Source organism: Calditrichota bacterium, assembly GCA_013151735.1.
Classification (GTDB): Bacteria; Zhuqueibacterota; JdFR-76; order JdFR-76; family BMS3Abin05; genus BMS3Abin05.
In genome coordinates, this window is the sequence record JAADHR010000027.1 from 3,962 (window position 1) to 55,999 (window position 52,038).

The following is a 52,038-nucleotide window of genomic DNA, read 5'->3' on the forward strand; positions in this document are numbered from 1 at the left end:
CAGCACATGGATTTCAACACCATCCAAAACCACTTTGAACGTTTCACGGAAAGCAATTTGCTTTTTAAGGGTGCCGCGGGCGGACAGGCGCGTTCGGCCTATCGCGGGGTCATTCACATTGTCCCGCAAGCACAAGAGACGAATGCGTATCAGAAGAACGCCAACCTTTTGCTTAGCCGGGAGGCCCATGTGGATTCGAATCCCGTACTTGAAATCGAAGCAAATGAGGTGCGGTGTTCTCACGGCGCCTCCACCGGCCCTGTTGATCGGGAGGAGCTGTTCTATCTTCAATCGCGGGGGCTTTCCCCAAAACTGGCCCAACGGCTGATTGTGGAGGGGTATTTCAATGAAATCATTTCTCTCTTGCCTTTGGAATCGCTTCAGGATGCCGTTCGTCAGGCCATTGATCAAAAAATAGAGTTGTCGGATTTCAATTGAAGGGTTGAAGAAGAGAGCTGGTGAAAAAAAAGATTCATTGCAAATTAAAAACCAGGGATATCGCCAAATTTGTTTTTTTGTTTCAAAAAACAAGTTGTGAAAATTTGTAGAATTCGTGGGCAAAGGCTTTGTGGAGCGAGCCTGTTAATTTTTGAGAAAGGACATATTGATGAGTGAAATTATAAATAATCGGCAGCAGCGTGTGGATATCATGAAAGCCCTTATTCGCCAGTTACACGACGGCGTGGCGGAGGAGCGCGTTCAGAATCAATTGGAAAAAATGCTTGTGGAGGCAGATTACTCCGATGTTTTTTTGATGGAAATGCAGCTCATTCAGGAGGGAGTTCCTCAGGAAAGCATTCAGAGGTTATGCGACACCCATACGCGCGTTCTGAAGAAGCAATTGGATTTACAGGAAACGCCCGAAACCACGCCGGGTCACCCTGTTCACACCTTCGTTCAGGAAAATAAGGCCATTGCTTTTACAACGCAAAAAATTCGTCGACTCTTTGATCAGATAGACGGATTACCTCCACAGGAGGATGCCATGCCTCAGATGCTGGAAATCCATGCGCGGCTTAACGATTTAATGGATATTGACAAGCATTATCGCAGGAAGGAGAACCTGCTGTTTCCCTATTTTGAGAAGAAAAACATGCCGGGTCCGCCTGCTGTTATGTGGGGCAAACATGACGATGTTCGACGGCAGCTCAAATCTGTACTGAGTGCGCTTCAGGGTATTTCAGAAATTGAGGCTTCGGAAGCACGCGCCTTCAACCGGCTGGCTGTGGAAACGGTGCTTGATGCCATTGACGATATGATTTATAAGGAAGAGAAGGTCCTGTTTCCGACGGCAATGGATTTACTCGATGAACAGGAATGGTATGAAATTTACAACCAGAGTGATGAAATCGGATACTGTTTATTTGATCCCCAATTTAAATGGGTGCCGGAGGGTTCTGTGGTTGAATCGGTCAACGAAGGAAACTTCGAAACCGGGCGGATTCACATGCCCACAGGGTACGTTTCTCTCACCGAATTGATGGCCATTTTCAAAACGATGCCCTTCGATTTAACGTTTGTGGACAAAGACGATATTGTTCGGTATTTTTCACCCGGACAAAATCGTATTTTTGACCGTTCCCGTGCCATTCTGGGAAGAAAGGTTCAGTATTGCCATCCGCCTAAAAGCATGCACATTGTAAACCAAATCCTGAATGATTTTAAATCGAATAAGCAGAATGAGGCACGATTCTGGATCAGGCTGGGCCCCAGGCTGGTTTACATCGTTTATTACGCCCTGCGCGACGATCAAAACAACTATCTGGGAACCCTGGAAGTTACACAAGATGTGACGGAAATCAATCAATTGGAAGGCGAACGTCGCCTTTTGGAATATGACGAAAAATAAGGACACGATTCATGGAAATCAGAAATACAACCACGCTGGATGAACTGATCAGCCACTCGCCGGAATTGGAAGGGTTTTTAGAAACCTTTGTTCCGGGTTATACCGACGTAAAACAGATTCCCTTAAAAGCCAGCGTTCGAAAAATTCTTACGGTGGAACGAATGGCGCTTATGAAACAGACGGATGTCGCCGCTTTTGTAAGACTGCTGCAGGAAAAAACGGGAGACTTACCGGCGGATGAACCGGAAAAATCTATTGAATTTGAGGCATCGGACCCGGAATGGATTAAGGGCGTACCGCTCAAAGTGATCGATGGCGTTGAAATGCTGAATCGTGGCGAACATCCGGTGGGTTCAATTGGTCAAATGATGCAAAACGCCCCAAAAGGAGAATTTGTTCTACTCACGACGAATTTTTCTCCCCAGCCTTTGATTGATGCCATGCAGCAACAGGGATATGAGGTTTACTCCAGAGAGGATTTACTCAGGAAAGGTCTCTTCCTGACCTTTATTTTAAAGGGCTAAAAGGCCCGAAGCCGGTATCTGAAAATTTGGAAAATTTTTATTGCTTTTCAACGATTTATTCTTTATACTATCTAAAAAAATGGAGTTTGCAATGGCCGTAGATGTACAATTCAAGAGCATGGGCAGTGAATGGTCAGCTCCGAACGATAGTTTAGAGTGTCGCAAGGATTTTCCGATCCTGTCTCAAAAAATCAATAATCATCCTCTCGTTTTTTTGGATAATGCGGCATCCACCCAAAAGCCCCTTTCAGTGATCAGAAAAATGCAGAAAACGTATGAGGATGGCTATGCCAATGTTCATCGGGGGGCCTATCAGTTGAGTGCGCAGATTACGGACGAATACGAACGATCCCGGCAGAAAATTGCGGATTTCATTCATGCTCCGGGCATGCAAAATGTGATTTTTACAAAGAACGGATCGGAATCGATCAATCTGGTGGCCTATTCCTGGGGCAGGCACTTCTTAAAATCCGGGGATGAAATTATTATCACCGAAATGGAACACCACAGCAATCTCATTCCCTGGCAGATTTTGGCTCAGGAAAAAGATGTGGTGCTGCGGGTGATTCCTGTTTTGGATGATGGGACGCTCGATCTGGAGACCTACGAAAGTCTGCTTTCTGATAAGACGAAGCTGGTGGCGGTTACCCACGTGTCCAATGTTCTGGGAACTGTTAATCCTGTCGCAAAAATTGTACAGATGGCTCACGATGCGGGTGCCCGGGTTCTGGTGGACGGTGCACAAAGCACACCCCATTTTCCGGTAGATGTTCAGGCGCTGGATTGCGATTTTTTCACCTTTTCCGGACATAAAATGCTGGGCCCAACCGGCATTGGTGTTCTTTACGGAAAAGAGGATATTCTGGACGAAATGCCTCCTTTCTTGGGCGGCGGTGATATGATTGCCGATGTCTGGATCGATCATGCGACGTATAGTGATTTGCCTTTCAAATTCGAAGCCGGTACCCCCCCGTTTGTGGAAGCCATCGGACTGGGTGCGGCGATCGATTACCTCAATGCCATCGGGATGGATCGGGTCTGGCAGCATGAACAAGAAATAACCCAATACGCCCTTTCGAAGTTGAAAAATCTTCCCCGTATTCGGCTGTTCGGTCCCGACACGAACCGTGCCGGCGTTGTTTCGTTTTGCCTGGATGACATCCATCCGCACGATGTGGCCACTGTTCTGGATCAATATGGAGTGGCTATCCGCACGGGACACCACTGTGCACAACCGCTCATGCGGCGATTTGGGATTCCCGGAACCGCCCGTGCCAGTTTTTATATCTACAATACCTTGCTGGAGGTGGACCAGCTCATTCATGCATTGCACAAAACACGGGAGTTTTTTGGATAATGGCACTGGAAGAATTGTACCAGGAAATCATTTTAGATCATTACAAGCATCCACGGAATAAGGGGAAAATCGAAAACCCCGACATTCAGGAACATGCCAAGAATCCCCTTTGCGGCGATGAAATCAACATCTCGGCAAAGGTGGAAAATGGGGTGATTACAGAGGTGAAATTTTGGGGACAGGGCTGCTCCATCAGCCAATCATCAGCCTCGTTGCTCACGGAGGCCCTTAAGGGAAAGAGCCTGGAAGAAGCAAAGCACCTGATCTGGATCTTTCAGGAAATGCTCTCCGGGCACGACCTGCCCGAAGCGGAAAATATCGACTGGGGGGAACTGGAAGCCCTGCGCGGCGTTACCAAGTTTCCGGCCCGGCTGAAATGTGCGACCCTCGCCTGGAATACGGTCCAAAAGGGAATTGAGATTTTCGAGAAAAAGCCCTGAGAAAAGGCCTGGATTCAAATGACCGGGCTCAAATCGGGCGGGCGCCCGGATTGATGAAAATATCTCACCCGGTTCCTGAAAAATACCACGCACAAGCCATCAAACCGAACCATTTTTTCACAATTACCCCCACGTTTTTTGCCCTTTAACATCCTGTACTATTTGACCCGCCATTTTCTTCCGAAAAAAGTTATATTTTTGCAATAATTCAAATTTTCTCTTGACTCTTATTTTTAAAGCAATAAATTATAGGTGCTCAAAAATAAAGAGCAAAAATCGTTATGTGCAGTGAATTTTTAAAGGTTAAGGAGGTTGTTTTATGGCCAAAGAAAAGCTGAATCCCTTCAAGATTGCGCAGCAGCAATTGGATGAGGCCGCCGAGAGGTTGGGTCTGGATGAAGCAACCCGTGAATTGTTGCGTTGGCCAAGTCGGGAAATCTGGGTGACGATTCCCGTCAAAATGGACGATGGCTCGGTAAAGGTGTTTCATGGATTTCGAGTCATGTACAGCAATGCCAGAGGTCCGGCCAAGGGTGGTATCCGTTGGCATCCTGAAGAAACGATTGATACGGTTCGCGCCCTGGCTGCCTGGATGACCTGGAAAACATCCGTGGTAGATATTCCACTGGGTGGTGGCAAAGGCGGTATTGTTTGTAATCCGAAAGAAATGTCTGACGGCGAAAAAGAACGTCTGGCTCGTGGTTACATTCGTAAAATCGGGCATTTTCTGGCGGTAAACAAAGATGTTCCTGCACCAGATGTGTACACCACCCCGCAAATCATGGCCTGGATGGTGGATGAATACGAAACCATGATGGGCTACAATCACCCGGGAATGATCACAGGTAAACCCCTGGAACTGGGCGGCTCTCAGGGCCGTGGCGATGCGACAGCCCGTGGTGGGGTGTACACCGTTCGCGAAGCCGCCAATGCGCTGGGCATAGATGCATCCAAAACAACATACGCCATTCAAGGATTTGGAAATGCCGGTCAATTTGCCGCACTTCTCCACAAAGAGATCCTGAAAGGTGGAAAATTGGTTGCCGTCAGTGATTCGAGCGGCGGGGTTTACAATGCCGATGGATTTGATCCCAAAGCATTGGTTGACCATAAATTGAAAACCGGCAAGGTAACGGGATTCCCCGGTGCCAAATCCATTACAAATGAAGAACTGCTGGAATTGGATGTGGATGTACTCTATCCGGCAGCTCTGGAAGAAGTGATCACCGAGGACAATGCCAATAATATCAAAGCAAAAATTATTTGTGAATTGGCAAACGGACCGACTACACCGGCTGCCGATGAAATCCTGTTCAAAAACGGCGTGTTTGTCATTCCCGATTTTCTGGCGAATGCCGGCGGTGTGACGGTTTCCTATTTTGAACAGGTTCAAAATACCTACAACTATTACTGGGAATTAGAAGATGTGCATCAGCAATTGGATCGCAAAATGACCAAGGCGTTCCATGCGGTGTACGATGTGCACAAACAGGAAAATGTTCACATGCGGTTAGCGGCCTATCTGGTGTCCGTGAAGCGTGTGGCAGAAGCCTGCAAGTTGCGCGGCTGGGTGTAATTCTAAAATCCCCGGTATTAAATTCTTTGGAAGGGCCGAACTCGTTTGAGTTCGGCCTTTTTGTTTGAATACGAATGTCCCCGGCATTTTCAGTGTGCCGGGGACTTCTGCTTCCAACCCGGTAAATGGAAATCTTTCCTTGAATCTTTCCGCAAACTTTCTTACATTTTTTCAATCACAAAAATAGGAGAACCCAAATGGAACCCAAATACACCGAACAAATTATTGAACGATTCAAAAAATACGTGTCGTTTGACACCCAATCTTCCGAGGAATCGGAATCGTTTCCGAGTACCATGAAACAAAAGAAGCTGGGGAAAGTTCTTGCCCAGGAATTAAAGACGATGGGACTGCAGGATGTGGAAATGGATGAATGGGGGTACGTGACGGCCACCCTGCCGGCCAACACCGACAAAAATGTGCCGGTGGTCGGTCTCATTTCTCACATGGACACCTCCCCTGAGGTTTCCGGCGCCAATGTTAAGCCCATTATTCATAAGAATTATCAGGGCGGCGACATCCAATTGCCCGGCGATCCGACACAGATTATCCGATTCGAAAATACACCGGCGCTCAAAGATCAAATCGGCAACGACATTATTACCGCAGACGGGACCACCCTTTTGGGGGCGGATGACAAAGCCGGGATCACGGAAATCTTCACGGCGGTGCAGTATCTTCTGGATCATCCGGAAATCAAACACGGCAAAATCCGAATTGCCATTACCCCGGATGAAGAAGTCGGGCGCGGAACGGAACATTTTGATGTGAAGAAATTCGGAGCCGACTATGCCTACACCCTCGATGGCGAAACGGTCGGCGAGATCGAAAATGAAACCTTTTGTGCGGACTCCGTAGTGATTACCATTCACGGAATCAACATGCATCCCGGTTACGCCAAGGGAAAGTTAGTGAATGCGATTAAGGTGGGCGCAGAAATGATTGCCCGGCTTCCCAAAGATGAATTATCCCCGGAAACTACCGAGGGGCGGGAGGGCTACGTTCACCCGCACGCCATCCAGGGCGGTGTGGAGACCACCACGCTCAAGTTTTTGATTCGCGATTTTACGGTGGAAGGGCTTCACGAAAAAGAGGAATTTCTGAAAGGAATTGCAGATTCCGTCATAAAGAAATTCCCCGGTGCCACAATGGATTTTGAGGTTCAGGAATCCTACCGAAACATGCGCTATAAATTGGATGAAGATCCAAAGGTCGTCGAATTTGCTCTGGAAGCCGTGAAGCGAACCGGATTGGAACCCCATTTAAGCATTATCCGCGGCGGAACCGACGGGTCGCGGTTGTCTTACGAGGGGCTGCTCACACCCAATATTTTTACAGGCGGACACAATTTCCACTCAAAGTTGGAATGGGTATCGATTCAGGATATGGAAAAAACGGTGGAAACCATCATCAATTTGGTTCAGGTTTGGGAAGAAAAAAGCTGAGAAAGGTGAACCGGAGTTTTGTAGCCGCAGGCATTATGCCTGCGGATTTTTTTAGGAGGGCGCATCCGTAAAGGAGGCGGCCACAGGTTGATGTCTGGAGTAAGTTCGGGTAGAGGAGTTTGAAAGGGATTCGGGTCAAGTACCGATTTACCGCCCCTCTATTTTCTTGCCTTTACCAGAAGAAAAATTCCCACGGTACCGAAAAATAAATCGCTGAACCAGGCCGCCCAAAACGGGGAAAGGGTTCCGTCGTGTCCAAGCGACTGCGTAATCTTGATCATCCCGAAAAAAATGAAAACGATGATCAGACTCAGGCCAAACCCCAATGCCGGGCCGCTGCGCCGCGAGGTGGCTGCCAGGGGAATGCCAAATAGAACGATAATCAAATTCGTCAACGGGAATGCCAGTTTAAACTGAAGATCCACCAGCCATTTGGTGGGGTCTACTCCTGCCTCGCGCATTTTTTCAATAAATGTGCGTAATTCGAAAAAATTCATTTCTTCCGGTTTTTTCTGCGTTTTGTCCAGATCCTTCGGCAAGAAGCTGAATTTCAAATCATCCTTAACCCGAAAATGGGAGAGGGTTTCCTTGTCACCTGAAAAAATGCGAAAATAGCCGTTTTGCAGTTCCCAGTGGTTGTTTTTCCAGACCATTTTTTCCGCATCAATGCGGGAGATTAATGTTCCTGACCGGAACGTCTGAATGCTCACATTGTAGGCGGTCTTCTTTTCACCATCATACAGACGAATGGTGACGCGCTGGTGCTGACCTTCCAGAATGGCAATATTACTTCTCCGGTAGTAGATTTGGGGCGGGATTTTATCCAGATAAAGCCGTTGAATCTTAAACTTGGCCCGATTGGCCTCGGGTACGATGGATTCATTGAAAATCAGTGCCCCCAGACTGACCAGGAATCCGATAACAATTAACGGAAGGGCCACGCGGTACAGGCTGATCCCTGTGGATTTCATGGCGGTTATTTCGTTGTATCGGGAAAATTGGCCGATCGACAAAAGGCTTGCCAGCAGCATGGCCACCGGGAGAACCAGCGTAAAAATATTCGGTAAATAGTAGATGTAATATTCGATCACCAGCAGGTAAGGCACCCGTTTATCGATAAACCGATCCAGATTTTCGATCAGATCGACAATCAAAAAGATGGCAATAAATGCGATTAACGTAAACAGCAGTACGTTTAGAAATTGTTTTGAAATGTATCGATCCAGAATTTTCATGGGTTGTGTTGTTTTTTGTCGGATTCAATTGTTGTTAGTTTGGGATTCATTTCCTCAAAAACTTTGGAATAAACCGGGTGAGCTCCAGCGGGTGAAATTCCCGTACGCTGGAAACGGTCAGGTAAATTCCGGCTGCTCCCACAAAAATATTGGCAGCCCACATCGCCCAGAAGGGTGTAATATATTGCCGATCGGCAAGTTCTTCTCCCCCGATCAGGAAAATCCAGTAAATCAAAAAGAAAACCACACTGATGCCCCCGCTGATCCCCAGATTCCCCTTCCGCGTCATCACGCCCAGAGGGGCGCCAATGAGCACAAATACAATACACGCGGCCGGAATCGAATATTTTTTGTGAACCTCCACCATGAGTGAATTGATAGATCGGTCGTAACTCTTGAGAATGCGCTGTTCCATCTGGAGCTGGGAAATCAAATTTGCGGTCTCTCTTGTCACGATTTCAGAATCCCGTTTGGCCGGACGAAAGGCAATCGCTCCGCCTGAAGGAAGAGCGTTTGAGATACTGGCACTTTGGGCCAGCAGATGTGTGCGAAAAACCTGCCGAAAGGGTTTTTCTCCCATCCGATACAGATTTTCGCGCTCCCGGACAACGGCCTTTCGGAGATTTCTGACATCCTGAAGCAGCATTTCAACGCTTTTTTCCCGGTCGCCCCGGTACTGGGAATTGCTTCGTTGGAGGGTGAGTCCGGGCACATCAATGGCTACCCGGTATTTGTGAAACCTCACGCGCTGGTACTCAGAGAGTTTTCCAATAGCAATCTCGTGAATTTCTCCGTCGTAAAGATTGAGAATCAGCCGCTCCGACTGGTAATCGAAATGGACGCTTCCCCATTTGGCCAGGATGGTTTTCAAGCTGTTACGATCGCTGCGGTCGTCCAGAACCACATCGTAAATTTTGGAGGAATCCCCGGCGTTTTTAACATCGTGTACCAGCAGGGTAATCTTGGGAATTTCTCTGAAAACAACATTGGGCTCCAGTTTAAGGGTGGGGCGTTTGCGCAAAATATCGGTTGTGAGCAGCCGGGCCCGGTGGTTAAAATTGGGAAGCACCCGGTCGTTGAAAAGAACCAGCAAAATACCCACGCCCGTAAAAAAGAGAAGAACGGGGGTCAGTACCCGATAAAAACTGATGCCGCTGGATTTGAGCGCTGTGATCTCGTTGTCCGCAGAGAGACGCCCGAAAGCCATAAGCGTGGCAATCAAAACGGCCATCGGGACGGCCAGGGCAACGATCCAGGCAATATTCAGAAAAAGAAATTCGAGGACGATTTTCAATTTGAGTCCGCGGCTCAAAATGTGTCCCAATTCCCGAAAAATAATATTCATCAGGAAAAGCAGGATGATAAGCATCAAGGAAAAAATGAACGGACCGATATGTTCCTTGAGAACGTATTTAGAGACGATTTTCATAAATTCTAAAAGTCGGGGAACTTTACAAGTTGTTTGGAATTTTAATAATTGTGAATTCCATCGTATCTGAAAACCTTTTTACAAAATAGTACGAATCACCATCAAAAACAAGGTTAATTTCAATTGTTTACCGAAGAGCTGAGTTCATTCGGAAAAGCTAACCGTTTTTAATTTCAGGAATTTCAAAAAAATTGGCTTGATATTCCTCAATATATTTATTATTTTTTAAACCATATTTGTCAACTCAACCAATGGAGGGAACCCTTCGGAAAATTGTTACGATAATTGGTATAGAAATCGACAAAAACCTATCGTGAAAAACGTAGAAAATCCAATCCATCCATGGGACGTACAGGTTTGAATAAAGGTGTAGCCCTCACGTGGGTGGTGGTGTTTATTCTGTTTGTGCTGATTTCCGAAGCGTTCTCTGCATCCCGTCAGAAACAATCGGCAACTCTTGGATTGCGGGTCGGTCCGCCTCCGAATAAGGTGTGTGCCCCGCTTTTTAAGGAAGAATATGCCGGGCTGAAACAGATTTCCATCAACCACCCCTATTTGCAAAATCATTTACGAGGTCTGAAACGAGAGTTTAAGATTGACTCGACACGATCGTATGTAACCGTGTCGGAATCCTTTTTGGGCCGCTGGTTTCGGTTCCCCACATTTGTCCCGTTTAAAGATTATTTGTCGCTTGGAATTGCACACCAGAATCGGACCCTCTGGCAGAAGGGGGTTCATGACCGGATTTTTGGAAAACGTCTTCAAAAACAGGGGGGAAAGGGAATTGGTTTTGATATTCCGATTCCGATTAAAAGTCAGGCTTTTCAGAAAATTTTCGGCGGAGCGTCTGTCGGTTTAAAAGTCGTTGGAAACATTAATATTGACGGCGGCCTGCGCCACGAAAAGCGCAGCGAAGTTAAAACCGCCATTAACCGCCAATCCGACTACAATTTCAAAATGAAGCAGACGCAGCGATTCACGGTAAAGGGGAATGTCGGGAAAAAGGTGAACGTCTATGTCGATCAGGACAGTGAACGGCCCTTTGAATTTGACAACGCCATTCGTCTGGAGTACAAGGGATTTGATGATGAAATCATCAAAAGCATTAAAGCCGGGAATATCGCCCTTTCCCTGCCGGCAACCCAATTTGTTACGTTTAGCGGAAAAAATTCCGGCTTGTTTGGGATTAAAGCGAATGCGCAAATTGGGAATTTGAATATTACGGCCATCGCCAGTCAGGAAAAGGGGCAGAAGAAGAAATTAAGCATTCAGGGCGGTGCCACCGAGGACGAAAACAAGATTCAGGATTACCAGTACCGAAAAGGCACGTACTTTTTTCTGAACGATTATTACCGGAATTATTACCGAAAGGTGAATTCCGATGGGCTGCATGAATACGACCCAAAACGGGTGATCTCAAAAATCGAGCTGTACAAATCGGATGTGCGTTACGAAAGCAAACCCGGGTCTTTGCCGGGGTGGGCCATTGCCGACATCAATGGAACTCACCCGGAAAATCCGGATACCAATACGGTTGATCAGAGACACTACCGGGGTTATTTTTTAAGGATTGATCCGACTGACTATTACGTCGATCGGGAACTGGGTTACATTGCGCTGAATTCTCCGCTTCGGGAGGGCGAAGTGTTGGCGGCCGCTTACCGCGATACGTCCGGCTCTGAGGTAGGGGACATCCATTATGTGGACGACGGCACCAATAAACGCATTATTTTGCAGCTCATCCGCCCCAAAAATCCCCGTCCCTCCGACCCAACCTGGAAGCTGGAATGGCGCAATGTGTACTTTCTGGGTTCCCGAAACATCAACAAGGACGGCTTTAATCTGAAAATATTTTACAAACCGCCGTCAGGGGATCCTCAGGAAACACAGATGGTGAACGGAAAGCCCGTGTCCTATTTGCAGATTTTTGGCCTGGACAAACGGGATCTGAACGGAAATCCGACACCGGATAATATTCTGGATGATGATCCCAACATAATTAACTGGGCGCGCGGAGAGCTCATTTTCCCCAGCTTAACTCCGTTTGCACCGGCCAAAACAGAAAACAGCCTTCTGGATTCCACCAAATATGTGCGGGCGATTTACGATACTACCGATTATCAGTACATTACGTCCAAGAGCAATTTTTACATTTCGGTGAAGGCCAAAATCCGCCAGCCGAATTACAATTTGGGATTTAATGTCATTGAAAACAGCGAAGTTATTACGCTGAATGGACGGCGTCTGGTCAAAGGGGTGGATTACATTATCGATTATTTTTCCGGAAGTTTAACGATTCTGGATGAAGCGGCCACAGACCCCAACGCCTCTCTCAACATCACCTACGAAAGCAATCAGCTTTTTCAGATCGATCGAAAAACGCTGCTGGGCATGCGCTGGGATTACCAGCTTTTTAACGATTCGTTTATTGGCGGCACGTTTCTGTATTTAAACCAGAGTACCATTGATCAGAAAATACGGCTGGGGCAAAACGGCCCCATGACCAATTTTGTGTGGGATCTGAACTCCAAACTCAATTTTAATCCCAATTTTCTCACAAAAGCCGTCAATGCGCTTCCAATTGTCCAAACGCGTGAACCCTCAACGCTGAAGTTTGAGGGCGAACTGGCTCAGGTTATTCCGAATCCGAACAAGCAGAATAATCCCAAAACGGGGGATAACAACGGAGTGGCGTATGTGGATGATTTCGAAGGCTCCAAGCGCGAAACACCCCTGGGAATTATGCGGAGGGCCTGGCATCTCTCCAGCGTTCCCGCTACGATTCCCGATTTCTTTGGGTACGACCAGCTGCCCGATTCGCTGAAAAACACCAGCCGGGGACATCTGATCTGGTACAATCCCTACCAGCAAGTGGCCATTAAAGAGATCTGGCCGGAACGGGATGTCAATCCCAATGTGCCTCAGCGCGTGCACGTTTTGTCGATGGAATTTTATCCGCGGGCCGTGGACGGGGATCCCAATAAAAAGATTTATTCCTGGAATGGCGTGGAGCAGGCACTCTCGGCAGGCTACGCCGACCAGAGTCAGAGCAAATATCTGGAAATCTGGGTTAAGGGAGATACCGGGCGGATTCACATCGACTTCGGGCAAATTTCAGAGGACGCCATTCCCAATTTGCGGCTGGACACAGAAGACAAAAAGGTCAACGGGATTCGGAATGATATTTTGGATGATAATGAGGATGTGGGATTGGATGGAATGCTGGGCGCCGATCCGCCGAGCTGGCCGTATCCTCACGAAGAGGCTCACGTGATAACCGTTAACGGTGTTAAGAAGGGGGTGCCCTACGATTTTTGGGACCTGAACAATGACGGCATTAAAGAGCCCTACGAACCCTGGAGCTATGACAATTGGAATTATTCCCAGCAAAAGTTTTACGATTATCGCCACATTAATGGAACGGAAAACAATAAAAACGACGAGGGCGGCCGTTTCCCGGACACGGAGGATTTAAATCAGAACGGCGATGTGGATCTTCAGAATTCGTATTTTGAATTTACCTTTTCTTTGGACAAAACATCTCCTGATACGGCCCTCATTGCCGGCGGTAAGGGAAATGAACACGGCTGGCGAATGTACCGGATTCCACTTCAGGATCCCACACTAAAAGTAGGCAGTCCTCAGTGGACAAATATTGAATATGTCCGAATCTGGGTCGATCATTTTGACAAACCCGGTTTTTTAAGCATCGCAGAAATTAACCTGGTTGGAAGTGATTGGAAGGAAAAGGGCGTGGCTATTTCCGATTCTTCGGAGTACGACGCCAAAAATGACACAACCGTGGCGGTTACCGTGATTAACACGCACGACAACCCGGAGTACACGCCTCCGCCCGGGGTTGAGGGGGTTCGGGACCGGATTACGCAGGTGCAAAGCAAAGAACAGGCCCTTGTGCTTAAAATTACGGATCTGGAACCGGGGAATAATGGAATCGTTCAGAAAACCTTTTTTAAGGGACAGAGTTTTATCGATTACAATAAGCTCAAAATGTTCGTTTATGGTAAGGATCCTTTTGCCACACACATGACCAAGGATTCCTCCAAAATTGAGTTTTTCTTCCAGTTTGGTTCCGATGAAAACAACTATTACGAATTTCGGGAAAAGGTGTACCCCCGCTGGGACAAGCGCAACGAAATGATTATTGATTTTGAAGATTTAACCGGCCTCAAACTCGATTCGACACATGTGGATATGTACGGGAATCTGATTCGTTTTGTCGGCGGGAAAGAATATCGTATCGTGGGCCGTCCGACACTGACGAACATTCGTCAGATGACGGCGGGTGTGAAGAATTTGGACAGAGATCAGCCCTTTACGGGTGAAATCTGGCTGAATGAGCTCCGGCTGGTGGATGTAAAGAAAAATAAGGGAATTGCCATGCGGATGCGGGGGGATTTGCGCCTGGCCGATGTGGCCACTCTGAATGCCAGTCTTACTAAAAAGACAGCTGATTTTCACACGGTGAATGAGCGGTTTGGCAAAGGGAATAATTCCATTCGGGCCAGTGTGAACGGAAGCTTGCAGCTCCACAAATTCCTGCCCAAATTTCTGGGGTTGTCCATTCCTCTGTCCTTTGGATACAATACCAGCCAGGCCACGCCCAAATACTACCCCGGAAGCGACATTCTGGTTACGCCCAAAACGGTTTCGGACAGTCTTCTGGAAACGATTCAATCCAGAAACAAGCGAATCAACTGGAGTATTAATATTCGGCGCGGAAAAAAATCTCAAAACCCATTTTTGCGATACACCGTAGATGCCATGTCACTGGGGTTAAGCAATGCCCAAACGGAAATGAGTAACTCCACAACCAAGAAAAGCACGGGCAAGACCAGCACGGGGAATTTTTCCTACAGTGTTAATTTTCCAACAAAAAAGGGAGTCAAGCTCTTCTCGTGGTTGGGAAACGGCCCGATTGTCAATAAATTAAGCAAGGTAGAGATGATCCTCTGGCCGTCACGATTCAATTACAAGATCACCGGAAACCGCGCCGATAATTTTTCTGAACTGCGAAACGGCCTGACCACGCCGAAGTACACATTTGTGGTCAATCAAAATCTGGGCGTTGGCTTTCAGCCCATTCGGAGCTTTTCCCTGGATTTTACCCAGTCGCGGACACGGGATCTCTACAATGTGAAAAATCCGGCTGAAATCTTGAACGGCCAGTTTGGAGAAATGACGGGTTTGTCGCAGCAAATCAATAGTAAATTCAGTCCGAGGCTGTTCAGCTGGCTCGCAATGAATTTTTCAGGCGGGACCAATTTCAGGTGGAATAATAATATTCAGAACCGGAAAACCGGACAAAATGCCAGCTCGTCTTCAAATTTCAGCAGCTCGTTTACCTTAACACCCAAGAACCTCTTCAGACTCTTTTTGGGGAAGTCCTCGGGGAGAAGGCGGTTTTCCACTATTCGCAGACGTCGGGCTGTTTCGACTCCCCGAAGAAGGCGAAAAGAACCACAGGCGAAAAAGGGGACACCCCCCGGAGAAAAAAAGGAAAAGCCCAAAAAGAAAGTAGGTGTTCCCATTTTCAAATGGATTGGTCTGGCCGGAAGCAAAATCAATCCGATTTCTATTCGGGTGTCGCGGCGCGCCAATAGTCGTGTGGTGGGCTTAAATGGAATGCCGACCCTAAACTATCAATTGGGACGTACATACAACCCGGGCGTGAAAACCGTGGATGCTGTGGGGAGCAACCGGAGTTCATTCAATTTTTCAAACGATGTATCGCTTTCCAGCGGTTTAAATCTGAGTCGAAATATTTCGATCAATCTGAAATATGCCTACAACAATTCGAAAAATCGTACCACGCGCGCAACGGGCAGTATTTCTCAAACCGTTTGGAAAATGGGTGAAAAGGAAATGGCCATTCCGGATTGGACCTTCCGCTGGAGCGGATTGGAAAGATTGCCCCTTTTCAAGAAATTTGCCCAGCGCGTGAGTCTGGACCATGCCCGAAGCGGGCGAAAAGTCATAAAATGGAATGATCGGGTGGACAATAAATCCAGTGTACAAACGACGGTAAACTATCGGCCGCTTATTGGACTGACGATGACCCTTAAAAAGGGGATTAATGTGAGCCTTCAGGTGAACAGTTCCATGAGCGAAAATTTTAACTACGCCGGAGGGCTGGACGCAACACGAAAAACCAATACGGATATTTCATTGACGACCACGTATCGCCATTCAGGTGGTTTGAAAATCCCCATCCCCTTCTTAAAGACAAAGGAAATTCGGAATAATATTGATTTTTCAATGGGATTTAATTACAGCAAAAACAGAACCCTCTGGAAACGGGGAGAGAGGGGAAAATATGTGGAGCGCACCCGAATGGGGAAATGGTCCATTACGCCAAAAATTTCTTACTCCTTTAGTTCCACCGTACGCGGCGGCGTGCATTTTGAATATGGCCAGACCGATAACAAGCTCATGGGAAAAACAACCATTCAGGATTTTGGAATTAACGTAAATATTTCTATTGCCGGACGGTAGAGATTGAGATTTGAAAACAGGATTTTTATTTCCATTTTAATATGGAATGCACATGGAGTGACCAATGGAAAAAAAGTGGTTTATTCGGAATGTGGGATTGTTTTTGGGAATTTGGATGATCGGAGCAAGCTGTTCGGCACAACCTATTCCCACCTTTGACGGCAAACGAGCGTACGCTTATCTGGTAAAGCAGTGTGACTTTGGGCCCCGGAATCCGGGATCGATAGGGCATCGGAAGGCGCAAGCGTATCTGGTGAAAGAATTCTCGAAATATACGGATCGGGTGCGGTTGCAGCCCTTTCCCTTCGTCAATTACAAAGACAATTTGCACCTGACCCTGCACAATATTATTGCCTCTTTTGGACACAAGACCCCCCGGATTCTTTTGGCTGCACATTGGGATACGCGCCCCTGGGCCGATCAGGATCCAAATCCGAAAAATCGAAATACGCCCATTTTGGGTGCGAATGATGGCGCCTCCGGGGTAGCGGTTCTGCTGGAAATTGCCCGCCATCTAAAGGAGAATCCGCCCCCGGTGGGGGTTGACCTGGCGTTGTGGGATGGAGAAGACTCCGGCCGGGAAGGGCATTCCGACGAATATCTTCAGGGCTCCCGCTATTTTGCTCAAAACAAGCCCCCGTCATATGATCCCGAATTCAGTATTCTGCTGGATATGATCGGTGACCGGGATCTCCAGATTTACGAGGAAGGCAATTCGGTCAGTTATGCCCCGGAGGTGGTGAACCGGGTCTGGGGAATGGCCTCAAAACTGGGCTATCCGCAATTCATTCCCACCGTTCGCTACACCATTGTTGATGACCATTTACCCCTTCTGGAAGTGGGTATTCCCAGCATTGATGTGATTGATTTCGATTACCCGTATTGGCACACCCTCGGCGACACCCCGGATAAATGCTCTGCGAAAAGCCTGAAGGTTGTGGGCCAGGTTCTTTTGAATGTGATTTACAGCAAGTAGCCTGCAGTATTTCGGAATTGTTGCCGCGAAGCCGCGAAAAAACAATAGGATAATGTTTTTTTGTTTTGAATGTCTAACGTTGGTTTAGTGGTATTTTTCAATAGCACACTTTTTTGTTTTCAATTCAAGTTAGATTTAGGGAAAAATTAGTGAAACAAGCCACATTTTGGTACAAACTTACGGCTCACGTACCGGAAAACCAACAGGACCTTGCGGGAGCGTTACTTTTTCAGGAAGGCTCCGTCGGATTGGAAAATCTCCCGGAAAAAGTGTGTGCCTATTTCCGGCCGGAGATTTCTATTGAAGCGGTTGTCGAAAATCTTCAAAAGCGGTTGAAAGCACTCAATTTCCCATTTGACGTTCAGGTGGAAAAAATTCCGGCGGAAAACTGGAACGAAAACTGGAAACAGAATTTCAAGCCATTCAAAATCGGCCGCCGCTTTTTCATTCGGCCGTCCTGGGAAACGCTTCCGGCCCAAAGGGACCGGATTGTTTTGACCATCGATCCGGGTCAGGCGTTTGGCACGGGAACCCACGAAACCACCCAACTCATTCTCACGCTTATGGAACCGGTTATAAAGCCGGGGATGTCGCTCTGGGACGTGGGAACCGGCACGGGGATTCTGGCTATTGCCGCGGCAAAATTGGGACTCACGGGCATTCTTGCACATGACACCGATCCGGTAGCGGTGGAAACAGCGCTTAAAAATGCCCGCCTCAATCAAACAGAGACCGCCATTCGATTTTTTGTGGGATCGGCGAACGCCGTGAAGAGGCGGGATTTTGATGTGATCGTGATGAACATTGTGAGCGGGGTTCTTCTTGAACTTCTTCCGGATGTTGTTCCCGCACTCAAGTCAAACGGCTGGCTTTTTCTTTCGGGAATTCTGGCGGAAGAAAAACCTGCCTTTTTGGACCAATTAAAGCTCTATCCGGTCCGGGTTCAGACAATCAAACAGCAGGGTGAATGGATTGGGTTGATGGCCCAAAAGGAGAAAGCGGAGTGAGTGAGCGATTAGCGGCCATTGACATCGGAACCAACACGGTTTTACTTCTTATTGCCGAGGCCTCCGAAAACGGGGACCTTTATCCGGTTTACCAGGCGCAGGGTGTGGCCCGTTTGGGCAAGGGTGTGGATAAAACCGGACAATTGAATCCGGAAAACATGGAAAAGGCCCTTCGGATTTTGGGAGAATACAAAACGATTATCGCCCAATACGGCGTTTCAAGGGTTCTGATTGCGGGAACCTCTGCCCTGCGTGATGCCGTCAATCGGGATGAATTCCTGAGTCGCGTAAAGGAACTGCTGGGCTGGGAGATCCGGGTAATTACCGGAGAGGAAGAGGCGCGTCTGTCGTTTCTCGGGGCCCTTTCCAACAAAGCCCATCTCAAAGGACGGATTTTGGTCGTCGATATTGGCGGTGGAAGCACCGAATTTGTGTGGGGGAACCGGTTGTCATTGGAGGGGCGGAAAAGTCTGAATATCGGGTCGGTTCGTCTCAGTGAACGGTTTTTTAAGCACGACCCGCCTTCGCCTGACGAAATGAAAAGGCTAACCGAGTACGTTGGGACTTCTCTGAAATCTTTACAGGCTGACGTTCCGATGCCGGACCATTGCGTGGGGGTGGCCGGAACGGTCACCACGCTGGCGGCCATGACCCTTCGCCAGACCGAATACGATTCCCAGGCGATAGACGGCTTTCACTTAACGTCCCGGCAGGTTCTGGCACTGATCCGAAAAATGCAGGCCATGCCTGCGAAGGAACGACTGAAACTACCCGGGCTTTACCCCGGGCGCGAGGATGTTATTCTTGCCGGAAGCATCCTTTTGGTGGGAATTATGAAAACATTCAGGCAGGACGAGGTCATTGTGAGTGATCGTGGTTTACGATTTGGGCTCATTTTAGACGATTTGAGGGCACATGGCAAAAAATAAATTTTCCTTGATTTCAACTGTTTTAAAATTTATATTTTAAAACATCTAACAGAAATGAAATCGAAGGAAAAATGAGCAGAAAAATAGCAATAGCCAATCAAAAAGGCGGGGTTGGAAAAACAACCACGGCGGTTAATTTGGCAGCCTGTCTGGCTGTCGCGGAAATTCCGACTCTTTTGATTGACATCGATCCTCAGGCCAATGCAACCAGCGGAATCGGCCTGATTCCAACCGAAATTGAAAAAAGCGTGTATGACGTACTTATCGGCGAGGAAGACATTAATTCAACCATTCAGGCCACGCAAATCAAATATCTGGATATTCTCCCTTCGAATATTCGGTTAGTGGGTGCCGAAATTGAACTGGTGGGAACCATTGCCCGTGAAAAAATCCTTCGATCAGCCCTCTCAAAGCTCGAAAAAGAATACGACTTTATTATTATCGACAACCCCCCGTCTTTGGGACTTTTGACCGTAAATAGTTTAACCGCTTCCGATTCCATTCTGATCCCCATTCAGTGCGAGTATTATGCTCTGGAGGGACTCAGCCAGTTGTTGAATACGATTCGGCTGGTTCAAAAACATCTGAATCCCTCTCTTGAAATTGAAGGGGTTCTTTTGACCATGTACGACAGCCGGTTGAACCTTTCGCGGCAGGTGGCGGAGGAAGTCCGCAATTACTTTGATGATAAGGTGTTTAAAACCGTGGTCACGCGGAATGTGCGTTTAAGTGAAGCCCCCAGTTTCGGCAAACCGATTATTTTATATGATGCCGTTTCTTCCGGTTCGGAAAATTACATGAGTTTGGTACAGGAGATCCTGAACAATGGTCGCTAAATCCAAACGCCTGGGAAGGGGACTGGGTGCACTTATTTCAGACGAATCGGACGCTGCTTTTCTTGGAAATGAAATTCCCCAAAAATTCCAGGAAATTGAGGTCGGGATGATTACTCCCAACCCGTTTCAACCCCGCGAAGATTACGATCCGCAGAGCATGGAGGATCTGAAGCATTCCATTGCCGAAAAAGGGGTCATTCAACCGGTAACCGTCAGGGAAAAGGGGAATCGTTACGAGCTGATTGCCGGGGAGCGCAGACTTCGGGCGGTAAAAGAACTGGGATATGAACGAATCCCTGCCTTTATTATTGAGGTCGATACCGATGACGAAATGCTGGAACTGGCGCTTATCGAAAACATTCAGCGGGAGGATTTAAACCCCATCGATATCGCCCGAGGGTACCAGCGCCTGATTCAGGAGTTAAACCTGACGCAGGAACAGGTGGCGCAAAAAGTGGGTAAAGAACGGTCAACGGTCGCCAATCTGCTTCGATTGCTTAAACTGCCCGAAGGGATTCAGGAAAGCCTCAGACGAGGGGAAATCTCCATGGGACATGCCCGGGCCTTGCTCGGGGTGGAGGATCCAAACCGGCTTCAGGAGATTTGGAAACAGACCGTTCGGAAGAAATTATCGGTTCGGGAGGTTGAGTCCCGGGTGCGAAAAGCCAATCAGGGGGAAGCGGCGAAAATACGTGCGCCGCAGCCGAAATCTCCCCATATTGAAGCAATGGAAGAAAGGTTTCGGGACGTCCTTGGGACCAAGGTGAAAATTATCCCCCAAAAAAATGGGGGCAAAATTGAAATAGAATACTATTCCAAAGAGGATCTTGAGCGAATTTTGGAAATAGTACAGGCTTCCGAAAATGACTATTGATTTTCGTGGGGAGGTTCGTTTCTGACACGGACAGACGATAAAAAAAAGCCCATTTTCACCTTTTTTAAAAGTGTTGCTCCTTAAAAAGTTATTGCTTTTTAGCTATTTTTATTCTATATTGATTCGGTTTGGTAAGAGTCATGGAAAAGAAGAAAAACAGAAAAAAACAGATTTCAATTGTTATCATTCCCAGTAATCGTGACGAACCCATCTCGATTACATTAAAAAGCGGAATGCTTCGTTTTTTGAAAATCGTTGGGGTTTTGCTCCTGATTCATATCGTAGTCGGGGGCATTTTTTATTGGCAATTTGCACGGGTCTATCGCGAACGAAATGTGCTTATTGTAAAGAATCAAAATCTTCTTGAGGAAAACAAAAAGATTTATGATATTTCAAAAAAGTTTGCCGATCTGTCGCAATTTGCCGAAAAGTTAAAAACCTCTCTCGGTGTAAATAATCCGGTGAGCATCGATCATAATGAGACCCGTGAAACATTAAAATCACGGCCACAGGATTTAATTGTGTCGCCGCTGGAAAAGGGCAATGCCTATTCCAGTACAAATTGGAGTGATTTTTCAAGCATTCAGGGGAAACTGGAGTACATTAAAAGCCGAAAGACGGTCCTTCACGATCTGTATGAAAATATGCCAACGCTTTTGCCTGTGAACGGTTTTTTGACCCTGGATTACGACACGTACAACAAAGGCGAATTCCTTCATCGGGAAAGGCATATTGGAATTGACATTGCGGCAAAAGTGGGAACGGTGGTACGGGCGGCGGGCGCAGGAGAGATTATTTTCGCCAATTGGACGCCCGAATTGGGAAATCTGGTCATTATTTATCATGGGAATGACACGTTTAGTTTTTATGCCCATAACCTTCGCATTCTAAAAACACAGGGTTTTGTTAAAAAGGGGGAACCGATTTCCTTGTTGGGAAGTTCGGGTTTAACCAGCTCCGGTCCTCACCTTCATTTTGAAATCTGGAAAGCGGGTGTGCCGGTCGATCCCAAAAAATTTATTCTTGCGCTGCAATCAGAGACATGAGGATTATAAAAAAGAATTCTCGGGAGAAATAGATGTTTAAAGACAAATCGGAAGAATCCTTTAATAATATGGGCGATATTAATACGATTATTGGTAAGGGGACGTCCTTTGAGGGGAATATTAGCGTCCAGAACAGTGTCCGCGTGGACGGGATATTTAATGGAAATATCAAATCCACCGAATCCATTGTTATCGGCAAGGACGGTGAAATTAATGGTGAGATTGAAGTAAAAAACGCCATTGTCGGCGGAAAAATAACCGGCAAATTATTTGCCTCAGGAAAAGTGACGCTTGAGAATACGTCCAGATTTGAAGGCGAATTAAAGACCACCCGCCTGATTATTGATGAAGGAGCGCTATTTAATGGAAATTGCCAGATGCCAGGGGGATCAAACGCGAATGTATCGGGCAAAAAGACGGCTTTTTCGAAAAAGGATGAAGAGAAGGGTCTTCAATCCGACAAAAAATGATGCGTAAATCGCCAACATCCTGGCACAGCACGTGGAAGCAAGTCGGGCCGTATATGGACTTAGGCCTTCGGCTGGTTATTTCGCTGCTTATGGGGATTTTTGGGGGCTACTGGCTGGATCGAAAATTACACACGCTCCCCTTATTTTTATTGATCGGGTTTTTATTTGGGGCTTTTTCCGGATTCTTAAGCATTTATCACACGGTTTTTTCTAAAAAACAGAAGTGATGTTTATGTGTAAACGCTCATTGCTTGGGCAGTTTTTTTGCGTAACCGCACTTACATTTTTGGTCATTTGGTTGCCGTTGTTCTTGTGGAAAGGGCGGCAATTTTTAATAACGCCTTTTGTGAGTTTTTTGATTAGTTTTTCGGTAATTTTATTTGCCTATTACATGAATCAGTGGGCCTTTCAAAAAAGCACAAAGGTGTTTTTTCGCGTGTTGCTTGGGGGAATGGTGGCCCGGATCGTGATGGTCGTTGTCCTGATCTTTTTGGTGTGGCAGTTTTTTCATTTTTCAGCGACACTTTTTCTGATATCACTTATCGCTTACTATCTGATTTTTCAAATAATAGAGGCGAGATTTCTTCAGAAGCAGATGCAAAAAAGACCGTCCGCGTCCGACTGAGCGGCGGAAAGGCGGAGGGGTCTGAAATGCGAAAAGGGTTCTTAACCATAAACGTGGATAAATTTGGTTTGCGACAATGATTTTACATACGATGAATGCCTTGCTTTTGATGGCGGAAGAGTCTGTTGAACACGGTGGAAGTCGTGCCGGTTTTATTCTGGAAGAAGTATCTGATCATGTACTTATAAAATTACCGACCGTTTTGGGCGTCGATCTTTCCATCACCAAAATGGTGTTGATGATGTGGATTGCGGCCGCGTTTTTAATTGTTCTTTTTGGTTTATCCTTTCGAAAAAAACAGGTGGTTCCCAAAGGATGGGCCAACTTCTTGGAAAGTATTGTGGTATATCTGAGGGACGATATTTTGCACCCCTATCTGGGTGAGAACACGTCCCGTTTTTCTCCCTACATTTTAACGGCCTTCTTTTTTATTTTGATATGTAATCTGTTGGGTGTGATACCCATGGGGACAGAGGCCACGTCCAATGTAAGCGTGACCGCAACCCTGGCTGTTTTTACGTTTCTAATCGGGCAGGGTGCCAGTTTGAAAAAATTTGGAGTGATCGGTTACATTAAAAAATTTGTCCCCCCCAACATACCGCTTTTTGTGATTCCCATTATTTTTATTGCAGAAGTCATGGGCTTATTTACCAAACATTTTGCATTGGCCATTCGTCTTTTTGCCAATATGATTGCGGATCATTTGGTCGTTGTTACCGTCATTGGGTTGATTATTATTTTTAATAGTTATGCCGCGGTGCCGATTTCACTTGGGATGGGTGTGGCCGTTGAGCTTTTGGTTATTCTCATTGCATTTATTCAGGCGTATATTTTTACCATGCTATCAGCGGTTTTTATTGGACTGGCTCTTGAGGAAGAGCATTAACCGGAAGCGGTTCAGGAATGTAGATCCTTTTTGGAAAGTGGAGTCATCAAAATAACAGAAGAAACAAGGAGGAAAATATGTCGTCATTATCATTGGCTATGGCCTATCTGGCTGCAGGATTGGGTGCGGCTGGCGCCACAATCGGCGGTGGAATTGGTATTGGAAAATTGGCAAGTGCCGCTATGGAAGGTGTGTCCCGTCAACCGGAAGCCGCCGGCGATATTCGCGGAATGATGATTTTGACCGCGGCCATGGTGGAAGGAATTGCCCTGTTTGCAATTGTGGTTTGTATTTTATTAATGTTCATGGCGAAATAATAACTGGGTGGGATTATGCTATTAAATGTTAATCCTGGTCTGATTTTTTGGACAATCGTTACATTTTTGCTTTTGCTTTGGGTGCTCCAAAAGATTGCCTGGAAGCCCATTATGAGTGCGCTCGAAAGTCGGGAGCAGCGGATTCAGTCGGCTATAGACGAGGCTGAAAAAAATCGGCAGGAAGCTGAAAAGAAACTGGCTGAATATCAGCACATGATTGAGCAGGCCAAAAAGGAGTCCCAGGAAATTGTAAACAAAGGGCGCAAAACGGCGGAAATGCTCAAGAATGAGATTGTCCAGAAGGCCGATGAAGAAGCCACGCGGTTGATTGAAAAGGCCCGGCGCGAAATTTCATTAGAGCGGGAAAAGGCTATTGAGGACATCCGAAAACTGGCCGTAGACCTTTCTCTGGATGCGGCGTCGAAGCTGATTGGAAAATCGCTCACCGATGCCGATCATAAACAGATTGTAAAGAAGTATATCCAGGAGATGAAACTGTCATGATTGGATCCAATGCTCTGGTGCGCCGATATTCAAAAGCCTTGTTCCGAGTGGCGGTTGAAAAAAAGAGTCTGGAAAAAATAAGCCAAGACCTGGCCATTTTTAATGATGCCTTGCGGATGAATCCGGATTTTCATCGTTTTCTCTTGTCACCGGAAATTTCTCGAAAGGAAAAAGAAAAGGCGGTGGAAAAGCTTTTTGGCGATCAGCTTTCGGCGGAATTTTTTAATTTTATTCAGATCCTTCTAAAAAATGGCCGGCAAAATTTTTTCCCGGATATGGTTCAGGAATTTTATCGCTATCAGGATGCCTATTTTAATCGGATTAACGTTCGGGCAACGACAGCCATTCCGCTTTCGGAGGATGAGTTAGATCTTATCCGGAGCCGGTTGTCGAAGGAGTTGCAGAAAGACATTGTGATTCAGCCCGAAATTGACCCTGAGATTTTAGGCGGCATTCGCCTTCGCATCGATAGTACGGTTTTCGATGCCTCTTTGAAGGGTCAGTTGGTGCGGATGCGGTCATTTTTGGCCGAAGCTCCGCAAAATCAGAATAATTAAATCGCACAAGCGATCGTGGTTTGACACTAAAATAGGGACTTCGTTCTAATCCGGAAGATTCGATTGGTGCGAATCTGGAAAAAGTGGAGGTTTATTCATGAAGATTAAGCCGGATGAAATTACATCGATTATTCGGCAGAGAATAGAGAGTTTCGACTACACAGTAAACGTCGAAGAGGTTGGCGAAGTTATTTACGTGGGCGATGGAATTGCACGTATCTACGGCCTGGAAAATGTGATGGCGGGCGAGCTGATTGAATTTCCCGGCAATGTGTACGGCATGGCATTGAATCTGGAAGAGGATAACGTGGGGTGTATCCTTTTCGGAAGCGACACACACATTCGCGAAGGAGATTCCGTTCGGCGGACCGGCCGTATTGTGGAAGTTCCCGTGGGAGAAGACCTTCTGGGGCGTGTGGTTAATCCTCTGGGGCAGCCGATGGATGGAAAAGGCCCGATTAATGCCAAGAAATTTAATCCCATCGAACGAAAGGCCCCCGGTGTGATTTACCGGCAGCCGGTGAAAGAACCCCTGCAAACCGGATTGAAGGCCATCGATTCGATGATTCCCATTGGCCGCGGGCAGCGTGAATTGATTATTGGCGATCGCCAGACGGGTAAAACAGCCATTGCCGTCGATACGATCATTAATCAAAAAGATTCCGATGTGTTCTGTATTTATGTGGCCATTGGTCAGAAGGGGTCTACCATTGCGAAGATTGTTCAAACGCTTGAGGATAACGGCGCAATGGATCATACCATTGTCATTGCCTCCATGGCCGAACAACCGGCTCCTCTGTTGTACATCGCTCCCTATGCCGGAGCCGCCATGGGCGAGTATTTTCGTGATAACGGCAAACATGCCCTTATTATTTACGATGATCTGACCAAACACGCCTGGGCCTATCGTCAGGTTTCACTGTTGCTGCGTCGCCCGCCCGGACGCGAGGCCTATCCCGGCGATGTATTCTATCTGCATTCCCGCTTGTTGGAACGCTCGTCCAAACTGAGCGATGATCTGGGGGGTGGTTCCCTAACCGCTTTTCCTATTATCGAAACTCAGGCCGGTGATATCTCAGCCTATATCCCAACCAACGTTATTTCCATTACAGACGGGCAGATTTATCTGGAAACCGATCTTTTTTATGCAGGTTTTCGCCCGGCTATTAATGCCGGTTTGTCTGTATCCCGTGTGGGTGGAAATGCCCAGATTAAGGCGATGCGGCAGGTAGCGGGTCGGTTACGGTTAGACCTGGCCCAGTTCCGGGAATTGGAGGCGTTCGTGAAATTTGGTTCGGACCTGGATAAAGCCACCATGGATCAGATTATTCGCGGGCAGCATATTCGTGAAATTCTGAAACAGGATCAATACCAGCCCTTGCCCGTTGAAAAGCAGATCGCTATTATTTATATGGGAATCCACGGCTATCTGGACAAAGTGCCTCTGGAGAAGATTAAGGACCTTGAGAAAGATTTTTATTTGTTTCTCGATTCCAATTATCTCGATATTTTAACCGATATCCGTGAAAAAAAGGTTTTGGACAAGGACCTGGAAGCGCGTCTGGATAATGCCTGTCAAGAATTCATCAAAACCCAGTCGTTCGAGGGCTAAAAATGGCAACCCTTCGCGATATTCGACGACGAATTTCAAGTGTTAAAAGCACCCAGCAAATCACCAAAGCCATGAAGATGGTGGCGGCTGCAAAATTGCGCCGGGCGCAGGAGAATATTCTGAAAACCCGTCCCTACGCCTACCGGCTCAATCAGGTTCTGGGGCATGTGGCTGGGCTGGTGGATCGCAGCCTGCACCCGCTTCTGGAAGAACGGGAGGCCCAGCGCGTGGGCTACGTGGTGGTAACCGCTGACCGCGGGCTGTGCGGGGCGTTCAATCAAAACATTCTTCGGAAATCAACAGAAGAGTTGGAAAAACAGCTGGCCGGCGGAAAAGAGGTCTTTGTTATCGCGGTGGGGCGGCATGCCCGGGATTATTTTCGGCGTCGATCTTATTCCGTGATTCATGAATATTCGGACTTCTTTAATCATCTGGAGTTTGCGCATGCCACCCGTATCGGAGAGGAAATTATCCGGTTGTTTTCGCAGCGTGAGTTGGATCATGTGTTTCTGGTGTACAATGAATTTAAATCGGCCATTCAGCAGAATTTGACGGTCGAACAATTACTCCCGATTCAGCCCGTCAAACCAGACCTGGGAATGCGAAAGCTGGAATACATTTACGAACCCTCACCGGATAAAATTTTGGAGAGCCTGTTACCCAAACAGATTAATATCCAGATGTGGCGGGTTCTGCTGGAATCCAACGCAGCTGAACAGGGTGCACGAATGACGGCCATGGAAATGGCGACGGACAATGCGACTGAAATGATTGATCGCTTGACGCTTCATTATAACCGCGTCCGGCAGGCTACGATTACGAAGGAGATCACGGAAATTGTTGGAGGCGCCGAGGCGCTGAATCAGTAATTCCTTTAATTCCCCTGTCCTTCCACAGTGCCGGGGAATTACCAAAAAATGAGAAGGTTAATCGTTACTAAAATAGTTTCATTCAATTGAGTTCAAACGAACAAGAGGTTTTTGTATGAATCAAGGAAAAATAGCGCAAGTTATTGGACCCGTTGTAGATGTCAGTTTCGAGGACGGCAAACTTCCCTATATTTACAGTGCCCTGCACGTAAAACGAGAAGATCAGTCGACGCTGGTGCTGGAAGTGGCTCAACATTTGGGGGATCGGATGGTTCGTACGGTGGCAATGGATTCTACGGACGGCTTGGTGCGCGGGATGGCTGTGGAAGACACGGGTGGCCCCATTACGGTACCGGTTGGCATGGAAGACCTGGGACGCATTCTTAACGTTATTGGTGAACCTATCGACGAGGTTGGCCCGGTCAAAACAAAAAAGCGATACCCTATCCACCGGGATGCTCCAAAGTTTGAAGACCTGGAAACCAAGTCGGAAATTTTGGAAACCGGAATAAAAGTGATTGACTTGTTAGAACCCTATTCAAAGGGTGGAAAAACCGGTCTGTTCGGGGGAGCCGGCGTGGGGAAAACGGTTATCATTATGGAACTGATCCGAAATATCGCCACCGAACACGGCGGGTATTCGGTATTTGCCGGTGTAGGGGAACGAACCCGTGAGGGGAATGACCTTTGGCTGGAAATGCGGGAATCGGGTGTGCTGGAGAAAACGTCCATGGTTTTTGGACAGATGAATGAACCTCCCGGTGCCCGTATGCGAGTGGGCCTGACCGGCGTGACCATTGCAGAATATTTTCGGGATGAAGAAGGCAAAGACGTGCTTCTGTTTATTGACAATATCTTCCGGTTTACTCAGGCCGGTTCGGAAGTGTCCGCTCTGTTGGGCCGGATGCCCTCAGCCGTGGGCTACCAGCCCACGCTGGCTACAGAAATGGGTGCCCTGCAGGAGCGCATCACCTCGACCAAAAAGGGATCCATTACATCTGTGCAGGCCATTTACGTCCCTGCCGATGATTTAACCGATCCGGCGCCGGCCACAACCTTTTCACATCTGGATGCAACAACCGTTCTCTCCCGGCAAATTGCAGAGCTTGGAATTTACCCGGCCGTGGACCCACTGGATTCTACGTCGCGTATTCTGGATCCGAAGGTCGTGGGCGATGAGCACTATCAGGTGGCCCGGGATGTTCAGGGTATTCTGCAGAAATTTAAGGATTTGCAAGATATTATTGCGATCCTCGGAATGGAAGAATTGTCAGAAGACGATAAAATTATTGTGAATCGGGCCCGGCGCATCCAGCGGTTTTTATCGCAGCCGTTTTTTGTTGCCGAACAGTTTACCGGAATACCCGGCCGGTATGTTAAACTTGAAGACACCATTAAAGATTTCAAGGCGATAGTCCGGGGTGAATACGATGATCTTCCGGAGCAGGCATTTTACATGGTTGGAACCATGGAAGAGGCGATCAAAAAGGCACAAGAAATGAAATCGAAATAGAGACAATCATGAGTGAACAGGATAAAAAATTTACCCTTGAAATTTTAACACCGGTGCGTATCGTCTACAGCGGCGATGCCACATACTTGCGGGCACCGGGAATTGAGGGCTCTTTTGGGGTTTTGGCCAATCATATTCCATTTTTGACGGCTCTGGATATTGGGGAGATTGAAGTCGAAATTGGAAACAAGAAGCGATTTTTCGCAACCAGCGGCGGTTTTGTAGAGGTTTTGAATAATACGGTTTCTGTTCTGGCTGAGACAGCCGAACCAGCCGAAGAAATCGACGTACAACGGGCAAAACAGGCAAAAGAGCGTGCAGAAAGACGATTACGTGAACATTCGGCGAATATCAATATGACCCGCGCACATGCGGCGCTTACCCGTGCGTTAACCCGCCTGAAGGTTGCTTCAAAGGAGTGAACAAACTTTTCTGAACAGCGCTCAATTCCAATAAAGAAATTTATCCAAAAAGCCGATAATCGTAAATGAGTTTGTCGGCTTTTTTATGATCGGAGAATTTTACACCCTGAAATAGAGGCTTGGGGGGGATTTTACGGAAAATCCTGTTGATTATTTCGAAAAAAAAGCCGAAAGAATAATAACCCTTAAAACTCTAAAGAATGGTGCATTCAATGATTTCGAAGAAGAATGGTTCGGCAGCGTCTGGAGTCCAGAAATCTCACGTTCAAAAACTTACCCTCATAATCACATTTCTTGTTCCGATTCTTTTTTGGGCCAACCTCAGCTTCTCACGTGCTCCCGATAAAGCTCGCCTGGAAAAACAATATGAAGCCCACGTCTGGAAAATGATCGACGAAAAAACCAGCGATTTTTATTACGACATGGTTTATAAAGAGCAGTTCTTAACCATTATGATGGATAATCTGGTTGACGAGCTAAAGGTACGGAAAAAGGAAAAGCAGCCTATTTCTCAGATTTTTGACGCTCTTGTGACCCATGACACATCCGGGGATTCAGACTCTTTGATTCAAGCGTATTCTCAGGAGATTCGCCGCGTTCTGGGGCTGATGGATGAACTAAAAGGACTGGAGAAAAAGGCGGATCAGGAAAATGACCGCTCCGTTCGCGCCCGTGCCGAGGCCATCAAGAATGATCTGAAGCAGGCCATTGAAGGAAATACCCGAAAATCATTCTCAAAAACGGATCCATTATCCAAATCCCTTATTTCCGAATACCAAAAAGAAATAGACCAAATACTCGCCATTTTTAAGGAATTGGAACATTATGAGGCCCTTGCGCGAGCGGAAAACAATCAAGTTGCCCTTTCTGAAATTGCCCGGGAAAAATCTCGTTTAGAGCAGGTCCTCAGCAGCCAGGTGTCCCAATCGGATAACACGCTGGAAGCCCAGTATTTTAAGGAAATGGAAAATGTGATCAGTGTTTTGTACCAATTGGATCATTTCCGGTCCCAGGTAAACCCGGACGAGGAAGACCTGTTGTTTAAAATCGATGCCCTGAAGGAAGAGGTACTGACAAATGTCGATCGCAAGCTGCTTCGGGTACTCGGATATACGGATTTTGCGCTTCTTCCCAGCGAATCCAAATTTGATGAATTTCTGGAAGAATGGAAGGCCACGCAAATCTTTAATTATAAAATCAAACTGACGCGCGTGCGATTATTGCGCCAACGGCTAATTCAAGATTCCAATCTGGAACAGCTAAACCGCATGTTTCGCCGGGATTTAGCCGATGCCATTATGAGCTACAACCGGGAAGAATATCCCCTGGCCGAATTGGAATTCAGGGAACTTCTTGCGGAATATCCCTTCCAGGATATGGAAGATATCCATTACCGTCTTGCGGAAATTTATATGGCCCAGGGAAAGTATGAAAAAGCCAAGCGAACCTTTGATTATGTTATTCAGCACTTTCCGAATTCAAAATATGTAAACGAGTCGTATTTCAAAATTCTGTTGATCACAGAGGCTCTTCACCAGAACGATCAATATTTTAAAGCCTTCAAAAAATTGCAAGCCCGCTATAAAAACACTCCAAAAGATGCGGTTTTTGAAAAAGCCTACTATTTGACAGGCTATGTTTACTTTAAGAAGGAAAATTACGATTTGGCCATTGCCACACTTCGGGCAATTCCCGAAAACTCCGAGTATGCCCTTTCGTCGGAATTTTTGTTGGCCAGCGCATACGCCGGAGAACAGCGCTACCGCTCGGCAGCAAAAATCTTTCGCAAATTGGTGGCCGAAACAAAAAAGAGGTCATCGGATCCACGGGCGAACCTTATCAAAAATAATTCTCTCTTAAAGCTCGGAATGATCTATTATGAAAATAATGAACCCAAACTGGCCTTGGACTATTTTAGTCGGGTCTCTGAAGGTGACGGGGCCTATCAGGATGCACTGATTGGAAAAGCATGGGCAGAATTTCGTGAAGGGCAAATTAAATATACCGTAGAGGATCTGGACCGATTATTCTGGAATTTCATGAGCTCGAATACTGTTTACGAAGCCAAAACGCTTTCTGCCCATTGCTATAAAATGATGGGAGACCCCGCCCGCGCCGCCCGGGATTTGCGTTATGTGGAAAATGCCAAAAAGGCGCTGGCCATTCTGACGGGAAAAAACAAGGAACGAGAAACGCTGGCCAGACGTCTTCAGGAATTGGACCAGATTCAGGAAGATGCCCTGAAACGGGGCGACCGGCTTCGGTTTCAGGAAGTTGTGTACCTGAAACAAAAAATCAGAAGGATAATGGAAAACACCTATCCCTCCGGTAAACCGGGCCTCTACATGATGGATGAATTTGAAATGGAGCGGCAGCGTCTGGAGGACCTGGTGGGCGACCTGGAAACCTACCAGAAGATTGTTCAGAAATTGGGATACCGGGATTTAACCAAAAACATCGGCAAAACAAAGAATCGTTTACTTGCGATTTTGGGAAACTATTCCCCGCATAAATGGGCGGGGGAAACGGATTTTCTGTCCAATTATCCGTTTCTTCAGAGGCAGAGCATGCTTCGCTATAAGAACAAGGTGCTTTCTGAAATGTTGGCCGAAATTCAATCGGAATTAAACCAGGTTCAGGGCGATCAAAAAGAGGTCGAGAAATTGGTCGCTGAAGCCCGGAAAAAAGGAGATATAAAATCTCTTGTTCGGCTCGATTTTAACGGAGAAAATCTGGATAATATTTCTGACCGCCTGGAGGAATATGTTGTGTATTTAAATGGTGAACTGGATGATTCGCCGGAAGAAGATATTCAATATTATGCCGACTTTAGTGGTTTTGGTGTCAGCGACATCGACTTTGTTCGGCTCCAAAATATCGATGAAAAGATAAAAAACTATTACGATTACATCAGCCTGATCAACAACGCTCTGAATATTCAGCAATTGGCTTTGAAAGACCGCATTTACACCATGAGCGATAGTCTTCGTCACGTGCAGCAGCGTCTGGAAGAAAAACGGAAGGAAGACTATCGAAAAGCCATAACTGCCTATTTTAATCAAGGATACTTTGTTTCCAAGAGTCAGGAACACGCGGTCCAGCAAGAATCCCCGCGACAAACACAGGATCAGGGCATACAAGAGCTGCTGGATAAAAAATATCCCACGGCGAAAACTCCGGTGGAAAGCAAAGTCTTGATTAATAAAAAGAAAAAATAAAACGTTAGACGACAGCACTATAAAACGAGAGTAATTGCATGGAAAAGCGCAGATTCCAGGGATGGAAAGTGGCCGTTGTATTCTTAATTATGAGCCTCATAATATGTTGGGGCAAAATAGGTTTTGCCCAGGAAACACTTATTGAAAAGGGTGAAAAATCATCCTACCAAACGCTGCTGGATTCACTGGTTAAGACATTTTCCGCCGAAGATTTAATCAAGTTTCGTGAGTTTTATCAGAACGAAATTAATCGTCTGCAGCGTGAAAAAAAACTCCTCCGTGAGAAAAATATTCAAAATGTTGAAAAATTACTCACCGAAAATCCCAATAGCCATTTTATCGACAAAATTTTACTGCGTTTGGGAGAGTTTTATTTTCAGGAAGCCGAAGAAACCTTCCTGAAACAGATGGATGCCTACGACAAAGCCTATTCGGAATACGAAAAGGGGCTGCGCCCCAATCCCCCGGATGAACCCAAAGTGGATTACTCCAAGGCACTGGAAAAATACCGTCTGATTGTCGATAATTTCCCCAACAGCAGTTTATACGATGATGCTCTTTATAATTTAGCCTACATCCTCGGCAAACAGGGGAAATCGGTAGAAGCTGTGGGTTATTATCGTGAGATTGCTTCAAAATTTCCAAAAAGCAAATACGCTCCGGAAGCCCTCATGCAAATCGGGGAATATTATTTTAGTCCCTCTGTGAGAAATTACGATGAGGCGATTAAATACTACAAACTGGTTCTGAAATATAAAGACACCCCTCGTTATGATGAAGCCCTGTATAAAATCGGATGGGCAAATTACCTGAAGGAAGATTTCCCTGCCGCGATTGCGTCGTTTACGACAGTTGTTCAAGATATCGAAAAAACAAAACCGGTGGATTACCAGGGCCTCTATTCCAACCCCTCTCTTGAAAACGAATCACTCGATTACATTGGCATTTGCTTCCACGATTACGGCGGCCTTGACGAGGCCTTAAGCTATCTGGCCGATTTAAAGTATCCAGACTACGGCGTGCGGATTCTCAAAAAACTGGGGGATGTTTACAAAAATAACGAAGAGAAATTCCTGAGAGCCATTGCTACCTATGATGCCATTCTGCATTATTATCCGGATACACCTCAGGCCCCTCAAATCCAGAATGCGATTGTGATGTCGTTCAAACGACTGGAAGACAACAACGGCGTTTATCGGGCCCAGCGAGAGATGTTCCTGAAATATCACCCGGGAAGCCAATGGGCGCAGGCGATGGAGAAGAAAATTCCCAATCCGCTTCTGCGGAGAAAAACCATTCGGGAAGCAACCGAACTGGTGAAGAAAACGATGCAGGAAAATATTAACCGGCTTCTTACCGATGCGGAGAGAGATTCTTCTCTGGACTATTATCAACAAGCGGTGAAAAACAGCCGCATCTATTTAAAATATTTCCCGGATGATTCATTGGCCTACACGATTCACTGGAATATGGCCGTTGTTCTGGATACGAAATTGAATGAGGATGAAGAGGCCTTTAAGGAATATGAGAAAATTGCCTTTGATTACACCAAGGACAAATATCGAAAGGATGCCGCTCAAAATGCCATCGCTGTGGCCAATGAAATTTTGGAAAAGCATCATATTAAGCCCCTGAAAACAGCGGCCGACGATACCAGCAAGATCAGTGACTTTCAGAAGATGGCCGCTCGTCAGAAGGGAGCAGCCGGTCTTCAGGCGGTCAACCCGGATACCCTGAATGCAGATGAGCGGCGCCTGATTGAGGCCTACAATAATTTCATCAAGCTCTTTCCGCAGGATAAAGATGCCTCGGTGGCTCTGGCCAATGCCGGAATTCTGTTCTACAATAAGAAGCAGTTTGAAAAAGCCCTGAGATATTTTAACACCCTCATTCAACGCTTCCCGAATAGTCCGGAGCTGACCCAGGCGCAATTTACGGCTATGGAAAGCTATTTTGGAAAACAGGATTTTGTAAGCGCCGAATTAATGGCCAAAAAAATTCAATTAAGCAAAAACGTACCCGAAGCAGTGAAGAAGAAGGCCATTCGCCGCATGTCCGAGTCAATTTTTCTGCACGCTCAGGCGCTTGCAGACAGCGGAAATCATCTGGCAGCCGCCAAAGAGTATCGGAGGGTTGTGAAAGAAGTGCCCAACGCCAAATTTGCCGATTTGGCCCTCTATCAATCGGCTGTGGAATATGATAAGGTTTCGGAATACAATCAGGCCGTTGAAGTTTATCAGTATTTAATTGATCATTTTCCTTCATCCAAATATTACCTGGATGCCATGAACAACCTGGCACTGGATTATGGCGAATTGAAGGACTATAAATATGCGGCCAATACCTATGAAAAGCTCTGGAAAGCCACGCCGGATTCTGCAAAAGCGCAGGATGCGTTGTACAACGCCAGTTTCTTTTCGGTCAAGGCTAAGGATTGGCGAAATGCGATCCGGATAAACAAGCAGTACGTGAAAACATATCCCAAATCTGCTGATGCGGAAAATATGTTTTACAATATGGCCGAATATTATTTAAAACTGGATGATCTGGATCAGGCCAATAGAATCTGGGATGAATTTGGAACCAAATACCCGGATTCGCCCCGGGGTGTGGAGACCTTTTTCAAGCGCGGCGAATATTTTATGAACAAGGGGGAACATGATCAGGCCATTGCGGAATTTGACCGGGCGCTGAAGCGAAACTCAGAATTGAAAACAAAAAATCTTAAAACGAATGATTACTACGCAGCAGAAGCCCTCTTCTTAAAATCGGAATTAATGTACAATGACTACAAAAAAATCCGGTTTACTCTGGCGAATATGGAGGCTCAAAAAAATCGGAAAAAAGAGCTGTTGAATCAATTGGTTTCTCAGTATGAAGAGGTGGCCGCCTACGGCACGATTCGGTTGTACGAAGCCACCTACGACATTGGAAAGGTTTACGAAGAATTCGCCAATGCCTGGGATTCCCAGGAAATTCCTCAAATGGACGAAACCCGTCAGATTGTGTACCGAACAAAAATTCACCAAACGTCCGCACAATTATACGAAAAAGCCCACAATTCCTACCGCTCAGCGTTTGTTCTGCTGAGAAAGCTTGAGATGGCCAGCAAACCGTCTGCACCGGATTCAACAGCCCTGGCGGACACAACGGGTAAAGATTCAACCCAAAATCACTCGATTCGCGTGGCTGAGAAGGACAGTACCCTTCGGGTCATGAAACGCTGGGTAAAGCGTTCGGGTGAAAAGACCTCCGAGATGCTTTACCGGATTGCCGATCTGAATTTTGCTTCTATTGAACAAATCTTGTCGGCGCCCATTCCCGGGGGCCTGGACCCCGTGGCCACACTGGAATACAAAAATCAGGTGTATCTAAAAGCAGTTAAGCCGACGGTGGATAAAATTGTTCAGGCCCATCTCCGAAACATCAATGAAGCCGATTCACTTCAATTGGAGAATATGTGGGTGGCTCGTTCGCGGCAAAAGCTGCTGCAGGTCTTTAAGATTCTTCCGGCAAAATATTACCAGCTGGCAAAAGGCACAATCGATACTTACCGGAAAATGAAGCATCAGTACTATTATATTATGACGAAGGGAACAGATGCTGAAAAGGAGGATGCCCTTAATTTAGCCGGGGATTTGTTGAATGTGATCGAATTGGGGAAAAAGTACACGCAAATTATGACGCGTTTTTACCAGTGGGAATTGGATAATTTTCTTAAACACAATTTCCCGGAAAAATATGCGGAACAGGGAATCAATGACTATCTGGAAAACACCTACGATATAGCCGACACCTACAAACTGGAGGCGGATTCGGCACGGGCACTAAAGGACTATTTTTCGGCCTTGAATCAAAAGGACCCGATGCCCGAGTATGAGGACGCCATTTACACCTATTCGGATAATTTTAATTCGTTACACGATGCGGCACTTGAGATTGCCGCAGATGCATACGATTACAAGAAATCCCATAATTTACAAAGCCTGGCAATTAGCCGCATTTCCAGTCTTCTTATCGAACTGGATCCCGTCACGTACGCCAAAGAATTCGCGGTGTCTACAGATTCCGTTTATATTCCGGCGGATAGCACGTGGCTGGTCCGTACAGCCGTTGATTCCAACTGGATCCAGAACGATGCCCCGGATTCCTCCTGGCTGCATGCAGAAAAAATGGCCTGGGATTCCACCGGGAAAGCCCTGTTCCCGGGGCAGGTCGCTTACAGCATGAATATTCCCATGGAACTGGATACCGTGTTTGCGGATACCTCTGCAGGGGATTCCGTACAAAAAGCTGCGTCCAGGCCCTTTCATCTGGTACCCAAACAACCGTATCCGGGCGAGTTGTATTTCAGAAAACACGTCGAAATCAGCGACATTCCGGTGTCTGCCATGCTCAAAATTCAGGCGGACGACAACATGGAAATTTTCCTAAACGGCGTAAAGGTTTTCCAGGAAAAGGCCGATACATTAGGGTGGAAGCAAGCCTTCCCTGTGAATGTGAATGAGTTTATCCGGCAAGGAGATAATGTGGTAGCCATTCACGTAACAGACACAGACAGTACCCGGAAAGGCATGCGGGCGATCTTTCAAATCCAGCTCCTGCGAAAAGCAACGATTCAGAAGGTGAGTCAGTCGGTTAAGCAGGAAGAAATTAATTATGAAAAAGAGGTTGAAAAACAGGCCTTTCTTCTAAATCATGTGCTCAAGCCCTAAGTCACTAAAGCAGAACGGGCGCTGCTTGTCGGCCGTTTTCTCATCCGGCCTTTTCGAAAACGCCGGGAAGCAAGAGTTTAACAGAGGATGCAAAAATGAGATACCTGGTTGCCGTGAGTTTGGCCGTATTGGTCAGTATGTTTCTATCTACCGGGACGGTGAATGCTCAGGAAGCCCCGTCAAAAAAGAAGGCGGCGCCGCCCAAAACATCAAAGGAATTGGTCCTTAAAGCGCTTCATGTGGAGGCACATATTGAGAAACCGAGTGTTTCCATTGTTCCCAAGCGAATTGAGCCCAAGCTAAAAGAAGTGGAATTCATCCGCCGTTCTTTCAGCAAAGAAATAAAAAACGTGCCCCGAGAACTCCTCTATATGGAGATTAAAAAATCGAAGAGCAAGCAGATGGCAGAGGCACGCGAAATGTTGCGAAAAGAACGAAAATAACATCATTCCCCAAAAAAAATGAAACAGGAGGTATGAACATGGGAGAATTCGTCCAAATATTCCATGCATTTAAGATCGGAGCCCCAGGATGGCTTTTTATGTGGATGCTGCTGGTTACAGCCGTGTTTGTTGTGGCTCTGGCAATTGAGCGTGCCTATTTTATCAGTATTCGCTCAAATATCAATGCGGACAAATTTATGAAAGACATCCGTCGTCTGGTTACGAAAGGTCAGTACAAAGAGGCCGTTCAGGTTTGTGAAAAACTGAACGACAAAGCGCTTCCGTATGTGGTAGGAACCGGTCTTCGGGTTCTGGACAACGATGATGAAGAAGTCGATTTCCGAACGGTTCAGAATGCCGTTGACGAGGGAACCCTGGAAATCATCCCCAAATTGCAGCAGCGAACGGGCTGGCTGGCGACCCTTGGAAATGTGGCCACCTTGTTGGGCCTGATGGGCACGATTTACGGGCTTATCCTGGCGTTCAACTCCGTGTCTTCTCCGGGCGTGGATGCCGCTGAAAAATCCCGGTTGTTGGCTGCGGGCATTTCAACAGCCATGAACACAACGCTGATCGGTCTGTCCATTGCCATTCCGGCTGTGCTGGTGTACACGTACATCCACAACAAAACGATGGAAATTATCGATGAAATTGACGAACACACGGTAAAACTGATCAATTTAATTACGGGGAACAAATAATGGCTTTCAAACCGTCAAAACGCAAAAGACGTCCGGATGCGGTTGAACCGGAATTGAATTTGACACCCATTATGAACTTGATGGTCGTTCTGATTCCCTTGCTCCTGACCTCGGCAGAATTTGTAAAACTGGGCATTATTGAAATCAATCTGCCCCCGGCCGCCGGAGCCACGATGACATCCGTCTCGAAAATGCCTCAGGAAGCAGAGAAAAAGCTCGATCTGACGGTTACCGTCACTGATCAGGGATTTTACATCGCCAGCAGCGCAGCCGTAGCGCTGGGTCAAAACGGTGAGGGTCCCACGATCCCAAAAGAGGCCGATGGGTACGATTACAAAAAACTGTCTGACTATCTGTACCGGATCAAGAAAAAGGCCGCCGGCATTTTCAGGGATTCAAATCGGATTATCATTTTGGCTGAGCCATCCATTAAATATCAGACCGTAGTCAGCACGATGGATGCCTCAAGAAGCATTGAAGTGGATGGAAAACTAAAACCGCTGTTTCCGGATGTTTCATTGGGAGCAACAGTACTTTAAAATTAAAGAACGGAGTAACAAATGGCCTTTATCCCTTCTCGAATAAAAAGGCATGGTACCGGTAGTGGTGAAGTAAAACTGAATCTGACCTCAATGATGGATATGTTCACCATTATCCTGGTCTTTTTATTAAAAGTGTATTCCAGTGAAGGGCAAATGATTCAACCCTCTCAGGATCTGACCCTGCCGAATTCTTCGGTCAACAAACATGCGGAGGTGGCTCTCGATCTGAAAGTTTCCAAGGAATGGGTTGTGTTGAACGACAAACCGGTGGCCAAAATTTCGGATGTGCTTTCGGAACGGAGCCTGGTTATTCCGGCTCTGGCACACGAATTGAAAAAATATGCTACAGAAGCGCAAAAAGCGGAAGAAGAATATGGGACACCCTTTACCGGGAAAGTGATTATTCAGGGTGATAAAGATTTGCCCTATAAGGTCCTCGTTAAAATTATGGCCACCTGCGGCCGTTCGGAGTATCCAAACATGAGACTTTTGGTGTACCATAGCCAAGGGTAATTCATTGGACGAATCAAACCAAAAAACGAGTCTGGATATGAAACATAAAAATAAAAATCTTTCTCCATTTGACAATGGAAGTGACGTAGCCACTGTGGAAGAGAAAAAGAGCGTTCCAAAGAACACTGAAACCCTCATCATCGATCCGGATCGGTACAAAAAACACGCGCTGCAGAAAATGGATCGGCGGTTTTGGGGGATTGTTCTGGCGACATTTCTCTTTAATACGATTCTTATGATTTATCTTTCCAATCTCCCGTATCAGATTTCGGAAAATGCGGCTCGGCGGATTCAGGAACATTATGCCAACTTCATTTATCAGAAACAGAAGAAATCCTCCGTTGTAAAGGAATCGGCAGTGGCGAAAAAGAACGTCGAAGGCAAGAAAGAAGAATCGAAAAAGGTGGCGGAGCAGCCGCCTGCCGAGGCAAAATCCGGTGGAACATCTGCAGGCAGTCGTGCAAAGGGTCCAGCTACGGCAAAGGAGCGCGTGGCGGCCCGATCCAGAAGCACCCGTCAGATTTCACAGGAAGTGAGTAAAAAGGGACTGTTGGGCCTGTTAACGGGTACAGGAGAGGCCGCGCAGGGCGAAGCCGTAAGAGATGTCCTGGGGAATGATGCGGGGCAGACAAGCGGGAAAAATTTGGACAAAATTCTTTCAAATATTGGTGGGATTAAAACCTCCGGCGCATCGGAAGGTGTCGGAAAAGGAGGCAGCGGCCGCGTTAGAGGAGGCCGGGCCACCGGAGCGGGTGCCGCCATCGGCGATATTGTAACAGGTTTGGGACAGGCGCAAACAACATCCGTGCGGAAGAAAACAAAAATGAAGCTGTTTAAATCCGCAAACGTAAAAGCCGAAGCCGGGAAATCCGGCGGACGCAGTGCGCAAAGTGTTCTGGCCGTGATTAATTCTCACAAAGCGGCTATCGAGTACTGTTACCAGCGCGCCCTTCGAACCAATCCGAATCTCAAAGGAAAAATTTCGGTTCGTTTTGTGATCCACCCGGATGGAAGCGTTGGAAAAGTCACCGTTATTGAATCGACGCTGAACAATTCGAGTGTGGAACGCTGTATTGTCAGCAAGATTCGGCGCTGGCGCGATTTCGGCCCGGTCGATCCCTCAAAAGGCGATGCCGTGTTCCGGCAGGATTACATTTTCGGATATTAAGCCACGGCCGTTGCGGGTTTAATTTCAATAAAATTAATTTGTGAAATTCGCGGGAAAAGGCTTTTCAGACCAAACTCATTAATACGATCACTTTGAACATCCTGCACCCAAAGGATATTCATCAGGAACAAAAAATTCACTGGCTTGGCCCCGGATTGGATCCGGGGCTTTTTTGTTTGCGACGGGACGTATCTCAAAATCAATCAAAAAGACGGCATTTTTGCGGAGGGCGAAAAATAATACTTGAATTGTGTTTCGTGGAATGCGTATATTATATGCCAATATTTTTAAGGATTAATGGATTGTGGAGGATCGGTTGACGTCTGAAAAATTGGAAGGATGGAAACGCACGCACACCTGCGGCGAGCTTCGTAAAAAACATGTGGGCGAAACGGTTACCCTGATGGGATGGGTCGATCGCAGGCGCGACCACGGCGGGTTGATTTTTATCGATATCCGGGATCGGTATGGGAAATCCCAAATTGTTTTCAATCCGGAAATGAACCAGTCGGTTTACGCAAAGGCAAAAGAGCTTCGGCCTGAATTTGTGATTGCCGTTCAGGGACTGGTGGCAAGCCGTCCCGAAGACTCCCTGAATCCGAAGTTGGCCACGGGTGAGGTGGAAATACGCGCCGATGCGCTGAAAATACTCAATGCAGCCAAAACGCCCCCCTTCCAGATCATTGCGGACGTGGATGTTTCGGAGGAATTGCGGCTCAAATATCGTTACCTGGATCTGCGCCGGCCGGAGGTGCAAAGGAATATTCTGCTTCGGCACAAGGTGTCACAAATTGTCCGCCGCTATTTCGATGAAAATCATTTTGTGGAAATCGAAACGCCCTATCTGATGAAAAGTACCCCGGAAGGCGCACGGGATTTCCTGGTGCCCAGCAGACTCCACAAGGGGAAGTTTTATGCCCTGCCTCAATCTCCCCAAACCTACAAGCAGATTTTGATGGTGGCCGGTTACGACCGCTATTTTCAAATTGTCCGCTGTTTCAGGGATGAGGATCTGCGCGCCGACCGCCAACCCGAATTTACCCAGATCGACGTGGAAATGTCGTTCGTTCAGGAAGACGATATTTTTGAGGTTGTTGAAGGCTTAATGGAAAGAATCTTTCAGGACGTGCTGGGCGAGACTCTCGAGCGCCCGTTTTTGCGGATATCTTACAGTGAAGCCATTCGGCGCTTTGGGGTGGATAAACCCGACCTCCGCTTTGGAATGGAAATTCAAACCGTAACGGATTTACTGCGCCAAACAGATTTTAAAGTCTTTTCTTCTACCGTTGCCTCCGGCGGAAATATCGCCGGAATTGCTGTTCCCGGAGGCGGCTCTTTCTCCCGCTCGCAACTGGATGAATGGGGCCGGTTTGTGATGTCTTTCGGAGCCAAAGGAACCTTTCCGTTAAAAGTGGAATCGGGAACCTTGAAGGGGTCTGTCTCCAAATTTTTATCGGCGGAAATACAGGCAAAACTCATTGAAAAATTCCGGGCCGCACCGGGAGATGTGCTTCTTCTTATTGCCGATCAGGATGAGGTTTTGTACCGCTCATTGGGCGCTCTGCGCCTGCATCTGGGCCGAAAATTAAATCTGATTGACACAGCCAGTCACAAACTTCTGTGGGTGGTCGATTTTCCGCTTCTGGAATTTGATGAAGAACAGGGACGTTACGTGGCCATGCACCACCCCTTTACCTCGCCCAAGGAGGAAGATTTTGAATCCATGGAAAAGGAGCCGGGGGAAATCCGGGCCCGGGCGTACGACCTGGTGCTGGATGGTAACGAAATTGCCGGAGGAAGTATTCGTATCCACCGAAAAGATATTCAGATGAAAATGTTTAAACTCCTGGGCATTTCAACAGAGGAGGCGGAGAAAAAATTTGGTTTTTTGCTTCACGCGTTTGAATACGGTGCGCCCCCTCACGGTGGAATTGCCTTTGGATTCGACCGTCTGGTGATGATTCTGGCCGGTGAAAAATCCATTCGGGATGTCATTCCTTTTCCCAAAACAACCAGCGCCATTTCTCTGATGGATGGTGCGCCTTCAGAAGTGGATCCTTCCCAATTGGAGGAGCTTGGAATTCAAATTGTGGAGAGAGAAGAGGACACGCCACCGCCGGATGAGGGGTGATTTTTCCAAAAATCATTCTTCATAAAATCCTGTTATTTTTTGTTGAAATGCATTTTTTCCTTGACAATTATTGTTTTTTTTGTTAATATTGTTTTAACATTCCGTGATTTATGTCTAATAAATGAAAAAGGAGGTGTTGTCCCAATGTCCAAATGGTTTAGAAAATTTGCTGTGTTGGTCATGGCCGGGTTATTTGTGGCGTCAATTACGCTGACGGGTTGTACACGGTATGCAAATGATGAACAATTAAAGACGCTTGAGGAAACGAAACAGGCTGCAAAAAGTGCCCAGCAGAAGGTATCGGATTTGCAGGCTGAAAAAGCCCAACTTCAGAAAAAGTTGGATGCAAAAAAGGCCGAATTGGAGAAGGTAAAACAGGAAAAAGAGGTTGTAAAAGAGCGTTTGAGTAAATCCGAATAATGCACTGAATAAATGTGATCAGGAGGTGATGAGATTTTATGAAACTTAACCGGATTTTAGCAGCAGCCATGGTCGCAATCGTTGTGCTTGGTGCTATGGCCAACTTTAGCTACGCCCAGGAAAAAGTTAAAATGAAATTGGACGATTATAAAGTTGAATTGGCAAAATGGCAAAAAACCGAAGCCGATGCGAAGGCACAAATTGCTACCCTGCAGAAGGACATTGATGCATTGAAGGGTGAAATCCAGACAACCCAAAATGAAATTGACAAGACCTGGGAGGAAATCTACGCACTTTTAGGTACCGATAAAAACGGTGTCGATGCGTATCGTCAGTCGTTAAAGGATCTGGAAAGCCAGTTGGATGGGCTGAGCTCTCTTTCATCTGAAGAGTTGTTCCAAAAACGGGCAGAGATTGATGAAATCGCAAAGAAGCTGGATGAAGCGAAAAAAAGCAAGATTGCCAATTTAACCGAAATGCAGGATTTGCTCGCGGCCATCGAGGGCAAATTAATGCAGGTTAAAAGCAAACTGCCTAAGTCGATTTTCGATACCTACACCGTCGTTCGCGGTGATTATTTATGGAAAATTTCCAAAAAACCGGACATCTACGGCGATCCCTACCAGTGGATGAAGATTTACACCTACAATCGCGAAATGATTAAGAATCCCAATTTGATTTATCCGGATTGGAATTTGAAGATTGTCCGCAAAACCGGCCCCAACGAATATGTTGTGACCAAGGGTGATTATCTGAAGAAAATTGCCGGCGCGACGCTGGGTGATCCGACTCAATGGACGAAGATTTACGAAGCGAACAAATCCATTATTAAGGACAAAAACCTGATTTATCCGTACGAGGTTCTGGTTATTCCGAAAGAATAGTCCGCTTCCAAAATTAGTCCCGATTTACAAAACCCGTTTCAACTTTTGGAACGGGTTTTTGTTATTTGAGGAACAAGACCGGGCTGCTGCCATTTCCAAAATAAATCTTGCAAATCTTGAAAATTTATTGTATTATTTTTTAAGAGAATAAAATAGACAAAGGAGACACACTTCCCAAAATATGCAAAAAAAATTTTCCATAAAAGGAGTTGATCAATTACACCTTTTGGGGTTTCAAGATGCAAACCTCAGGCTGATTCAAGAACGATTTTCTTCCAAAATTACCGTTCGAGGTACGGATGTGGTCCTCGATGGTGATCCCTCCGAAATTGCTCAATTGGAAAAGCTTTTCGCCGAATTAATTTTGCTTGTTAATCGCAACGGGAAAATCTCGGAAAAAGATCTGGAAACCCTTATTTCTCTGGTCAAGTCCATGGGCGTTCCGATAAAAGAAGAGGACCTGGGGTCGGTTATTCTAAGCACCAAAACCGATTTCATTCGTCCCAAAACGAAAGGGCAGCTGGCGTATTATCAATCTACTCTCAAAAACGATATCGTCTTCGCCATCGGACCCGCCGGCACGGGGAAAACCTATCTGGCTGTGGCCATTGCGATTGCCCATTTAAAGGCTCATGAAGTGAACCGGATTGTTCTGACCCGGCCGGCCGTTGAGGCCGGAGAAAGCCTGGGTTTTCTTCCGGGTGATTTCCGGGAGAAAGTGGACCCTTATTTACGGCCTCTTTATGATGCGCTTTACGACATGCTTCCCGCAGAACGCCTGCGCCAAATGATGGAGCGCGGGGAAATCGAAATTGTTCCGCTGGCCTACATGCGGGGCCGAACCCTCAATAACGCCTTTGTTATTCTGGATGAAGCGCAAAACACAACTCCCAATCAGATGAAAATGTTTTTAACGCGGTTGGGGGTTCATTCAAAAGCGATCATAACGGGCGATATTACACAGGTTGATTTGCCCGTTAAACAAAAATCAGGGCTGATTCTTATTCAGGACATTCTGATCGGAATTGAGGGAATTGATTTTATTTATCTAAGTGATCGGGATGTGGTTCGCCACCGGCTGGTGCGGGAGATTATTAAGGCGTACGATGCATACGATCAGAGTATTGAGAAAAATACGGCCCCTGAATCCATTAAAATGCCGGTTTCGGTTCGTGAATCCAAACATTCCGAAGTGTCTGAAAGCTCGATAGACTAAAATGCGCCTGTTTCAAACAAAAAAATCGGCGGAACCTCCTAAAAAATCCGCTGCAGCCTCAGAAAAATCTTCCGACGAGGATGGCTCGTGGTTGTCCCGTTATAAAATTCAACTGATTATTCTTTTAGTCTTTGCAGTGCTCGCAACCGTTTTTTTCCCGTCTCTAAATTTCAATCAGTATCGCAATCTTCGCCCCGGCACCATTGCGGACCGCGATATTGTAGCCCCGTTCACCTTTTACATCTACAAGAGTGATCAGGAATTGAAACGGGACCGGGAAGAAGCCAGACGCCGTGTCCTCCCCATTTTTTCTGTGAATCCCAAAATTGCCCGGGAACAATTGGATCGCCTGAACCGCTTCTTTGATGAGATTCATCTCCTCTCCACCTCCGGCGTTTCGGATACAATCCGGATGATCGAAATTCTGAGTTTTTGCCGCCGCGAAAATATTGTTTTACCGGATAGTGAAGCCAAATTTTTCTCGCAATTGGCTTTAACTCCCAAAGCCCGTGCCGAAGGCAAATTTGAAAATGAGGTTCGCCAAATTCTTCAGGATATTTACGCGATCGGTATTATTGACCGTCCCAAAGAAGAAATCCGAAAAATCAACACGCGAATCTACGTCGAAGATTCGGATCAGCATTTTGAAAAGAGCCTGAATTACATTTACGATCTCAAGGATGCCCGGGAACGGCTGCTCGAACGGCTGCGCGCCCGGTATGGCGCTGCAAGCGATTCGATTCATGCGGCCTATGCCCTGCTGTCGTCTCTGATTAAGCCCAACGTTATTTACAACGAAAAGAAGACCAAACGTCTGATTCAGGAAGCCATCGGTGGTGTCCCCCTGGTGAAAGGACAGGTTTTGAAGGGGGAAACCATCATTCAAAAGCACCAGCGCATTACGCAAAAACAGATTGATGCCCTGCGTTCTCTTGAAAAAGCCAAGGCAAACAAGAATGCAAACAACCCGCTCTGGCAGTTGTTTACCTTCTATCTGGGAATCTTTTTCTTTATTTTACTGGCTCTTTTTCCGCTGGTCAGCTTTATTTTTGTGTATCGCCCCAAAATATTCAAAAACGACAAATCCTTAATTATGATTTTTGGGTCCATGCTCCTGGTCATTATTATTGGATTTTTCGTTGAGAATTCCGGAATTACACGCTATTTGGTGCCTGTGGCGGTGGTTCCGATGATGATTACCTACTATTTTGACAATCGAACCAGTCTGCTGGCCGGGTTCTCGCTCAGTATTATTGTAGCCGGACTTTTTGGCAATGATTACAGTCTGTTGGTCATTTCCATTTTTGTTTCGGCCGTAGCCGTGGTGAGCGTGGGGGTTTTTCGAAACCGTAAGCGGCTGACAAATTCCGTATTCTTTTTGGGGGGCGCCTATTTCCTTTCGCTTGTATTCCTGGGGCTTTCCCAGCAGGTTGCATTTTCTGAGCTGGCCAAAGACTGGGTGGGCGGATTGATTAATGGAGTGCTTTCGGCCGTTCTCACCTATGGTTTGCTGTTGGCTTTTGATTCAATTTTCGACGTATGTTCCGAGTACAAATTGATTGAGTTAAGTGATTTAAATCATCCGTTGCTTAAAATGCTGGCCGTACGTGCGCCGGGAACGTACAACCACAGCATTGTGGTCAGCAACCTGGCGGAGGCCGCCGCAGAAGAAATCCGTGCGAATAGCCTGCTGGCAAAAGTGGGCGCCTTTTACCACGATATTGGGAAAATGTACATGCCCGAGTATTTCATAGAGAATCAACGATTCGGGAAAAATCCTCACGAGAACCTGGCGCCGAGAATCAGCAGCCTGATCCTTCAGAATCACGTGAAAAAGGGAATTGAATTCGCTAATCAGTACCATTTGCCGTCTGCGATTAAGGATTTTATTCTCCAACATCACGGCACCTCTCTCATGAAATATTTTTATGAGAAGGCCCTTGCGCAAAGCAAAGGCGTCCCGGTGAACGAAGCTGATTTTCGGTATCAGGGTGTAAAGCCGCAAACGCGTGAAACCGGCATTCTTATGCTGGCCGATACGGTTGAAGCCCTCTCGCGCTCCATTCGGGAAGTGAATGTGGGCAAGATTAAGAATGCCATTCATTCGGTGATTGAAGAAAAGTTTGAAGAAAGGCAGTTGGACGAATGTCCGCTAACCGTTCGGGAACTCCGAAAAATCGGGGAGGCTTTTGAAAAGATTTTGATCGGTGTTCACCATGCTCGAATTGAGTATCCGGGACAGGAAAAAATGCTTTCCGGGAAAAAATCGGCCAAAGCCGGAAACAAATCCGAAAAATCGAAAGATCTTTCATCCAAAAAAAGAGGGGTTGAAACTGAGGATCAAAGTCTTCAAAAATAAGTATCGGCTCCCTATTAAAAGGCAAGAGGTTGTAAAAATCATAGAAACCGTTGTCGGAGGAGAGTCTCCCGGCTTGGAAGGAGAAATCTCCGTTATTTTTTTGCCGAATGATTCGATTCGGGAGTTGAATCGTTCCTTTCTTAACCACGATTACCCGACGGACGTGATAGCCTTCAATCTGGAAGAGAACCCCGGGAAAACGGTGGAGGGGGAGGTTTATATCGGATTCGAACGCGCCCGGGAGCAGGCCCGTGAGTTTGGCGTGTCTTATCGCAACGAGCTTCACCGCTTGGTGATTCACGGTGTTTTGCACCTGCTGGGCTGGGAGGATGACAGCCCCGAAAAAAAGCAAAAAATGACTGCAAGAGAAAATGATTATCTTGCAAAACTCTTGAACGAATAAGGAGGAAAACAGGCGACTTGGATGCGTCATATCTGATTTTTGGTGGAGTTTTTGTTCTTTTACTGGTGTTATCGGCCTTTTTTTCAGGCACCGAAACGGCCTTTTTCGCGATCAGTAAAATCGATCTGGCAAAGCTGAAAGACGAGCGCTCGTCTTCGGCCAAAAAGATTGTCCGCCTCCTGAATGATCAGCGGAAATTGCTCATTACTATTCTCACCGGGAATACGCTTGTAAATATCGGCTCGGCCGTTATTGCCACTATTTTGACCGTAAAATTGATTCAACAGTACCATCTCAGTGAAACCTGGAGCATGTTTTTTGAGGTGGTTGTGGTAACATTTCTCATTCTGATTTTTGGAGAGATAACGCCAAAAGTGCTTGCCGTGAAGCGCCCGGTGGCATTTGCGCGAAAGGTTGTTTTTTGGATTGATCTGATTTATTTGGCATTTTATCCGGTTTCAACCTCTCTGGAGCAATTTACCCTCTTTTTTTCCAGACTTTTTCATCTCCAGAAAAGCGAACATTTTTTGTCGGAGGAAGAATTACGGGTTCTGATCGAATTGGGCGAAGAAAAAGGCACCATTCAGGAAGAAGAAAGAGAAATGATTGACTCCATTTTTGAGTTTGGTGAAACGACCGTCCGAGAAATCATGGTGCCGCGTATCGATATGGTTTCTGTAGAGGCAACCACGCCAATTGAGGATCTGGTGGAACTGATTCAAAAGGCGGGGCATTCCCGGATTCCGATTTATGAGGAAAGAATTGATAATATCGTGGGAATCATTCACGCCAAGGATCTGATTCCCTATTTAATAGATTCCAAAAACGTGGCCAATCTCAAAAAACTGGCGCGCCCCGCGTATTTTGTTCCCGAAAGCAAAAAAATTGACGATCTTCTTCGTGAATTTCAGCAGGAAAAAACACACATGGCCATTGTTGTGGACGAATACGGGGGCACCGCCGGGCTGGTTACTCTGGAGGATGTCATTGAGGAAATTGTCGGTGAGATTCAAGATGAGTACGATCAGGAACAGCCGCTTTTTAATAAAATTGCAGAAAATATCTGGCTGGTTGATGCCAAAATCGATATTCCCGAATTTAATGAAATCTTTCCCGAACCCCTTCCTGAAGACGAGGATTACGAATCGCTTGGGGGGTTTATCTTTGATATTACCGGCAATGTTCCGGAAGAAAATGAAGTCATACAATGGGGAAATTACAAATTTCAGATTGAAAAATTGGAAGGGCAGCGCATTGCCAAGGTAAAGGTAATTTATTTGCCGCCCAAGGATTAGAGACGGCCGTTGCTGTTTAAAAACGCCGATCGGTTGCTGAAAATTCCAAAATGCGATCGTGAAAATCTCACTGATTTTTTGGGTGTTGAGGCTGAAAAAATCAGGGCGATGTTGTTTTAGCAGCTCTCTGGCCGGGACATCTGTTCCACGGCGTGTGCTACTATGTGTGCTTTATTTTCAGACTCTGAGTAAGACAAAAATGAACCCCCATTTATTACCTTAAACCACGTACCTCACACGTTCCCTTTTCGGTTTTACCGGATTTTCAGGAAAATTCATTTTCGGTTTCCCCGGTTTTTTGGTGGAAAAATTGACCGTTTTGAAAATGAGACACAGCCTCTTTTTAACCCGTCCCCTGTTTCCTTCTCCCCTGCGAGCAGGGAGGAGGCTCGGCGGAGCCCCCCTTTTTCATGGAACGGTTTTATCCCTTCAAAATTGAGAAGCTAAAAAACTAAACCTGTCTTCATAATTCCAAATTTATATTGGAATTTTCCGAAAAATCTGTTAAATTATAAACCAAAGGAAATTGGAGGAAACATTAATGAAATTAAGCGATTTACTGTCTCCGGAATTAATTAAAATTCCACTGGAAACGACAAAAAAAGAAACCGTAATTGAAGAACTGGTGGACTTGTTGGAGAAAAACAAGAAAATTTCTGACAAGAAAGCGGTTCTGAATGCGGTATTGGAACGGGAAAAAGTAATGAGCACCGGGGTTGGGCAGGGGATTGCTATTCCACACGGGAAAACAGACAGTGCAGAAACGGTTGTGGCTACCATGGGAATTTCCCATAAAAATATCGATTTTCAGGCAATTGACGAAGAGCCGGTTCATATTGTTTTTTTGTTGGTTGCACCGCCCAATGAGACGGGTCTTCACCTAAAAGCCTTGAGTCGAGCCTCGCGTCTCTTAAGCAAGGAAACGTTTCGCGAAAAACTTATGCAAGCAGGGGATGCGGAAGAAGCCATGCAGCTTATCCGGGATGAAGAAAAAAAATATTTTGAAATTTAATACGGATTTCATTGGATGAAGCTATTTGTCATGGTTCTGAACAAAGAAGAATACCTGGACGAAATTCTGGAGGCCTTTCTGGAATTGGATGTCCACGGTGCAACCGTAATCGACAGCGTGGGAATGGGACACCTGCTCTCGTTCGAAATCCCGATTTTCGCAGGACTGAGGAGCGTGCTTCCGGGAAATCGCCCCTACAACAAAACCATTTTCTCGGTTGTGAATGATGAACAGGTCCCTCAAATCGTCGATGCCATCGAACAGATTATGGGAGATTTAGACCAACCCGGCGTGGGGATTGTCTTTACACTTCCGGTTGATTTTGCCAAAGGATTGGCTTCCGAATTAAATGTTTGAGGCGGAAAGGCACCGCATAATCAAAAAAAACGACTGTTTTTTGGACGAAACAGGAAGTAAAACCCCCTTAAGGAAGGAGTGTGACGGAGTGACTTCTCCGAAAGAAAAACCATCCGAAGAAAAATGGGTTCGCTTAAAGTCATTTCCCAGCCGGCTTTATGCTGAAATGGTCAAAGAAGTCTTGGATCATTTGGAGATTCCTTCCATTATTAAAGGGGAAGATGTGGGGATTCTGGGAACCGGAAGCTACGGAACCTCATCTCCCGGAAAGGTAACTCTCTGGGTGCTGGAAAAGGATCTTGACCGATGTCGGGAAATATCGACGGATATGCTGGATCATATTTAGCGGTTTCGTTGAACCACGGGACCTCCGAAACATCAATCCGGATTCAGGTAAGTATGAGAACGCCGTCTTGTAATGGCGGCAATTTTGTTTGGTGTATTTCTGATATTTGTGTTTGTTAAGATAGGCGCCAACTGTATTTGAACCGTAAAGAATAAAAGGATCGATGGGAAAAAAAATTCAAACACCCCGCGGAACCAAAGATGCCCTTCCGGAAGAATCTTACCAGTGGCTTTATTTAGAAAATGAAGTTCGAAAGATATTTGAACGATTCAATTTTTCAGAGATTCGGACCCCTGTTTTTGAAGAAACCGAATTATTTGCGCGCGGGGTAGGGGAAACGACAGACATCGTGCAAAAGGAAATGTACACATTCGAAGACCGCGGCGGAAAAAGCATGACCCTGCGGCCTGAAATGACAGCCTCTGTTGTTCGTGCGTACATCCAACATTCGCTCTGGAACAGGGGAGCCGTACAAAAATTTTCGTACATTTCACCGATGTTTCG

45 protein-coding genes (1 of these 45 running past the window's edge) are annotated in these 52,038 nt (G+C 46.5%); 43 read left to right on the forward strand and 2 right to left on the reverse strand.

The annotated features are described in order from the left end of the window. The 7 genes from sufD to pepT all read left to right on the forward strand — a co-directional run. Nucleotides 1–438 carry the final stretch of a Fe-S cluster assembly protein SufD gene (sufD, locus tag GXO76_01760; protein ID NOY76574.1) on the forward strand. Its footprint begins 912 nt before the window's first position, so the window shows 438 of its 1,350 coding nt (coding positions 913–1,350); its start codon lies off the left edge, out of view; the stop codon is at nt 436–438. Nucleotides 439–607: 169 nt separating this feature from the next. Further along, the gene (locus GXO76_01765; protein NOY76575.1) at nt 608–1,849 is read left to right on the forward strand and encodes a DUF438 domain-containing protein; all 1,242 of its coding nucleotides are present in this window, start codon (nt 608–610) and stop codon (nt 1,847–1,849) included. Nucleotides 1,850–1,860: 11 nt separating this feature from the next. Then, complete coding sequence (locus GXO76_01770) at nt 1,861–2,373, forward strand: hypothetical protein (GenBank protein NOY76576.1); 513 nt, start codon at nt 1,861–1,863, stop codon at nt 2,371–2,373. Between the two features lie 91 nt (nt 2,374–2,464). Continuing rightward, complete coding sequence (locus GXO76_01775) at nt 2,465–3,730, forward strand: cysteine desulfurase (GenBank protein NOY76577.1); 1,266 nt, start codon at nt 2,465–2,467, stop codon at nt 3,728–3,730. Then, entirely contained in the window at nt 3,730–4,170 is a 441-nt protein-coding gene (locus tag GXO76_01780) for an SUF system NifU family Fe-S cluster assembly protein (GenBank protein NOY76578.1), read from the forward strand. The genes GXO76_01775 and GXO76_01780 overlap by 1 nt, the downstream gene beginning before the upstream one ends. 319 nt (nt 4,171–4,489) lie before the next feature. Beyond that, nucleotides 4,490–5,746: a Glu/Leu/Phe/Val dehydrogenase gene (locus GXO76_01785; GenBank protein NOY76579.1), complete on the forward strand. Its 1,257-nt coding sequence runs from the start codon at nt 4,490–4,492 to the stop codon at nt 5,744–5,746. Between the two features lie 197 nt (nt 5,747–5,943). Continuing rightward, complete coding sequence (gene pepT / locus GXO76_01790) at nt 5,944–7,191, forward strand: peptidase T (GenBank protein ID NOY76580.1); 1,248 nt, start codon at nt 5,944–5,946, stop codon at nt 7,189–7,191. A 158-nt stretch (nt 7,192–7,349) separates the two neighbouring features. On the opposite strand, the gene lptG is transcribed toward pepT, so the two are convergent. Together lptG and GXO76_01800 are read right to left on the reverse strand one after the other, a co-directional pair. Further along, a complete protein-coding gene (lptG, locus tag GXO76_01795; protein ID NOY76581.1) occupies nt 7,350–8,426 on the reverse strand; it encodes an LPS export ABC transporter permease LptG in 1,077 nt (358 codons plus the stop codon). 46 nt (nt 8,427–8,472) lie between these two features. After that, nucleotides 8,473–9,855 (reverse strand): YjgP/YjgQ family permease, encoded by a 1,383-nt coding sequence (locus tag GXO76_01800; protein NOY76582.1) that lies wholly within the window; start codon nt 9,853–9,855, stop codon nt 8,473–8,475. Between the two features lie 342 nt (nt 9,856–10,197). Between GXO76_01800 and sprA the strand changes: the two genes are divergently transcribed. The 36 genes from sprA to GXO76_01980 form a co-directional block, all read left to right on the forward strand. Then, on the forward strand, nt 10,198–16,368 hold the full coding sequence (gene sprA, locus GXO76_01805) for a cell surface protein SprA (protein NOY76583.1): 6,171 nt from the start codon (nt 10,198–10,200) through the stop codon (nt 16,366–16,368). Nucleotides 16,369–16,432: 64 nt separating this feature from the next. Further along, nucleotides 16,433–17,344 (forward strand): M28 family peptidase, encoded by a 912-nt coding sequence (locus GXO76_01810; GenBank protein ID NOY76584.1) that lies wholly within the window; start codon nt 16,433–16,435, stop codon nt 17,342–17,344. A gap of 149 nt (nt 17,345–17,493) precedes the next feature. Then, a complete protein-coding gene (prmA, locus tag GXO76_01815) occupies nt 17,494–18,351 on the forward strand; it encodes a 50S ribosomal protein L11 methyltransferase (protein ID NOY76585.1) in 858 nt (285 codons plus the stop codon). Beyond that, the gene (locus GXO76_01820; GenBank protein ID NOY76586.1) at nt 18,348–19,280 is read left to right on the forward strand and encodes a Ppx/GppA family phosphatase; all 933 of its coding nucleotides are present in this window, start codon (nt 18,348–18,350) and stop codon (nt 19,278–19,280) included. Before prmA ends, GXO76_01820 begins: the two co-directional genes overlap by 4 nt. Before the next feature lie 71 nt (nt 19,281–19,351). Then, the gene (locus GXO76_01825; protein ID NOY76587.1) at nt 19,352–20,116 is read left to right on the forward strand and encodes a ParA family protein; all 765 of its coding nucleotides are present in this window, start codon (nt 19,352–19,354) and stop codon (nt 20,114–20,116) included. Beyond that, nucleotides 20,106–20,990: a ParB/RepB/Spo0J family partition protein gene (locus GXO76_01830; GenBank protein NOY76588.1), complete on the forward strand. Its 885-nt coding sequence runs from the start codon at nt 20,106–20,108 to the stop codon at nt 20,988–20,990. Before GXO76_01825 ends, GXO76_01830 begins: the two co-directional genes overlap by 11 nt. Nucleotides 20,991–21,130: 140 nt before the next feature. Continuing rightward, complete coding sequence (locus GXO76_01835) at nt 21,131–22,036, forward strand: M23 family metallopeptidase (protein NOY76589.1); 906 nt, start codon at nt 21,131–21,133, stop codon at nt 22,034–22,036. 32 nt (nt 22,037–22,068) lie between these two features. Continuing rightward, nucleotides 22,069–22,506, forward strand: a complete 438-nt coding sequence (locus GXO76_01840) for a polymer-forming cytoskeletal protein (protein ID NOY76590.1) — start codon at nt 22,069–22,071, stop codon at nt 22,504–22,506. Between the two features lie 53 nt (nt 22,507–22,559). After that, the gene (locus GXO76_01845) at nt 22,560–22,733 is read left to right on the forward strand and encodes an AtpZ/AtpI family protein (GenBank protein NOY76591.1); all 174 of its coding nucleotides are present in this window, start codon (nt 22,560–22,562) and stop codon (nt 22,731–22,733) included. 172 nt (nt 22,734–22,905) lie between these two features. Further along, the gene (locus GXO76_01850; GenBank protein NOY76592.1) at nt 22,906–23,211 is read left to right on the forward strand and encodes a hypothetical protein; all 306 of its coding nucleotides are present in this window, start codon (nt 22,906–22,908) and stop codon (nt 23,209–23,211) included. Beyond that, the gene (atpB, locus tag GXO76_01855) at nt 23,208–24,017 is read left to right on the forward strand and encodes a F0F1 ATP synthase subunit A (GenBank protein ID NOY76593.1); all 810 of its coding nucleotides are present in this window, start codon (nt 23,208–23,210) and stop codon (nt 24,015–24,017) included. The genes GXO76_01850 and atpB overlap by 4 nt, the downstream gene beginning before the upstream one ends. Before the next feature lie 77 nt (nt 24,018–24,094). Then, the gene (gene atpE / locus GXO76_01860; protein ID NOY76594.1) at nt 24,095–24,334 is read left to right on the forward strand and encodes an ATP synthase F0 subunit C; all 240 of its coding nucleotides are present in this window, start codon (nt 24,095–24,097) and stop codon (nt 24,332–24,334) included. 15 nt (nt 24,335–24,349) lie between these two features. Continuing rightward, nucleotides 24,350–24,838, forward strand: coding sequence for a F0F1 ATP synthase subunit B (gene atpF, locus GXO76_01865; protein ID NOY76595.1), 489 nt, complete (start codon nt 24,350–24,352; stop codon nt 24,836–24,838). Beyond that, on the forward strand, nt 24,835–25,395 hold the full coding sequence (atpH, locus tag GXO76_01870; GenBank protein NOY76596.1) for an ATP synthase F1 subunit delta: 561 nt from the start codon (nt 24,835–24,837) through the stop codon (nt 25,393–25,395). The genes atpF and atpH overlap by 4 nt, the downstream gene beginning before the upstream one ends. Nucleotides 25,396–25,492: 97 nt before the next feature. Further along, the gene (locus GXO76_01875; GenBank protein ID NOY76597.1) at nt 25,493–27,007 is read left to right on the forward strand and encodes a F0F1 ATP synthase subunit alpha; all 1,515 of its coding nucleotides are present in this window, start codon (nt 25,493–25,495) and stop codon (nt 27,005–27,007) included. A 2-nt stretch (nt 27,008–27,009) separates the two neighbouring features. Further along, on the forward strand, nt 27,010–27,876 hold the full coding sequence (gene atpG / locus GXO76_01880; GenBank protein ID NOY76598.1) for an ATP synthase F1 subunit gamma: 867 nt from the start codon (nt 27,010–27,012) through the stop codon (nt 27,874–27,876). Between the two features lie 115 nt (nt 27,877–27,991). Then, on the forward strand, nt 27,992–29,389 hold the full coding sequence (atpD, locus tag GXO76_01885; GenBank protein NOY76599.1) for a F0F1 ATP synthase subunit beta: 1,398 nt from the start codon (nt 27,992–27,994) through the stop codon (nt 29,387–29,389). Between the two features lie 8 nt (nt 29,390–29,397). After that, complete coding sequence (locus GXO76_01890) at nt 29,398–29,811, forward strand: F0F1 ATP synthase subunit epsilon (GenBank protein NOY76600.1); 414 nt, start codon at nt 29,398–29,400, stop codon at nt 29,809–29,811. Nucleotides 29,812–30,023: 212 nt separating this feature from the next. Next, entirely contained in the window at nt 30,024–33,029 is a 3,006-nt protein-coding gene (locus GXO76_01895) for a tetratricopeptide repeat protein (GenBank protein NOY76601.1), read from the forward strand. Nucleotides 33,030–33,067: 38 nt separating this feature from the next. Continuing rightward, complete coding sequence (locus tag GXO76_01900) at nt 33,068–37,744, forward strand: tetratricopeptide repeat protein (GenBank protein NOY76602.1); 4,677 nt, start codon at nt 33,068–33,070, stop codon at nt 37,742–37,744. Nucleotides 37,745–37,839: 95 nt separating this feature from the next. After that, nucleotides 37,840–38,187, forward strand: coding sequence for a hypothetical protein (locus GXO76_01905; protein NOY76603.1), 348 nt, complete (start codon nt 37,840–37,842; stop codon nt 38,185–38,187). A 38-nt stretch (nt 38,188–38,225) separates the two neighbouring features. Further along, complete coding sequence (locus tag GXO76_01910; protein NOY76604.1) at nt 38,226–38,888, forward strand: MotA/TolQ/ExbB proton channel family protein; 663 nt, start codon at nt 38,226–38,228, stop codon at nt 38,886–38,888. Beyond that, nucleotides 38,888–39,427 carry a hypothetical protein gene (locus GXO76_01915; protein NOY76605.1) on the forward strand — a complete coding sequence of 180 codons (540 nt, stop codon included), beginning with the start codon at nt 38,888–38,890 and terminating at the stop codon, nt 39,425–39,427. Before GXO76_01910 ends, GXO76_01915 begins: the two co-directional genes overlap by 1 nt. A gap of 21 nt (nt 39,428–39,448) precedes the next feature. After that, nucleotides 39,449–39,943 (forward strand): biopolymer transporter ExbD, encoded by a 495-nt coding sequence (locus tag GXO76_01920; GenBank protein NOY76606.1) that lies wholly within the window; start codon nt 39,449–39,451, stop codon nt 39,941–39,943. A 37-nt stretch (nt 39,944–39,980) separates the two neighbouring features. After that, on the forward strand, nt 39,981–41,111 hold the full coding sequence (locus GXO76_01925; protein NOY76607.1) for an AgmX/PglI C-terminal domain-containing protein: 1,131 nt from the start codon (nt 39,981–39,983) through the stop codon (nt 41,109–41,111). A 331-nt stretch (nt 41,112–41,442) separates the two neighbouring features. Continuing rightward, nucleotides 41,443–43,242 carry an aspartate--tRNA ligase gene (aspS, locus tag GXO76_01930; GenBank protein NOY76608.1) on the forward strand — a complete coding sequence of 600 codons (1,800 nt, stop codon included), beginning with the start codon at nt 41,443–41,445 and terminating at the stop codon, nt 43,240–43,242. A 60-nt stretch (nt 43,243–43,302) separates the two neighbouring features. Beyond that, complete coding sequence (locus GXO76_01935) at nt 43,303–43,662, forward strand: hypothetical protein (protein NOY76609.1); 360 nt, start codon at nt 43,303–43,305, stop codon at nt 43,660–43,662. A 38-nt stretch (nt 43,663–43,700) separates the two neighbouring features. Next, complete coding sequence (locus GXO76_01940; protein NOY76610.1) at nt 43,701–44,546, forward strand: LysM peptidoglycan-binding domain-containing protein; 846 nt, start codon at nt 43,701–43,703, stop codon at nt 44,544–44,546. 181 nt (nt 44,547–44,727) lie between these two features. After that, nucleotides 44,728–45,762 carry a PhoH family protein gene (locus GXO76_01945; protein ID NOY76611.1) on the forward strand — a complete coding sequence of 345 codons (1,035 nt, stop codon included), beginning with the start codon at nt 44,728–44,730 and terminating at the stop codon, nt 45,760–45,762. Nucleotides 45,763–45,853: 91 nt separating this feature from the next. Continuing rightward, nucleotides 45,854–48,121 carry an HDIG domain-containing protein gene (locus tag GXO76_01950; protein NOY76612.1) on the forward strand — a complete coding sequence of 756 codons (2,268 nt, stop codon included), beginning with the start codon at nt 45,854–45,856 and terminating at the stop codon, nt 48,119–48,121. Further along, nucleotides 48,090–48,524: an rRNA maturation RNase YbeY gene (ybeY, locus tag GXO76_01955; protein ID NOY76613.1), complete on the forward strand. Its 435-nt coding sequence runs from the start codon at nt 48,090–48,092 to the stop codon at nt 48,522–48,524. Before GXO76_01950 ends, ybeY begins: the two co-directional genes overlap by 32 nt. 17 nt (nt 48,525–48,541) lie before the next feature. Beyond that, nucleotides 48,542–49,819, forward strand: coding sequence for an HlyC/CorC family transporter (locus GXO76_01960; GenBank protein NOY76614.1), 1,278 nt, complete (start codon nt 48,542–48,544; stop codon nt 49,817–49,819). A 541-nt stretch (nt 49,820–50,360) separates the two neighbouring features. After that, nucleotides 50,361–50,831, forward strand: a complete 471-nt coding sequence (locus GXO76_01965; protein NOY76615.1) for a PTS sugar transporter subunit IIA — start codon at nt 50,361–50,363, stop codon at nt 50,829–50,831. A 15-nt stretch (nt 50,832–50,846) separates the two neighbouring features. Then, nucleotides 50,847–51,188 carry a P-II family nitrogen regulator gene (locus GXO76_01970; GenBank protein NOY76616.1) on the forward strand — a complete coding sequence of 114 codons (342 nt, stop codon included), beginning with the start codon at nt 50,847–50,849 and terminating at the stop codon, nt 51,186–51,188. An 88-nt stretch (nt 51,189–51,276) separates the two neighbouring features. Continuing rightward, nucleotides 51,277–51,534 (forward strand): DUF2007 domain-containing protein, encoded by a 258-nt coding sequence (locus tag GXO76_01975; protein ID NOY76617.1) that lies wholly within the window; start codon nt 51,277–51,279, stop codon nt 51,532–51,534. A gap of 163 nt (nt 51,535–51,697) precedes the next feature. After that, the coding region (locus tag GXO76_01980) for a histidine--tRNA ligase (GenBank protein ID NOY76618.1) at nt 51,698–52,038 on the forward strand (341 nt) is incomplete at its 3' end.

Excerpts from the sequence above, each read along its gene's own strand:
- GXO76_01810 (NOY76584.1), top strand. The coding sequence starts at position 16,433 with ATGGAAAAAAAGTGGTTTATTCGGAATGTGGGATTGTTTTTGGGAATT.
- lptG (NOY76581.1), bottom strand. The coding sequence starts at position 8,426 with ATGAAAATTCTGGATCGATACATTTCAAAACAATTTCTAAACGTACTG.
- GXO76_01845 (NOY76591.1), top strand. The coding sequence starts at position 22,560 with ATGGACTTAGGCCTTCGGCTGGTTATTTCGCTGCTTATGGGGATTTTT.
- GXO76_01900 (NOY76602.1), top strand. The coding sequence starts at position 33,068 with ATGGAAAAGCGCAGATTCCAGGGATGGAAAGTGGCCGTTGTATTCTTA.
- GXO76_01800 (NOY76582.1), bottom strand. The coding sequence starts at position 9,855 with ATGAAAATCGTCTCTAAATACGTTCTCAAGGAACATATCGGTCCGTTC.
- pepT (NOY76580.1), top strand. The coding sequence starts at position 5,944 with ATGGAACCCAAATACACCGAACAAATTATTGAACGATTCAAAAAATAC.
- GXO76_01835 (NOY76589.1), top strand. The coding sequence starts at position 21,131 with ATGGAAAAGAAGAAAAACAGAAAAAAACAGATTTCAATTGTTATCATT.
- GXO76_01840 (NOY76590.1), top strand. The coding sequence starts at position 22,069 with ATGTTTAAAGACAAATCGGAAGAATCCTTTAATAATATGGGCGATATT.
- GXO76_01890 (NOY76600.1), top strand. The coding sequence starts at position 29,398 with ATGAGTGAACAGGATAAAAAATTTACCCTTGAAATTTTAACACCGGTG.
- atpH (NOY76596.1), top strand. The coding sequence starts at position 24,835 with ATGATTGGATCCAATGCTCTGGTGCGCCGATATTCAAAAGCCTTGTTC.
- GXO76_01970 (NOY76616.1), top strand. The coding sequence starts at position 50,847 with ATGAAGCTATTTGTCATGGTTCTGAACAAAGAAGAATACCTGGACGAA.
- GXO76_01925 (NOY76607.1), top strand. The coding sequence starts at position 39,981 with ATGAAACATAAAAATAAAAATCTTTCTCCATTTGACAATGGAAGTGAC.
- GXO76_01945 (NOY76611.1), top strand. The coding sequence starts at position 44,728 with ATGCAAAAAAAATTTTCCATAAAAGGAGTTGATCAATTACACCTTTTG.
- GXO76_01910 (NOY76604.1), top strand. The coding sequence starts at position 38,226 with ATGGGAGAATTCGTCCAAATATTCCATGCATTTAAGATCGGAGCCCCA.
- GXO76_01780 (NOY76578.1), top strand. The coding sequence starts at position 3,730 with ATGGCACTGGAAGAATTGTACCAGGAAATCATTTTAGATCATTACAAG.
- GXO76_01940 (NOY76610.1), top strand. The coding sequence starts at position 43,701 with ATGAAACTTAACCGGATTTTAGCAGCAGCCATGGTCGCAATCGTTGTG.
- GXO76_01765 (NOY76575.1), top strand. The coding sequence starts at position 608 with ATGAGTGAAATTATAAATAATCGGCAGCAGCGTGTGGATATCATGAAA.
- GXO76_01920 (NOY76606.1), top strand. The coding sequence starts at position 39,449 with ATGGCCTTTATCCCTTCTCGAATAAAAAGGCATGGTACCGGTAGTGGT.
- GXO76_01965 (NOY76615.1), top strand. The coding sequence starts at position 50,361 with ATGAAATTAAGCGATTTACTGTCTCCGGAATTAATTAAAATTCCACTG.
- GXO76_01915 (NOY76605.1), top strand. The coding sequence starts at position 38,888 with ATGGCTTTCAAACCGTCAAAACGCAAAAGACGTCCGGATGCGGTTGAA.
- GXO76_01770 (NOY76576.1), top strand. The coding sequence starts at position 1,861 with ATGGAAATCAGAAATACAACCACGCTGGATGAACTGATCAGCCACTCG.
- atpG (NOY76598.1), top strand. The coding sequence starts at position 27,010 with ATGGCAACCCTTCGCGATATTCGACGACGAATTTCAAGTGTTAAAAGC.
- GXO76_01875 (NOY76597.1), top strand. The coding sequence starts at position 25,493 with ATGAAGATTAAGCCGGATGAAATTACATCGATTATTCGGCAGAGAATA.
- GXO76_01830 (NOY76588.1), top strand. The coding sequence starts at position 20,106 with ATGGTCGCTAAATCCAAACGCCTGGGAAGGGGACTGGGTGCACTTATT.
- atpF (NOY76595.1), top strand. The coding sequence starts at position 24,350 with ATGCTATTAAATGTTAATCCTGGTCTGATTTTTTGGACAATCGTTACA.
- GXO76_01775 (NOY76577.1), top strand. The coding sequence starts at position 2,465 with ATGGCCGTAGATGTACAATTCAAGAGCATGGGCAGTGAATGGTCAGCT.
- GXO76_01785 (NOY76579.1), top strand. The coding sequence starts at position 4,490 with ATGGCCAAAGAAAAGCTGAATCCCTTCAAGATTGCGCAGCAGCAATTG.
- atpB (NOY76593.1), top strand. The coding sequence starts at position 23,208 with ATGATTTTACATACGATGAATGCCTTGCTTTTGATGGCGGAAGAGTCT.
- atpD (NOY76599.1), top strand. The coding sequence starts at position 27,992 with ATGAATCAAGGAAAAATAGCGCAAGTTATTGGACCCGTTGTAGATGTC.
- GXO76_01825 (NOY76587.1), top strand. The coding sequence starts at position 19,352 with ATGAGCAGAAAAATAGCAATAGCCAATCAAAAAGGCGGGGTTGGAAAA.
- GXO76_01905 (NOY76603.1), top strand. The coding sequence starts at position 37,840 with ATGAGATACCTGGTTGCCGTGAGTTTGGCCGTATTGGTCAGTATGTTT.
- sprA (NOY76583.1), top strand. The coding sequence starts at position 10,198 with ATGGGACGTACAGGTTTGAATAAAGGTGTAGCCCTCACGTGGGTGGTG.
- GXO76_01895 (NOY76601.1), top strand. The coding sequence starts at position 30,024 with ATGATTTCGAAGAAGAATGGTTCGGCAGCGTCTGGAGTCCAGAAATCT.
- atpE (NOY76594.1), top strand. The coding sequence starts at position 24,095 with ATGTCGTCATTATCATTGGCTATGGCCTATCTGGCTGCAGGATTGGGT.